Here is a 42364-nt window from a genome sequence, read left to right as displayed (position 1 = left end):
ATAAAGCATAACAAAAAAAGGCTTTTATATAAGATATTTGCTATTTTATACAAAAACCTTTATTTATAATTATACTTCATAGATTAATTTTTATAATTAATCTCTACCTTGGTGGTCTTCCTCCCCCTTGCATGCCACCCATGCCACCTGGTGCTCTCATTCCGCCTGAAACTCCTTCTGTTGCTCCTGTGCTTGAAACTGTCATTACCGAACTAGAAAGAGTAAAATTTGTAAGCTCTGTTCCACTTGTTGCAATTCCATCAGTATATAGTCCATTACTTTCACTACCAGAATTATTTCCTCCATAATATACAGAATAACTTGAGCCTATAACCAATTCTGGCGTAGAAATTATCACTGATTGACAGGTCTTGCTTGGCATAATAGAATCTATTCCATCACCAGCTGCATTAATCCCATCATCACTAGCCACTAAATTAATATTTCCATCATTTACAGTAATATGTGCTGCTTCTAACCCTTCATAACTATCTGTAATATTTATATCACCACCATTTATTTCCAAAACATTATCAGCATGAATTCCATCATCGCCTGATTTTATATGAAATATTCCAGTATTTATCATTACAGTATCATTAGTATGAATACTATCATCAGCTGAATCTATATTTATATTTCCACCATCAACTGTTAAAGCAGTACCTGCTTTAAGTGCTTTGGCACTTCCTGTCTCACTGCTAGATGAACTACTTGTATTTGAAGGATTTGCCCATGGGCCCATTTGGAAACTTTCAGCATGAGTAGCTGCATTACTGCTTCCCCCTCCTGAAACTATATTAATATCTCCATCAGAAATTGTCAGCGTTGTTTCTGCTTGAATTCCATCTCCGCCAGAAGTTATATTTAAACTTCCACCTTCAATTATTATATATCCTTTGGTTGTATCTTCTGTATTATCAGACTTAACACCATCTCCTGTGGAATTTACAGTTATCTCTCCACCTTTTATAGTAATAGAATCCTTACCTTTTAATCCATTGTTTACTGCTGTTACATTTACTGTTCCTGCCGTAATCTTTAAATCATCCTTACTGGCAATACCATTATTGTAGTTTCCAACAACATTAAGTGTTCCATTTCCATTAATAGTTAAATCATCTTTACTAAATATACATGCACTTGGTTCATCTGTTACTGTTCCATCATCATTTAGCTCTTCATATAGATACTCACTTCCATCACTAAGATAATTTTCACTATTATCTGCTAAAGTTATAATAGTATTCTTGGCACTTTTAACATATATAGGTGCACTATTACTACAAGAAATATCTACTCCATTGAAAACTATATAGACATTGATCTCATCAGCTGAATCAACTATTATTTGACCATCTTCTAAGGTACCGCTTACTTCATATGTACCACCTGAATTAATGGTAATTGTCTTATCTACTACCTCAACACCATCCCCCTCTGCACTTATACTATTATTACTTAAAGTTATTTTAGCTTTTACATCTGCACTAGCTGATTCATCGCTACTATCACTGACTGATACATTGGTATTGCTTGAAGCAGCAGATTTGGAAGATTCATTAGTATTATTGGAACACCCCATAGCTGTTACTGCAATAGCAGATACTATTAACATTGATAAAAATTTCTTTTTCATATATATCCTCCTAATAAAGATTATTATCTTACTTTAATCTTTTTATTGTTAAATACTTTTTAAATTTGTTTACTTTTCTTTAATTAATGCCATTATATATTATTTTTTTCTAAAAAAAGTAAAATTTACATTAACTTTAGATTGATTTCATACTAACTTTTAAAAGACCATTTATGATACAAATATGGATTTAATTTCAGCAATATCCAAATAAAAATTTAATAAGGAGGTCCTACAAAATGGCCATTAAGTCATTTAAAAGATATGAAAAAAAGTATCTTTTAACTGGTGAGCAATATGAAAAGCTTATTCCAAGATTACTTGAATATATGAAAATGGATGATCACTGTGTTAATAACAGTTACAGTATTTACAATATATATTATGATACTGATGATAATTCAGTAATTAGACATTCTATTTCCAAACCATACTATAAAGAAAAACTTAGATTAAGAAGCTACAAGATTCCTCAGTCTCCTTCTGACAAAGTATTTCTTGAATTGAAGAAAAAAATAAATAAAATTGTTAATAAACGAAGGGCCATAATTACTTTAGAAGAAGCTTATAACTTTCTTGAATTTGGTGAAAGACCAAAATGCACTGATTTTATTACAGAACAAGTTATAAACGAAATTGAATATTACTTAAGTCATACAAAGGTAAATATACAATAGAATTGCCTTCTTTGGCAAAGAAGATAAGGACTTTAGACTTACCATAGATTCAAAAATCATTACCCGCCGTGAAGATTTATTTTTAGAAAGCGGCTGTCATGGAACAGATATATTGAAACCTAATGGATATGCAGTAATTTTCACTATTATCCTTTGTGCAGTAATGATAATTTTAGATAGCCTTAATTTTGCTATGCCTAAATCTAAGGCAATGGTACTAAAAATAACAGTACCTGAAGACTTAAACTTTGAAGGTGTATTTGATGAAATATTAAATACAAATACTACATCATGGAATATGGTAAAAGTTAGAACTAGAGATTTTGGTGCTTTATATGAATTAAATTACTCTATTCATCTTAAAAATGATGTTAATCAAAAAAAATTCATCGATTCATTAAGGGTAAGAAATGGTAACTTAAATATCTCTCTTACATCTTGCGGATCAGAAGATAAAATATTTAACTAAATTCAAAAGGAGCTGATAAACACTATCAGCTCCTTTTTAGCAATATACAATATGCTAATTCTTATTATTAATCTTTATATTTTGATAAAGTTCCACATGCACCATTTAGTGAAGTTATTGCTTGTTGAATAACAGCTTTATTTTCTGCCTTTTCTGCATTGCCTAAAGCTTGTTGTAATGAACTAACTGCTGACTGCACTGATGTCATGCTTTGATCAACATATTGTTTTGCTTTTCCAGGCAATCTCATCATCTCCTTATTACTTTTCTTGATATTATATTGCCCTGCTCTTAAAAAATTATACATACTATTTATACTATATAAATTTTCTTAACTCCTTAACTCCATAACTCCCTAACTCCCTAACTCCTTAACTTCTTAACTCCTTAACTTTCCCTACTCGCTATATCTTATCCTATCTACTAAAGAATCCTTCTTAAAATTATTTGTAACCATATAAGTAATTAATATTTGTACTAAAGTAATTGCCACTATCATAATAATTGTTTGTGTTAAAGGATAATCATATATTGCATATGATGCTCCTGTATTTCTAAAAATAATTACAGCAATATATCCTAAAATATTTCCTAAAGTTAAAGTAATTAAAAGAGTTCCCACAGTATAAAATAAGCCTTCAATTTGTAGCATTTTTACCAGTTGCTTGTCTGAAAGTCCAATGGCTTGTAATATACCAAGCTCTCTTTTTCTTGTTATTATACTTGTTATCATTGTATTTATTAAGTTCATCAAACCTATAACACCTATGATAATTACAAGAGAATATATAAGTACACTGGTTATAGCCATACTCTTTTTATAAGTTTCTATAGAATCTTCCAAAGTCCCATAGCTCAGATATTCATCATTATCTGTGATGTTTTTAATTTCTTCTTCCACAGACTTTAACATATCCTTTTTAACTTCTAAGCCTACTCTTATGGTGGTATCTGTTTTTATTAAAGAATCCATCACACTTTCAGGAATCCTAATGGACGCTCCCCCTATATCAACTAAAGCTAATACAGTAAATTCCTTCTTATAAGAATCTTTTCCATCATAAATAGTAATTACTTGCGTACTACCTACCTTTATCCCAAATTCTTTTGCATATGATGGATGAGTATATACTAATCCTTCTCCACTTTCTAGCGCTTCTTTATTTATTTCTCCCTCAACTAAATGCTCTGATAATTCATCATAAAACTCTTTATCAAATCCTTGTATATCTTCTAAATTCTTTTCTCCAGCACCAATATCAATACTTGCCCAAGCTGACTTTTCCATATTTATTTTTTTAACACCTGGAATATTTTCTAGTCTCTCACACATTTCTTTTCCTAATGGATTATTGGCTTGAATATCATATAAATTATTACTGCCATCTTCATTCCAATCATAATTATCTAAGTATACCGTTATATCTCCTAATGAATGATCTTTTGCCATATTTTCTGGATTCATACAATTCATTATTGTTGATGCTACTATAAATAATATCCCACTTAAGGAAAGAGATAATAGTGTTATTACTGTCCTTTTCTTATTTCTTGATAAATTTGCAAAAGTTATTTTCTTTAAATTTATCTCTTCATATCCTTTTCTTTTTTTCTGCTTGCTGTCATTACCATCATATCTCATAGCCTCCACCGGTGAAATATTGCATGCCATCTTCATAGGTTTTAAAAGAGATAATAATACTGAAATTACTGTTATTACTGCAACACCTATAGCAATAAAAATATTCATTCCACCTACGCCATACCTATCCATTTTTAAAGCTTTTAAGATGACTACCTGGCCAATTAAATAACCAATAGCAATTCCTAGTGGTATAGAAATACAGCTTAAAATAAATCCTTCTCTTAAAATTATCTTTCTTATCTGTCGTTTAGTTGCCCCAACAGCTCTTAGTTTTCCATATTCATGTACTTTATTAATTACTGAAACATAAAAAATACTATAAATAACTAGCATACTTGATAAAATAATTATTAAAGCAACTATAATTCCTCCTGCTATAACCTGGGGATCTGGATTAGATGCATTTATATAATCTGTATTTATTCTTACATCATATTCTTCTATGCCCATATTCTTAGCAATGGAAAGTATGCTTTCCTTCACCTCATCAGCTGTTAACTTTTTAGGTTTAACAATATTTATATAAACATTATATTTAGTATTTTCATCTACTTCTTCACTTACAAAATATGATTTTGATATAATTGCCGAATAACTTTTTTGTGCCTTACTAATATCAGATGTTTGCAAAATACCACTTAAAATAAACTCTTTTTCTTTTATTTCTCCAGTACTTAAGGATTCATATGATAACTTTATTTTATCGCCAATTTTTGCACCATTATTTAATAAATTTAAGTATCCACTTTCAATGGCTATTTCATTTTCTTTTTCTGGCATGTTTCCATCTTCAAACTTTATATTGGCCATATTCTTTATTGTATTATCAGCATAAATTAATCCTAAATTGCTATCTTCATATTGTGATGTGCCAATAGCCTTATATATTCCATATTGATCAATACTGGCATTATTTTTTATAATATCGAGTTTATCTTTATTTACTCTTTTATAAATTCCCTCAAAGGAACCTGAATACTCAATAGTTGCAGCCTTATTGGTTTTAAGCCAATTGTTACAAATAATTCCTACAGAAGTTAAAAGCGTAGTTGTGAGCATTATTGTTATACATATCAATACACTTTTAGCTTTGCTACTTTTTAAATTTCCCTTAACAAGATTAGTTAATGTTTTCATTTATTCCACCACCTTGCCATCTTCAATGCAAATTATTCTATCTGCCATTTGGGCAATGCCTTCATCATGAGTTATCATCACTATAGTTTGATTATACTTTTTAGCTGTAAGCTTTAGTAAAGTTAATACTTCTTCTTCTGTCTTAGAATCTAAATTACCTGTAGGTTCATCTGCTAATATTATTGATGGCTTTGATGCTAACGCCCTGGCTATGGCTACCCTTTGTTGCTGTCCTCCTGATAAAGTATTTGGCATATTATGCTTCTTCTCCTTCAATCCTAATGTATCTAAAATATCATTGACAAAATCTTTATCTACCCTTCTTGAATCTAGCCCTATAGGAAGCACTATATTTTCCCATACGTTAATTGAAGGTATTAAATTATAATATTGAAAAATGAACCCTATCTTTCTCCTTCTAAATATAGCTAATTCTTCCTCTTTCATAGTTGATATATACTTATTATCTATAATAACCTCTCCTGATGTTGGTTTATCTAGCGCTCCTAGCATATGTAGAAGTGTACTTTTACCTGATCCTGATTTTCCAACTATAGCTACAAATTCACCTTGAAATATGTTGATATTAGTATTATCAATGGCTTTAACAATATTTTCTCCCTCTCCATAATATTTCTTTAAATTTATAGTTTGTAAAATTGTATTCATTTTTTTCTCCTTTTCATTAATTACTATATTTAAAGGATAATCTTCCTAGCTTTCATATAACTTTCAATTTCACTTACAATTTTGTAAGAATTGTATTTAGCTCTGAAATTATAAAAGATTGCTACACTGATAAGTGCAGCAATCTTTTATTTAGGTAGCATCAGCGTAAACTTACTTCCACTGCCAATTTTAGATTTTACTAGTATACTACCGCCTTGATCCTCAAAAATCTTCCTGGTTAGGTAAAGCCCTACCCCTGAACCTTCAATTCCTTTTTTTTCATGCTCTTTTCCTCTATAAAATCTCTTGAATATATTGTTAAATTCCTTTTTATCTATCCCACTACCATTATCCTCTATATTTATTTTAATGAAATTTAAACTTTCCTCCATGGTTATGATTATCTTTCCACCTGGCTCTGTATATTTTATACCGTTATCTATCACATTAAAGATTGCTTCTTCTGTCCACTTATTATCATGAACTATTTGGTAGTCTTTTAAGATTTCCAAGATAATATCAATATTCTTATTTTGTGCCTTTATATAAGCGCTATTATAAGCTTTAATAACAGTATCTTTCAAACTACTTTTTACAGGCTTTAATTTAATCATTGCAGCTTCCAACCTTGAAATATTTACCAAACATTCAATAAGATTTTGTAATTTGCTGATATTTTTATTGCTCATAGCTAAGAACTCATGCTTTTCATCTAATGTTAATTCATCATCCTCTAAAATAGAATTACACATACTTAAAGATGCTAAAGGCGTCTTTAATTGATGTGATATATCTGTAACTAGAGCCTTTGAATCTTCTTTTTCATTTTCTAATTTGTCATAAGTATTACTAATATTTTTTCCTAGAATAGCAAGCTGATTATCGATTATATTTACTATGCCTTCCTTGCTAAATTCATCTTTATGTTCAAAATTCCCATCAATATAATTTCCTAAGGCTGTTGAAATTTTATATAAATATTTAAATACATATATGCAAATTATACATATGGCAATACAGCTTACTAAAAATACTATAGTTATAAAGATTACATTTCCCGCCATATATTCATTTACATATCTGTCACTTGCAAAACTTTCTATAATTTCATTAGTATAGCCATATTTATTAAGAATGTTTTCTCCGTATTCTTTATACTTTTCATCGTCATTAAAAATACTATTTAAAATATTTGCCTCATCATTGGGATACTTACTAGCTAAAGCACCAACAACCTGCTTATAAACTTCAGCCTTATCAGCATATATCTTTTCTAACTTATAATTTTGAAAAACGCCCCATGATGCTATTAACATAAGCAAAATTACTATACTTCCTAAAATAACTCTTCTAATAAATGAATTTGATTTGATACTTTCCAACATACTCTTAACTAATCTCCTCATTCCATCTATAGCCTATACCTCTTATATTTTTAATAAATACAGGCTCCGAAGGAATATCTTCTATCTTTTCCCTTAACCTTCTTATATTTACTGCCACTGTATTTTCATCTACAAAAGCACCATCTTTGTCCCAAAGTGCTTCAAGTAATTGTCCCTTTGTTACAATTTGACCTGAATTCTTTATTAGACGATTTAAAAGCTTATACTCATTTTTACTTAATATAACTTCTTCATTATTTATCAATAGTTTCATTTCCTCTGGATAAAAACTTAAGTTTCTGCATCTTATGATTCTTTTACTTTCTTCTCTTAAGGATGTCCTTCTCATTAAAGCATTAACCTTAGAAATAAGAACCATTAAACTAAATGGTTTTGTTATATAATCATCTGCTCCCAAATCATAGCCTGTAACCATATCTACTTCTTGATCCAATGCAGTAAGGAATATAAAAAGCACGTCACTATTTTGTCTAATTTTTTGGCAAAGTTCATATCCATCTCCATCTTCTAAAGTTATATCACTTATGACCAAATCAATCTTATTATTTTCAAATATAACAATAGCATCCTTTACTGTGGGGCTTGTTAGCACCTCATAGCCTTCCTTTTTCAATTTAAAGCTTATACCTCTACATAAAGATGCATCATCTTCTACCAATAATATTTTTTTCATTATTATTACTCCTTCTTATTCTTATATGGTAAAAATACTGTTATCCTTGTACCAATTTCTTTTTTACGTTCTTTATATTCATATTTAATTAAAAAGCATATGATAATACCTTCCTATGCTTTTCTCTAAATCTAGCAAATCAACATTCCTTCCTATCCTGATGCTTTCTCTTCCTTCAATGAATAAAATAAATACTGGCACCGAATATACATCATATTTAATTGCTAAGCTAATATTTTCCTCACCATTTACTTCTCCACCTAGAATTCTAGGAAATCTCTTCAATATCTCTTCTATTTTAACCTTTATTACTTCACAAGCAGAGCAAGAATTTCCTGTAAAATAAACCACAGCCATTGCATTATTCTTAATTAACTCTTCTATTTCTTTTTCATTATGTAACTTATTCATATATAATTAAACCTTTCTTAATTTTTTAATACTTGGAAAAAATCCAAAGAAAGTAGATATGTTATTATAAGTGCTATACCTTAATGCTCATACAAAAACCATCTACTCTCTTAATATATTTTATCCAATACCATTTAAAAGCTACTTTTTATTTTTTTAACAAATTCATATACGTCTTTTTTTCTTTCCTCAAAATCTTTTTCTTCACCAATCCTTCTTACTATAGCACTTCCAATAATAACTCCATCACAATATTCCTTAACAGCACCAGCTGTTTCTACTGATGAAATTCCAAAGCCTACACATATTGGAGTGTCTGTATTATTTTTTACTTCCTGTAAATATTCTTTTATATTGCTTGATATAGTGTTTTGTTCTCCAGTAGTTCCTGCATGAGATACACAATATACAAAGCCTTTTGAATTTGCTGTTATTTTATTTATTCTTTCTTTTGATGTTGGTGCCACAAGAGGAATTAAATCAATATTATTATTTTCACATGCTTTTAATAATTCTTCTCTTTCTTCTAAAGGTACATCAGGAACAATAATACCACTTACCCCTGCATTTTCCAAATCATTTAAAAACTTTTCAACACCTTTACAATAAACCACATTATAATAAACCATTATAATTACAGGTATATTAATTTTTGATGTTATATTTTCTACTGTTTTTATCATATCCTTTATATTAATTCCTGAAGTAAGTGCCCTATGATATGCATCTTGTATAATTGGTCCATCAGCAAGTGGATCACTAAAGGGTATTCCAAGTTCTACAATATCTGCTCCAGCCTTTTCTAAAACTTGTGCTATTTCAACTGTTTCATCTAAACTTTTATCCCCTAATGCAATAAATGGTATTAATGCTTTTTCATTTTTTTCTCTTAATTCTTTAAATTTTAAATCTATTTTATTCATTAATTGCGCCCTCCTTATTTTCATAACTTTCTATTATATCCATATCCTTATCTCCTCTTCCTGATAAATTTACTAATATAATTGAATCTTTTGAAAGAGTAGGAGCAATCTTCATGGCATATGCCACAGCATGAGAGGATTCTAACGCTGGTATTATTCCCTCTATTCTAGTTAATTTATAAAAAGCATTTACAGCTTCATCATCTGTTATTGCAGTATACTGAGCTCTTTTTATATCATTTAAATATGCATGCTCTGGCCCTACACCTGGATAATCAAGACCTGCTGATATAGAGTGTACTGGTGCAATATTCCCATCATCATCGCTTATTACATAACTTTTCATACCTTGAAGTATTCCTTTTTTACCTACTGCAAATCTAGCTGCATGAAATTGTGTATGAAGTCCAAGGCCTCCTGCTTCTACTCCTATAAGCTTAACTTCTTTATCATTTATAAATGGATAAAATATTCCTATAGAATTACTTCCTCCACCAACTGCTGCTACTATATAATTAGGTAGCCTTCCTTCTGCCTCTAATATCTGATTTCTTGCTTCATCACCAATTATTCTTTGAAAATCTCTAACCATTGTTGGATAAGGATGTGGCCCTAAAGCTGATCCTAAAACATAAAAAGTATTATCTACATTAGTAACCCAATCTCTTATAGCTTCATTGACAGCATCTTTTAATGTTTTCGAGCCAATTTTTACAGAATTAACTTTAGCTCCTAAAAGCTTCATCTTTCTAACATTTGGAGCTTGTCTTTTTACATCTTCTTCTCCCATAAATATTTCACACTTCATATTAAACATTGCTGCCACTGTAGCTGTTGCCACACCATGTTGTCCTGCTCCTGTTTCTGCTATTATTCTATTTTTCCCCATTCTCTTAGCCAAAATAACTTGTCCTAAAACATTATTTATTTTATGAGCTCCAGTATGATTCAAGTCTTCTCTTTTTAAATATATTTTTGCTCCACCTAATTCTTTAGTTAAATTAGCTGCATAATATAATGCACTTGGACGTCCTACATAATCCTTTAAATATTTATTTAATTCATCTTTAAAGCTTTTATCATTTTTTGCCTTTTCATACTCTCTTTCTAATTCTTCCAATGCTCCCATTAATATTTCTGGTACATATTGACCACCATATTCATTAAATTTCCCTTTCATTATACCCTCTCACTTTCTCTATTATTTTTTTCATCTTTATATAAGATTTTTCTAAATTACCTTTTTCATTAATATCTTCTGCTCCTGATGATATATCAATTCCTTTTATATTTTTTATCTTTAAAGCATCATCTAAATTATTAATATTTAATCCACCTGCAAGAATAATTTCTTTATTTGTACTGATTTTTTCTATACTTGTCCAATCAAATACTTTTCCACTTCCAGGATTTAAAGAATCAATTATAACTTTATCAATTAAGTTTAGTTTCTCTTCACTATATTCTTTATAATTTATTCCTCTCCACACTTCACCTTTAAAAATATCCTTTATTCTTTTAACCATATACTCAGTTTCATTTCCATGTAGTTGTAAAATATCTATAGGAACTTTTTCTAATACATTTTTAATTTCCTCAAAACTATTATTTCTAAATACAGCTACAGTTTTTATTTCCTTATTCAAATACTTACATAATTGAAAAGCCTTTTCTTCATTTACCTTCCTTTTACTTTCTGCAAATACCAATCCTATATAATCTGGCTTTAATTCATTTACAAATTCAACTTCTCTTAATGTTGTTATTCCACAAATTTTTATTTGCATAAAAGTAAATTATTTAGTCCTTCTTTAAACTCTTCATTATTTAAATTTTTTATTAATGTTTCTCCTATAAGAACTCCATTAACTCCTAAAGCCTTCATATATTCAATATCTTCAATAGTTTTTAATCCACTTTCAGAAATTATTATTTTATTTTTAGGAATAAACTGTAATAAATTTCTTGTTGTAGCTAAATCTACAGTAAAATCTTTTAGATTTCTATTATTTATTCCTATAATATCTGCATCAATTTCTAAGGCCATCTCTAATTCATTCTTATTATGAACTTCAACTAATGCTACTAATCCTAAATTCATCGCCGTTTCATAAAAATCTTTTAGCTTATCTCCTAATACTGCTACAATTAAAAGCACTGCAGATGCACCTAAATATGCAGCTTCATTTATTTGATACTTTTCAATTATAAAATCTTTTCTCAAAAGAGGCTTGTTTGTATTTGAAGATATATATTGCAAATATTCATTTTTTCCTAGGAAATACTCTTCTTCTGTTAGCACTGAATATGCTCCAATAGGAAGCTTTTCATATTCTTCTAGTATTTTATCAATTTGAAAATTCTCTAATATTATTCCCTTAGATGGAGAAGCTTTTTTAAATTCACCTATAACTGTAAAATCATTATTTATAAATGTATTTATAAATAAATTTTTACTATATTCAGCCTTTGGTAATTTTTTAAACTTAACTTTATCTATTGCTTTCAATCTTATTTCTTTTTTTGCTACTATTTCATCTAAAATCACATTACACCAACTACTTTAACTGCTGATATTTTTTATAAGCTTTTCCTGAGTCAATTAATGCGTTAGTTAATACAAATCCATCATTAATACTATCTACTTTTTTCCCTGCAAAAAGTGCAGCCCCTGCATTTAATGCAACTATATCTCTTTTAGGTCCCTTTTGCCCTTTTAATATTGAAAGTATTATTTCTGCATTTTCCTCTGGTGTACCACCACTTATCTCCTCTATAGATACCTTTTCTATACCAAAATCCTCAGGACTTATTTTATATACTTTAGTTTTTCCATTGCAAATTTCGCACACTTTTGTTGATGATGTAGTTGTTATTTCATCTAATCCATCTTCACCATGTACAACTAAGCCTCTTTCAATACCTAATTTAACAAGTACTTCACCAATTTTATTTACTAAATCTCCATCAAATATTCCCATTAGTTGTCCTTTTATAGGTGCTGGGTTAGCAAGAGGTCCAATTAAATTAAATATAGTCCTTGTTCCAAGCTCTTTTCTTTCTTTTCCCACATTTTTCATTGCCTTATGATATTGCTGAGCAAAGTACAAAAGTGGCTGACGCCACGCTTCAGCGAAGGAAGCAACTTTTGTTAGCCAACCAAAAGGTTCTAAAAGAAAAATAAGTCCTTACAAAAATTTAATTAATTTATTTTTCTTTTACGGTTCTTTTGAGGCACTATAATTTTCTTTTTAACGCATTATTAACGACGTATATAAGAAATGAATAATCTATTAGTATTCCCTATACTGAAAAATTTTATACTTTCCTAAGCGTTAAAAAAAGAGCCACTTCTATCCCTGTATGGGACGAAATGACTCGTGGTGCCACCCAAATTTATATACTTAGTTACCTTATAATTATGAATTATGAGTGATGAATGATGAATTGTGGAATAAACTCACAGATTTTAGAAAAAATATGTTTCTTAGAAATTCTTTTAGTTTCAACATTAATTCATAATTCTTAATTAAAAAATGGTATTTTGCCCTAATAGGACGAAATACCATTACTTCGCTATGCCACCTAAGTATAACTCTTTACCAGATACAGACTTTTTCCATAATAAAAACGTCGATATCCTGTCCTTTTAACGGTAGACTTGCCGAAAACCACTACTAATTAATTGATAATTTCTTCTGAAAGAATTAAAAACTCTCCTATTTTTATCCATAATTTTCAATTCTAAATTTTCCATTATCACTTAATATTCACTGTTTCATCTCCAAGGCCCATTCACTATCTGCTACAACATTTGGCTTACACCATCCCAAACTCGCTTAAGCTAAACTCAGATAGCTACTCTTCTTTTCATTGATTTTAACTTTGATATTATTATATACATCTCTCTTTAAATGTTTACTATTTCTCCAAATAATTTTTTATAATTATCATACCACCTCATAAAACCACCCTGTAATATTAATACTCTTACTTCTATATATTAACTACATTATAAAAACATAACTAAAATATTCTGCTTTAAAGAATGAAGAATTCAAATTAACTTATAAAGGGCTTACTTTAATATACTGATTTTTTACTGCATTAGGCAATAAATATGATTCCGAATCATTATTGCTGTCCCTATTTTCTATAGCTTCTTCATCATCTGCCCTCTCATTATCTTTATATTGAATAAGTAAATTTGTTTCTTTATCTTTAGAAACTGTTTTAGATGATTTTTCTGCTCTAAATTGATCTATGCTTAAAACAACTAAAAATCCTATAAAAGTAACTATAGTAATATAAGTTATAATGGTAATTAATTTCTTTCTCATAACACAGCACCACCCTTATACTTCATAATATTATTTATATGCCAATAATATTATTACTATCTTAAGTATTTCCATAATTATTACTATAAATTCTTATAATTTTTTTTTATTTGATAAAAATATATATAAAATACTTATGGAGGTATATTAATGTTAAAAAAACATTTTAAAATTTTATTTATAATCACCTTATTATCATCATTTGTACAACAGTCTGCCATTGCTTCAGCTATGTATCCTAATTCTTTTGATAATATATTTGATAAAGTAGATAATTTTTTTCACTCTAGTGGTAGTCATAAAGAAATAAATGTGCCTGAGGAGGAATTTTTAGAAAATCAATATTTACAAGACTATTATGAGGAAGATGAAAAATACTTAGAAAGACCAGAAGCACAACAATTTTATAAAGATTATTTAGATTCTGAACGTTAAAAAGGATGTATTTGCATACACCCTTTTTCATCACCTTATAATTTTTTACATATATTACAATTATCTATTATCTCTCTTCTATTTCATATAAAGTTTTATTGCTTGGTAATATTTCCTCTAAACTTTTTTTGGTAAATACTTTTAATTCATGTAAAGCTCTAGTACATACTGTATAGAATAAGTTCTTATTGCTTTCATTTAAATATTCTTCACCATCTGCCACTATTACCCCATCAAATTCAAGACCTTTAGATAAATAAGAGGAAATTACATTTACTCCTATTTTAAACTCAGAAATCTCAGTATCAATGAGATTAATTTCAGCTAAAACTTCTTTAAGCTTGTGATAAACATCATTGGTTATAGCTTTTGTCTTACATATAACAGCTATAGATTTATAGCCTTTTTCTTGCATGGTTTCAATAGTCTTGGCCACCTCAACTATTCTATTTTTTGTGATTATAACCTTAGGATTATCTCCACTTCTTTCTACTGCTTCAATTGGTTCATGTGTATCAAGTAGCTCTCTTGTAAAATTAGTTATGTTGGCTGTTGAACGATAACTCTTTGATAACACTTCAATTTTTATATCATTAAATATTTCTGTTATTGCATTTCTATTCTTAACATTTGAATGTTCATCTATTCTTTGATTTAAATCTCCCATAATTGTTATTGCTGCATTCTTAAATGATTTTCTAATAAGCTCATAGAATAATGGACTATAATCTTGTGCTTCATCTATTAAGATATGCTTAACATTCTTATAGTTTCTGAAACCTTCCATGGCTGCTCTTATATATAGCATAGGTGTTATATCTTCATATTTTACTTCTCTATTATTTAAATATCCTAACGTTATTTCTTTTACCTTACTTAAATCATCATTACAATAATTTTCAATATTACTCCATAATAATTTATATATTTCTACAGTATTAAATGTTACTACCATATTATCTATTTGAGCATTAATTTCTGTCTTACAATGTTCATAAAAGTTTTCTTTATCTTCTACATATTCAAAATCATAATCTCCTGAATCGCTATTTAAAAACCTATTCTCAACTTGTGAAAAAATACTTTGTTTAACTACATCAAGCCTATTTAATAAAGGTATATCATTAAATCTCTTTAAGAATGTATTAGCAACACTTTTAACTGGAATAATCTGCTTACCATCTATAAATATTGGTTTACATTTCACCAACTTTTCTGGTAAATCTCTGCAGAAACTTTCGATAATCTCCATAAATTTCATGCTATTTTTATATTCCATGGCTAAAACTCTATTGGCTAATTCTTGATCACCACTATATAAATAATCTAAATGCTCCGCCTTATTTTCAAAATAATAATCTGCTGGTAAAGACTTTTTTGCATATGCATCAAAAGTAGTCTGAAGAACATTATTTTCTCCAAGCTCAGGTAATACATCACTAATATATTCAGCAAACACTTCATTAGGACTGAAAATCAATATATTATCTGCTTGAAGATTTTTTCTATGCTTATATAAAAGATATGCTGCCCTATGAAGAGCTATAGATGTTTTTCCTGAACCTGCTGCACCTTGAATAAATAAAGTTTTAGCATCATCATTCCTAATAATATCATTTTGTTCTTTTTGTATTGTAGCTACTATATTCTTCATTTTATCTGTAGCATTCCTATCTAACATTGCTGTTAAAGATTCATCGCATAAAGCTGCTCCTGAATCATGAGTAAAAACAATTTTTGAATTCTTAATATTAAATTGTCTACTAAATTCAATATCACCTTCTATTTTTCCTATAGGTGCATTATAAAATGCTGAACCTACTTCAAAATCATAAAACATATTTGCCACAGGTGAACGCCAATCAAAAACATAAAAATCAAAATTATCTTTATCCTCAACACTAGCAAGCCCTATATAAAAACTATCTCCTTCTTCACCTTTTTCTTTAAAATCCAATCTAGCAAAGTAAGGAGATTTTAATTGTCTTTCTAAGCTTTTTAATTTATTTAATTTATTAGCATAAGTCTTTTCTTCTAAAGCAATTTGACTACAATTTTCTAAAACTTCAAATTCATCAAATTCATTTCTATTATCCCATAAAAATTTTCTTTGTTTTCTTATTTCTTTATCCTGTTCAGTACTTAATCCATCAAATTCCTCTATAAGTTCATTAATAGCCTTGATGGTTGTTTGTAAATACTTTTCTTCCTCTTGTTGACTTCTACCAATATACATATTTTTTTCTCCTCTGTATTTAATAATCAGTTTATTATTATACTTGATTGCTTTCTATAAAATCAACATTGAACACTACTTTTATCTCTTGAAAAAACAATTTTTAATAATATTGGTGTAAATATACTTGTAAATACCACCATTATTATAATTGGAGCTAAAAAATAACTACTTAGTAACCCTAAAGTTAATCCTTTGCTGGCAATAATAAGTGTTACTTCACCTCTAGTAACCATGCCGCTACCAATCTGTATTGATTCCATATTATTATATCCACATAACTTAGCACCTAAACCACATCCTATAATCTTTGTAAGAACAGCTACTATAATTAACGCTATAGTAACCATTACTATTTCTCCATTTAAATATGGTAGCTTTACATTTAACCCAACACTAGCAAAAAATACTGGTGATAATAATATATATGATAATGTTTCAAATCTCTTTGTTATATATATAGTTTCCTTATTGGATGAAAGTACAAGTCCTGCTATATATGCACCAGTTATATCGGCAACACCAAAAAACTTTTCTGCACTAAATGATAGTAATAAACATATTACAAAAGATACTATAACAAATCTCCTTTTATCAATGTCATATTTATCCACCCATTTATTAAATAATTTATAAGTAATAATTCCTACAATCACACTAAATATAAAAAATGCTACCATTTTTACAACAACCATTAATACACTTACAGATGAATCAGCTAAACTTGTAATAACCGTTAAAACCAACATTCCTAAAACATCATCAATAATAGCTGCTCCTACAATTATATTTCCTACAGAAGTGGATACTTTTCCAAGCTCCCGTAAAGTTTCTACTGTTATACTAACAGATGTCGCTGTTAAAACAGAGCCTATAAATATATTTTGCACAAAGATATTTACATTGCCTACCTTTCCATCATTGATGCAATATGCTAATATTGTACCTCCAATTAAAGGTATTATTACTCCCATTGTTGCTACTATAAATGAAGTCTTTCCACTTTTCTTAAATTCACTTAAATTGCTTTCTAGACCTGCAGTAAATAATAATACTATAACTCCCACTTCTGCTAGTTGCTTAATAAAATCTGTTTCATCTATTACATTAAATACCGCAGGTCCTAATATTAAACCAGCCAATAATGCTCCAACCACCTGTGGTAATTTAAATCTCTTAGTAACCAAAGATAAAACTTTTGTACTCAGTAAAATAAGTGCAAGATCTAATAAATATCGATATGACATATATCATTACCTCCTATATAACTTTGTCTTACATAAATTTTACCATTTATTAACAATAAAAAGTCATAGAAACATACTTGTTTTTTTCCTATGACTTGTCACATTTATTAATTATTTATTTTTATTATCCAACTTCCACATTCTTTTTTAATATTTTCCTTAGCTAATATAGCTGAAATAACAGCATATCCATCAATATTGCATTTTTTAACATAATCTATGTTATCTAAGTTTAAGCCGCCTATTGCTGCTACTGGCAAATTTACTTTCTCTTTAATCTCTTTTAAGGTATCTAATGATACTCTTTTAGCATCAAGCTTTGTTTTGGTACCAAAAATATCTCCTACCCCTAGATAGTCTGCTCCATCTGCTTTGGCCCTTTCAGCTTCTTCCACCGTCCTACAAGAAACACCAATTATTTTTCCTGGCATCAACTTCCTTGCTTCCTTTGCAGGAATATCACTTTGCCCAAGATGAACTCCATCTGCATCACAAAGCATTGCTATATCTATTCTATCATTTATGACAAATTTAACACCATACTTCCTAGTAAGCTCTCTAAGGTTCATAGCTTTTTCTAAAAATTCTTTACCATCAGCTTCTTTTTCCCTTAACTGCAACATGGTAACTCCACCTTTTAAAGCCTCTTCTATGCAATGATAAAAATCACGTCCCTTTAATATATCACTGTCGGTAATTAAATACAGTTTTAACTCTTCCATAACTCCATCCATTTAATATCATACATGTTTTTTCAATCTGTCAAATGGCATTATTGCTAATATTACAACACAAAGAACTCCTTCAACACCTGCTGTTGAACCATTATATACTAATGAATATAATACTGCTCCCATATTTTCTGGTGCAAAAGCTCCAAAGAATACAACCCCTGATAAGAACTTTGAAAATACATTAAGCACTACCGCCATTAAAGGTCCAAATATTCTTTTTATTCTTGTATCACTGCCAAAGGTACCTGCTAATCCTAAGGCCATTGTTGGAAATATATAATCTAGTAAAAATTGTACTGGATGAATTACATACGGCCCATCTAATAGTGATAATAATCCAAATACAAGACCTGCAGTTACACCTGCTGTCTTACCGTAAAGTAATGAAAAAAGCATTACTGGTAGCATTGAAAATAGTGCAATACCTCCACCTTGTGGATATCTAATTATTTGAATAAGACTTAATATAAAAGAAATTGCCGCTATTAATGAAGCCATTACCATCTCCTTAGTGTTCATCCTATTATTTTTTAAATCAATTACATATGATATCACTATAATTGCTGAAATTATTCCTAAAAATATTATCATCTTTATTCCCCCTACTTATTGTTTTTCTTCTATCTTTATTATTCTTGAATTTTCTTCAAGTAACTTCTTATTTAATTTATATATATTATCCATTAATTTAATTTTAAATGTTCCCAAAGGAGTATCACCTTTATCTGCTAACTCTCCTGCAATACCCATAACAAGCATTGCCATAACAGTGGCTTCCAATCTATTTTCTCCTGTTCCTAAAAAACTTCCTATTAAACTACCAGTCATACATCCAGTACCTGTTATTCCTTTTAATTTCGCTGTTCCATTTTCAATTCTTAATACATTTTTCCCATCAGATATATAATCGTTAACTCCTGTAGCAACTACTACACATTCTAATCTTTTGGCAGCTTTCTTCACTATTTGGATTATATCTTCTCCATCATCAAGAGAGTCTACACCTTTTCCTTTAACATCTAGACCACATATATATTTAATTTCTGCTACATTTCCCTTAACCACATCAAACTTAACTTCATTTAAAAGTTTATTAACAAACTCACTTCTTGTATTTGTTGCAAAAACTCCCACTGGATCAAAAATAACAGGTTTATTATATTTATTAGCTGCTTTTCCAGCTTTCACAAATAAATCAAGTCTTGATGAATTCATAGTTCCTATATTAATGACTACTGCTGAAGAAATGCCTATGACCTCTTCTACTTCTTCATAACTATAGCTCATAAGAGGACTAGCTCCCAGTGCTAAAGTCACATTTGCACAATCATTTATTGTTACTTCATTAGTATAATGTACTACCAGTGGATTTATTTCCTTAACCTTGTTTATTAACTCATACATATCTTAACTCCCTCGATGCTTTATCTTTCTTATTTACTGAATGTTAACCCTTCAAATTTATAAAAATGATGAACTGGCCCCACTCCATGTCCAATATCAAAGCTATGCTCAATAGCTTCAGTAATATACTTCTTACTTAATTCTACAGCTTCTTTAATACCATATCCTAATGCAAGATAAGCTGTTATTGCTGATGATATTGTGCAGCCAGTACCATGGGTATTTTTTCTATTTATACGCTTTGTTTCAAATACTTCAAAAATATTCTCACCAATTAATACATCTACTGCTTCACCATCTAAATGACCACCTTTCACCAGCACAAATTTAGGCCCCAGCTCAAATATTTTTTTCCCGGCTACTTTCATATCTGTAACAGAATTAATCTTTATCCCTGTAATTTCTTCTGCTTCAGGAACATTAGGCGTTACTAAATAAGCCATAGGTATTAGATATTTTATTAAATTTTCCTTTGCTTCAGACTTTAATAATGAATATCCACTTTTAGAAATCATCACTGGATCAACTACCAAAAAACTTGGATTATATTTCTTCATGGTATTTACTATATCCACTATTATTTCTGGACTAGACACCATACCTATTTTCACAGCTGCTGGCTCAATATCATCAAAAATCGCTTTTATTTGACTTTTTATTATTTCACCACTTAACTCCTCAACAGCAAAGACACCTTCTGTATTTTGTGCTGTTACTGCCGTAATAACACTCATGCCATATGTACCAATAGCACTAAATGTTTTTAAATCTGCTTGAATTCCTGCACCTCCTGAAGAATCAGATCCTGCAATAGTCAATGTTGGTACTCTGTAATTTCTCAAAATTATTCCCCCTCCCATTAAGTTAATTACAAATTATCAACGATAAATATAAAAAAAAGCTGCACTCTTATCCAGAGTACAGCTATTGAATATGAATAATTAATCTACTTAAATAAAAGTAGTTTCATTTTAATTCATCATTAATAATTCGTCATCGATTTACGCTTTCCTCCGCTGGCATTATCCAGTTCAGGTACAAGGGTTGATTATGTTATATCTCTCAGCTTTTTATAGCACCCCTAGCAAATTATATATATTATTGTCCTTTTTATTGTAAACTTATATTTATTTTTTTACAATACCTTATTTTTTAAATTTAATTCTTCCTCTGCTTGAATAAAATATCTCCCATCAGTCCAAAGCTTTGCCTTATTTTTACTTACTAATAAAGTACCTACTGAACCAGTAAAACCTAAATTTAATTACTATTTTAAAATAAAAAAATAAAATGTAAAGCTCCTTAGATAACTTACATTTTATTTTTCAATTCCTCTATTTCTCTTTCCAAAGCTAAGATTTTATCATTTAATTGATTTATAATATCTTCTTCATATTTTCCATTATGACTTTGTTTTCTTTCTTTATGAGATTTCTTTTTATTTTTCTTCTTAACAATTTGTTCATAACCATCAGAAGTTGAAGGTTCTGCTGTAAATGGGTTGGATATATTTCGATAGTCTGGACTATAGTACCTTCCTGGCCCTGCTTGTGAATATTGTTGCTGAGCATTAAACATTACTATTACCTGGGCAATTAACTGTACCCAATTTCCAAACGCATTGGCTACATTTGTAGGCATATTACCTGATAATATACTGCCAACCACTTCTCCTAAAACAGTAATAAGCATTGGATCTATATCTTGAAAACCAAACGGAATATCTAAATCACAATATTTATACTCATTAGAATTTGCACCACCAGTTGGATCTATTTTACACTTATTATTGAATTTATTTTTATTATTCTTTTTACTATCATATTGGTCTTTAACTCTATCATCAATAATATCTGCATCCCAAGCCATATTTTCTCCATAATTATTATTGCTATTACCATATTACGTATAATTAAACTTAGGTGTTCATATTATCTACCAAAGTCTTTTCTAAAGAAGTTACTCTTGTTTTTAATTTTTCTATCTGCTCTTTCAATTCTTCCATAAGACTTTCTAATCTTTCACAGCCATTGATATTGCTCTTTTCTGAACTATTCCTAATATTTTCACTGTCATTACAATCACTATTGGAATTTTCCTTGGAATCGCAACTACAAAAAGGATTATTTACATTTTTATATCTTAAGTCATAATAACGTCCTGGTCCATTTTGAAAGTATTGCTGTTGTGCTCCATAAGTTTCTATTGCTTGTCCCACTAAATTAAGCCAATTAGATATAGCCACAGCTACATTAAAAGGTACATTTCCAGCTATAATATTACCAATCAACTCACCAATAGTTATAAAAACTATGGGATTTATATCTTGAAACCCTCCAGGAATATCTAAATTTAGATTAGCACAACAATTACTATTCCCTCCCCCTGAAGGATCTACCTCAGGAATATTATTTGACACATCATCTTCGTTTTTCACATATCCATTTCTCTTAAGCATTTCATATATTTCATTTAAATCATACATATTCATTTTTCATTCTAAAACTTCACGTAAAATTAATATATTAGTATTTTATGCTTTATTTTTATTTTAGTAACATCTTATTATGCCTTTTCATAATATATATTATAACACTAAGCAAAAGTTATACTCCTATCTTTCGGCATAAAGCTAAGCCTCATAGTAAATCTACTACGAGGCTTTTTTTTACTTAAAAATCACTTCCTGCTAAATATCCTGTTGAAAATGCCATTTGAAGATTATATCCTCCTGTTTCAGCATCTATATCAATTACTTCTCCAGCAAAATATAAATTATTTATTAATTTTGATTCCATGGTAGAAGCATTAATTTCCTTTACTTTAACTCCACCTGACGTTACCTGTGCAGCTTTTATAGTTAAAGTTTCCCTTACTGTAAGCTTCATTTCTTTTATATACTCAATTATCTTAATTTCATCTTCCTTTTTCAAGTCACTGGCTTTAACTTCTACTAAGTTAAGCATTTCAAATATCTGCTTCAAGAAATTTTGTGGCAAAATTCCCTTTAAATTATTTAAAACGAACCTATTACTGTTACTTCTAATTATCTGTGCAAGTTCCTCCTTTGACCTATCTTTAAGAAAATCTAAAACGACTTCAACTTCACCATCAGCTAAAGCTTTATTTAAGTATGAAGAAATTTTTAATACTGCTGGACCTGATATTCCAAAGTGAGTAAATATCATATCTCCTTCTTTTTCAAACTTCTTCTTTTTAAATTTTGCCTGTATATGTACATCCTTCATAGCTATCCCTTGAAGATTTTTAACAAATTCCTCCTTTATGACAAGTGGAATTAAAGCTGGATAAATAGGTGTTATTGTATGACCATATTTCTTAATAACATCATACATACTTCCATCTGAACCAGTTGTGGGAAAACTTTTCCCTCCTGTTGTAACTATCACTTTATCTCCATTAATAGACTTACCTGTGTCAAGTATCACACCTTTTACTACATTATCTTTCACAATTAAATCTTCAACCTTTGTATTATACAATATCTTAACATTGTTCTCTCTTAACTCATTTTCAAATAAAGATATTACTTCATCTGCTTTATCGCTTTTTGTATATACTTTTTCATCATATTCCACCTTATATTCTAGTCCTTTTTCACTTAAGTACTCCAGTAGTTGATAGTTTGAAAAAGTGTATAAAGCACTATATAAAAATTTGTTATTAGTTACTATTTTACTAAAGAACTCTTCAATATCTCTGTTATTAGTGATATTACATCTTCCACCACCAGTAAGCTTTAACTTCTTACCTATTTCATTATTTCTTTCTATTAAGATAACTTCATTATTTTTAGCTGCCGTTATAGCTGCCATAATACCTGCTGGCCCACCTCCTATAACAATAACCTTTGCCATTTTGCCTACACCTCACTACCAATAATTTGTTTATTTTCTTATTATAACAGAAAACATATTATGTATATATAAAAAAATAAGAAATAGCCAATAAGCTATTTCTATCTACAACAATTATCCATACATTGTTGTAGTGCATCACTTAAGCCATTTGTCAACTGACAATTTTGATTCATTAAGAAGCAATAAATACTTTGATTACTCCACCAATATAAAAATAATATTACATAAATCAAATTTATAAACTGCGATCCATAACATAGTAATATATTAAAAAAATCACAATAAGTAAATTGATTATTGGGATTATTGGCATTACTTAGTAAAGCATCAGCTAAGTCATCCAAAGGCAAACCATTTATTATGCTATCCAAAGTACTACCGCTATTGCAGTTACTATCAAAATTATAATAATCCAAATTATTCATGTCTCATCCTATAATATTGCTATATAAATATTTTATGATTTTTAATTTAATAAGTTCTCTTTTTAGCAATATTTTAACATTTTCTTAGCTCCATTATATGCTGCAATAAAATATCCACCATATATTATAATCATTATAATCATTGTTACTATAATATAATTCATTATAGATCCATCACCAAAAACAGAAACTATATCTGAAGAAATCTTTAATCCTAAAATTGAATGTACTATAGCAAGTGATAAAGGAATCATAAAATAAATTGCTATTTGTACTAAAATAGATCTATTAATCATCTCTTCATCTACACCAATTTTTCTAAGTAATGCATATCTGTCTATATTATCTGCTGCTTCTGATAACTGCTGTAATGCTAATACTGCTGCTGATGCTATTAAAAAGACACTTCCAATATAAATAGCAAGATAAGAAATCATTGTGCCAAATCCAGCTGAATTAGCTAATAAATCTTTCTTTGTAAGATAATATACATATACAGAGTCATCAATATTATTTTCTCTAAATTTGCTAGCTAAATATTCATCACCTTCACTATTTTTATAATTAATATTTAAATATGAATTATATGGTTCCACTCCATTTAAAACTTCATCATTAACTATAAAAGTACATAAATTATTTTCTAGCATTTGATTATAAGTAGTCACTTCTATAGACTCTATTTGTGCTGGTAATAATTTTTCTCCGTTTACAACTATTTCAGTATTGTTTTTAGTAGCTTCCATTATATACTTTTTAAAATCTTTTACATCGCTACATACCATATATTTATCATCTGCTAATTTAACTTGTTCTTTTCCTATCATTTCCATAACACTGTTAAACTCTGAAACCTTCATTACTGGTATGTTTTCATTTGAAAATACAGGATAATACTTTTTAGTTTTATTTATAGCCTCTTTAGTAAGAAAATCTCTATAACTATAATCATTATCATATAACTTATACTCTGAATAACTGTTGGCAATACTATCTAAATCTATTCCTTTATTCATAAGTTCTTCTTTTATATCTAACCCTTGATAATTCCAAAAAGTAGCATCAAATTGACTCGAATATTTCAAACCTTGGTTTATTGATTTATTTATTCCAAGGCCACCTGATAATGTGCATATAGAAACAAAAAGCATTAAGCATATAAAAGTCATGGAAATAAAGGTTGTATTTATCTTGCTGTTAATTTGTCTTAAGATAAACATATTTAAATTTTTAAAATATTTATTTTTATTACTTTGCATTACTTTTAATAAAAAACCTGAAAGAGCAAAGAAAAATAAAAATGTTCCTAAGGCTCCCATAGCTACGATGATAAATAATGATGATGTAATAATGGCAACACCCATTTTTAACACATAATAATATGCTCCACCTAATAAAGTAATACTTATTATAAAGATAACAACTGATAGCCAAAGATTTCTTACTTTGATATCTTGATTTTTCTTTGCAGCATTTAACAAATCAATTAATTTAACTTTTCTAATAACATTAGAATTAAATAATAAAACTATCAAGTATATTATTGCAAAACATACCAATGTTTTTATAAATGCACTTTTTGAAAAAACAAATTTAAATCTTACAATATCCACTTGGAATAACTTGGCTGTAAATATTGATAACCCTTGTGATAACAATGTTCCTACCACTAAGCCTACAATTAAAGAGAGAATACCTATACATAATGTTTCAATAAATAATATTTTTGAAAGAGTTCCTTTTTCCATCCCTAAAGTCATATATATTCCAAATTCTTTTTTTCTTCTTTTTATTAAATAATTGCTGGCATAAATAATTAAGAATCCTAAGATAGCAGAAATAAATACCGATGCTACGCTCATAACTACATTGACCATTTCGAAGGCATTTTTTTCAGCCTCACTTAAGTTCATCATAATTGTTTGTGATTCTATGGAGTTAAATGTGTAAAATATCGCTACCCCAAATACTAATGTTAAAAAGTAAATTGAATAATCCTTAAAACTTCTTTTTATATTTCTTATTGCAAGTTTAGCATACATCTCTCACATCTCCTCCTAGAAGTGTAATTACATCTATGATCCTATCAAAGAACTTGTTTCTGCTATCATTACCTTTTATAAGTTCATTAAATATCTTTCCATCTTTAATAAACAGTATCCTGTCAGCATAACTAGCAGTAAAAGCATCATGAGTTACCATCATAATTGTTGCATTTAAATCCTTGTTTAACTTTTCCATACTTTCTAATAATACCTTTGCTGATTTTGAATCTAATGCTCCTGTAGGTTCATCTGCTAATATAAGTGATGGATTAGTTATTATTGCTCTTGCAGCTGCAACTCTCTGCTTTTGTCCACCTGACATTTCATATGGATATTTATTTAAAATATCTTTAATATTTAATTTATCTGCAATATTTGTTATTCTCTTATTAATTTCTCCATAATTAATCTTACATATAGTTAAAGCTAATGCTATATTTTCATAAGCTGTTAATGTATCTAAAAGATTAAAATCTTGAAAAATAAATCCTAACTCTTCTCTTCTAAACTTTGCTATTTTTTTTGACGAAAGTTTTGTTATATCATTATTATTTATATATATATGACCACTACTAGCTTTATCTATAGTTGAAATGCAGTTAAGGAGCGTTGTCTTTCCACTGCCTGATGCTCCCATAATACCTACAAACTCTCCTTTATTCACAGTAAAGCTTATATTATTAATTGCTTTAGTAATATTGCCATTCTTACCATAGTATTTTTCAATATTACTTACCCTTAATATTTCATTACTCATTTCTCTAACCTCCAGTATTTACTATACTCATATAATATCGTTAATTCATCATGGTATCCATAGAACTATGTAACAATAACCTTACACTTTTGTAACATAAGCTCATAGATTACCAACAATCTTATGAATTATGAGTGACTGAATAAATCTCCAGAGTTTATAATTAATATTAATCTTCCGCTAAATTATAGTTATTAATAGGAAATACTATTGTTACTTCTGTTCCTACTCCTAACTTTGATTTAATACTTATGCCTAAACCTAGTTTTAAACATAATTTCTTACATAAATATAAGCCCATACCTGTTGAGTTATTATATTTTCTACCATTTTCCCCAGTATAGCCTTTTTCAAATACTTTTTCTATTGACTTTTCACTTATTCCAATACCATTATCTAAAATTTTTAAAATAATATTCTTATCTTTTTCTAAACACCTAATCTTTATATACTTTTCATCCTTATCCATATATTTCACTGAATTAGAAATTATTTGTTGCAAGATAAATTCAATCCATTTGCTATCGCAATAGACCTTTTTTTCTATATCTTCTAGTTGAATCTTAACTCTTTTTTCAATAAGTATGTTTGCATTTTTTCTTATAACTGAATTTATACTATTTTTTAATGGTATTTTCTTGATTATATAATCCCTCTCTACTGTACTGCTTCTAGCATAAAATAATACTTGTTCTATAAAACCTTCTACTTTTTCAATTTCCTCCAAGACACTTTTATTAATATATCCTTCATCATTTTCTAAAATAAGCCTAGCAGATGCTATAGGTGTCTTTATTTCATGTACCCATGTTTCAATATACTCTTTATAATCATTAATATTCCTTTTTAAATCTGCTACTTCATCCTTCATGGATTTAGTACATTCCTCCAGTACAGAATAAATAATATTACTCTCAATAAAATCTCCTGACTCTAATATTTCTGCTATAAAATACTTTTTATCTAGCCCATCTAAATTCTTAAATAAATTATCATAATATTTTTTCCTATTAAAATAATCATAAATATAACAGCTAAATACTCCTATAAGATTTAATATGCTGATAAATACTATTGTATATGTATCTACTTTTAATGCTTTTAAAATAACAACACCTGAAAGAGTCATTACAATATTAATAACCATAAAAACAAATTTTTCTTTAATATATTCAATTAATTTCATACTAATATATAACCTTGTCCTCTCTTAGTTGTAAGCATATTATTGGCTCCAATTTCCTCCATCTTTTTTCTTAGCCTATTTATATTAACTGTTAAAGTATTATCATCTACAAACTCATCATTTTGCCATAAATACTTCATAAGTTCACTACGAGAAACTATTTTTCCTTTATTCTTTATTAAAGTGTAAAGAATCCTACTTTCATTTTTAGTAAGGTCACTTTTATTACCTTCATATTCCATTTCACTGGTGGAAAGGTTATATCTTAATCCATTATATTCATGTATCTCCATACTATTATTTCCATAAACTCTTCTTATGATTGATTCTATTCTTGCCAATAAAATGGCTGCATTATATGGCTTAGTAATAAAATCATCGGCTCCAAGATTCATGCTTATAAGCTCATCCATTTCAGTATCCCTGCTAGTTACAACTATGATAGGTACATTGGACTGCTTTCTTATTTCCTTGCATATATAATATCCATCAAAAACAGGTAGATTTATATCTAATAGTATTATTTTTGGGTTTTCTTCCAAAGCTATGTCCACTATATTTTCAAAGTCAAAGGAAGTAGCTACTTCATAACCATATCTTTTTAAAAAGCTACCTAACTGTTCATTTATCTTTACATCATCTTCAATAATAAAAACTTTATTCATATATAAGTCACCTCTCAATAAATTATATCCATATTTTACATAAAAATAATAGTGCCATATTAATTTTTATTAATATAGCACATAAAATTTATCTATTATCTATTTTTTCAGGATATAAATCATGATTTGCTAATCTGTTAAAAGCAACCTCTTCCCACCTTGTTCCTGGCTTTCCATAGTTGCAATATGGATCTATGGAAATTCCACCTCTTGGTGTAAACTTTCCCCATACCTCTATATACTTAGGTTTCATAAGCTTTATTAAATCCTTCATTATTATATTCATACAATCCTCATGGAAATCACCATGATTTCTAAAGGTAAATAAATATAACTTTAATGATTTACTTTCAACCATGTATTTATCAGGTACGTATGATATGTAGATAGTTGCAAAATCTGGTTGACCAGTTATTGGACAAAGGCTTGTAAACTCTGGACAATTAAACTTTACAAAATAATCATTATCTGGATGCTTATTTTCAAATCTTTCTAATATTTTAGGATTATAATCATATTCATATTTAGTATTTTGATTTCCAAGTAAAGTTATTTCCTTCATAAATTAAATCTCCTTAATCTTACTGCTAAGTATTTTTATTATAATTACTCCTAATATACCTGGTATAACTTGTCCTACACATAAGCTAAATGCCATAGCTTTATAAGGTATTCCTAATAAATATGATAACCAAGTAGCTACCCCTAGTCCCGGCACAAATATTATTGGAATTGCTGCTAAATTTATATTTAGCTTATACTTTCTTATAAGAACAATAAGGAATGATGTTGTTATTCCAACTAATCCTCCACCTAGCATATCTAAGACTCCTAAACCTCCCATTATTGTGTTAGATATTATATTTGCAATACCTAATGGTAAAACTAGAAAAGGGAAGATGTATGATAAAGAATATATTGTTGTGGCAATCCTTATTTGAAATTGCCCAAAAGCAAAAGATTGTGTACAAAACATTATAACTACATAAAGAGCAATTACTAATGCTGATAATGTTAACCTTTTTGTTGAATTAATTTTTATATTATTTTCCATGAAAATCACCTCCAAAGCATAAAAAAAGGGCATAAAAATGCCCTATTGTTTTAGAATATAATCTTCACTTCCTAGTTTTGTTTATAGACAGGAGGGTCACGAACTGTCTTATTAAATTCACCTAATTGAGAATATCATACATTTTACCTAAAATCAACTATTTTTATAATTTTATCCTTTAAGTTCTTCTTGCATAATTTCATCTAACAACGCTGGATAATTAGTAATAATCCCATCTACCTTAGCTGCAATAAGTAGCCTCATATATAGAGGTAAATCAACTGTATATACATTAATCTTTAAATTATTGGCATGGACTTCCTTTATTAACTCTGCTGAAACCAGTCTTAAATCTGGATGAATTGCATCAGCCTTTAACTCCTTAGCAACTTTAACTATATTTTCTATAGGCTCATAATATAATAATCCTGTTTTAATTTCTCCATCTATTTGCTTACATAACTTTATAGAGTTTGGATTAAAGCTTGAGATAATTACTCTTTCTTTCATTTCATAATCTTCAATCATATTTATTACATCTTGTTCAATTCCTGCATAATGTATCATATCTGTCTTTAATTCGATATTTAAAATCACATCACTATTCCTTATTAAGTTTAATACTTCTTCTAAAGTTGGAATCCCTGTTCCTTGCACTCCTTCAAACAAAGCTCTTCTAGTTTGAAGTTCTTTAAGCTCCCTTAAAGTAAAATCCTTTACCAACCCTTTTCCTTTAAAGGTTCTCTCAACCTCTTCATCATGAATAACAACTATCTTATTATCCTTTGTTTTCTGAACATCAAGTTCAATTCCTGATGCTCCACACTTTATTCCTTCTTCAAAAGCAAGCAATGTATTTTCTGGATAATCAGAACTTGCTCCTCTATGGGCAAAATTTATCATTATACATAAGCCTCCTATTTCTTACTCAATATAATTCATATTCTTATTTCCATAAACTAATACATTATTTTAATTATAATATTCTTAGAATTTATAGTACATATTTAACCATTTCACACAAAATTCCTATAATACCTACTCCGCATAAAAAACCAGTAAATACTCTTCTTCTAAAAATATAAAAAAGTGGCTTCCTTAAGAAAGCTCCTTTTTCAACTCATCATTCATAATTCATTATTATCACAGCAGTGCTTTACTTGTTATATATCCCCCAAAGATAAATACTAAATTCCATATAGCTATACCCATGGTAGAATAAATTGTAAATTCAAATATATCTTCTTTAACAGTTCCTGAAATCAAAGAAACTATAGTCCGTACAACTGGCAAAAGCCTACAAACAAACACACCTTTACTACCAAATCTTTTACTAAAATCAAAAGCTTTATCAATGGAACCCTTTGCTTTAGGAAATTTTTTCTTTATCCATTCTAATAAAGGATTTCCTACATAATATCCTACATAATATAGTGATATACTTCCTAAAACACCAGCTAAAACAGATATTATAAACATTCCAAAAAAGCTATATTCATTATTGGCAATAAGTACTCCTATGGCTGGTAGTATTACTCCACCTGGCAACCCAGGAAGATTTAAATACTCTAGATACACTATAAAAAACAAAAATATTATTCCATACTTTAATATGTATTCAACAACTAAATTAACATTATTTATCATAAACTTACCTCATAATCATTCTTAAAACGAATATACTTAATTTTATATTTCTATTATATATTAGATATGGTCACCTTTTCTATATATTATACTCTAAAGCTTTTTACTATAGTGATATAGTTATTTATCGTATAAATAACTATATCACTATATATCTTATTATCTGTTAATTAAATTTATTGTTAAATAACCACTTAACATTAATACTAAATTCCATATCCCAATACCAATTGATGAAAATATTAAAAACTCTATTAAACTTTCCTTTACACTTCCACATACTAAATATACCAATGTTCGCACTCCAGGAATAAATCTGCATAAAAGTACACCATTACTACCATATTTATTTGTATACATTAAAATTTTATCTATTGTTTCCTTGCTTTTAGGAAACCTATTCTTTACCCAATTAATCATAGGATTCCCTATGAAATATCCTAAATAATACAACGTCAAACTTCCTAATATTGCAGCTACTAACGTTAGTATAAACACGTAAATAAAACTATATTCATACTTGGCTACAAAAACCCCTATGGCTGGCATTAAAATTGATGATGCTAAACCTGGAAAATTTAACTGTTCTAAAAATAAAAGTAAAAATATAACTGCTGTTCCATACTTTAATATATATTGGATTATTATTTGAGAATTATTCATATATCATTTTCCTTTCTTCATTACTATTTGCTTATATCATAATTCTTTTAAAGTATTACATCATTAATAATATTTACCACTTTTTACCATATTATTACTTATGAATTAAATCACGCTATATTTTTTACAAAATAATTGAAAATAATTATCACTTATTCTATTTTCCCTTTTTCTTTTTTAAATATAGTAATATAATAACTATATATTCGATAATAAGGAGATAATGAAATGACTTTAAACAGAAATGACCACTGCTGGTGTGGTAGTAATAAAAAATATAAACAATGTCACTTACAATTTGACGAAAAAATAGCACACCATCAAAGAAATGGTGCTGAAGTTCCTCCAAGAGAAATTATAAAAACTCCAGCACAAATTGAAGGTATAAAAGCTAGTGCTAAAATAAATACTGCAGTTTTAGACCTAGTTGCTAAAAATATTAAAGCAGGAATGTCTACAGCTGAAATAGATAAACTTGTTCATGACTTTACTGTATCTCAAGGAGCTATACCTGCTCCTTTAAACTATCAAGGTTTCCCAAAAAGCTGCTGTACATCAATTAACGATGAAATATGTCACGGAATTCCTAGTGAAGATGTAATTCTTAAAGATGGAGATATAATAAATGTTGATGTTTCAACAATACTTAATGGTTACTTCTCAGATGCTTCAAGAATGTTCAAAATAGGTGCTGTACACCCTGAGCTTGATAAGTTAGTTAATGTTGCTAAGGAATGTCTAGATTGTGGTTTAAAGGCTGCTAAGCCATGGGGATTCATGGGTGATATTGCTGAAGCTGTTCAAAAACATGCTGAATCCAATGGCTACTCTGTAGTTAGAGAATTTGGTGGACACGGAATAGGCTTACAATTCCACGAAGATCCTTTTGTTTCTCATGTTGGTAAAGCAGGAACAGGTATGCTTCTAGTACCAGGAATGACTTTTACTATTGAACCAATGATTAATATGGGAGCTCCAGATTTATTTATCGATGCAGATAATGATTGGACTGCATTAACAGCAGATGGATACCCATCTGCTCAATGGGAATATACAATATTAATCACTGAAGATGGTGCTGAAATATTAACTTACTAATTTTATTAACTAAGTAATTATTTAAAGTATAAAAAATAAGTTGTAGATTATTTTAAACCTACAACTTATTTTCTATAGTTCCTTTACTAATTCTCCATTTTTAGCACTTACTGCTTTTATCACTCTGCATATGGCATATCCTAAAAATACCACTGAATAAACTGCTATATTTAAAATATAACTACTATCCATGTTTACTTTAGGAACAAACATCAGCATTACATGTACTATTAGTTTAATTGCCATTTACTTTTAATATTTTTTCTGATATAATATTATTCCTTTATACAATAATATATATTGGTGTTATTGTATATAATTTATTTAAATTTGAAAGGTTTAGGTGAACTAAATGATAAGTGATAGAGAGTTAATTGTAAAAGCATTTGAAGCTCAAAACTTTTGTTACACTCCATATTCAAACTTCAATGTAGGTGCTGCACTACTTGGCACTAATGGAAAGGTTTATCAAGGATGTAATATTGAAAATGCTGCCTTTTCTCCAACAAACTGTGCTGAAAGAACTGCTTTCTTTAAAGCTGTTTCAGAAGGACAACAAGATTTCTCAGCTATTGTTATTGTAGGAAACAAAGCTGATGTTAAAATGGGCGAAGGTGATTATTGCGCTCCATGTGGTGTGTGTAGACAAGTAATGGCCGAATTCTGCAATCCAGAAACTTTTAGAGTTATCTTAGCTAAAAGTCCTGATGATTACAAAGAATTCTTATTAAAAGAATTATTACCTTTAGGTTTCACTAGTAAAGACTTTAAATAATTCTAATTTAATAGTAAAAGTTTTAAAAGATTAGTGTTGCAGCACTAATCTTTTAAAAACATATTATATCAAGCTAATTTAAAAATTTCAATATTTTTTACAAATTATTTTTTTCAGTTAATCTTAACATTTCCTCTACTTCATTTTTAGAAATAAATCTATATTTTCCATACTCAATACCATCTAATGTTATATTCATAATTCTCACTCTTTCAAGCTTTACTACATTATAGCCAAAAACTTTGCTCATTCTCCTTATCTGTTTATTTAATCCTTGAGTGAGAATAATTTTAAAAGTATTATTGTCCATTCTAAACACCTTACATGATCTAGTGACTTGTCCACATATTTCAACTCCACTGGACATACCTTTAATAAATTCTTCATCAAATTCCCTATCTAAAGTTACAATATACTCTTTTTCGTGTTCATTTTCTGATTCTAAAATCTTATTAGCTAAAACACCATCATTGGTTAAAATAATAAGTCCTTGCGATGGCTTATCTAATCTTCCTACAGGAAAAATATACTCTGGATAATTCATATATTCTATAATATTACCCTTCACAGTCTTTTCTGCTGTACATGTTATCCCCACAGGCTTATTAAGTGCTATATATATCTTTTCTCTGGCAGAAACCGGCTCATCATCAATAAGTATTTCATCACTTTCCTCCACCCATTGACCTGGTATAGATAAAATACCATTAACCTTGACTCTTCCATCTTCTATATATCTTGCAGCTTCTTTTCTTGAACATATTCCTAAATTGCTTAATAATTTATTAATTCTCACTATATCACCTAATTCTATCATTTGTATAATATCTAAATTATACCATACTTAATCTTTAACATATCTAAAACCCTATATTTTATGAAAAGTGCGAATTCCTTTATAATTTTTTAATTATTTATAAGACTTCTAATCCTTATTACATCATTAGTTATTATATTATCCACCCCTAAATAAATAGCTCTCTGACCTTCCTCTTCATTATTTACTGTCCAAACAAACATCTCCTTACCAAGTTTATGAACTCTTTCTACAACTCTTTCATTTAATCCTTCATAGGCTATAGAAATAGCATCAATTTCATCAATATTAAAATCTTCTGCTAAACTTCTAGTAATATATCCTATTTTTATATTACTATTATAATTTCTAACCTTTAGCAATACTCCATAATTACTGGAGGTTATTATTACTTCTTCCTCCATCTTGCATTTTTCTATTAATTCCGCTACAAGCTTAGATATTAACTCTTCATCGTTATTTACCTTTAAATCAATATTTATCTTTGACTTTCCTCTTATAACTTTTAGTGCCTTTTCTAAAGTAACAATTTTATCATCTTTCCCTATAGAAAAAATTCTTTTTCTATTAATATCATTAAAATTGCTTTCAGAAATATTAAAACTTTCACCAGAATTTTTAATAAATACATCATCATGACTTAAAACAAGCTTATTATCCTTTGTCCTGCGAACATCAATCTCTATGTAGTCTGCTTTTTCTTCAATGGCAATATTAATGGCTTCAATACTATTATCTCTTGCTTTTAATGAACTTCCTCTGTGAGCTGTTATAAAAACCCTGTGCTTTTCACAATTTTTTTCTTCAGAAAGAATTTTATGTTCTAACAAATTATAAGAAAAAATAAATATAAATACTATTATTAAACACCTAAAAAATTTAAAGTACATCTTATCACCTTCTTTAACTTTAAAAAAAGGATTCTAAGAAAACTTCTTAAAATCCCCCTTCCTATATTATATATTTTTAATGATTAATTAATTCTCCCTTAGTATTAATGCCCATATTTTGAATAATTATTAGCTCTTTCAACTTAAGCTTAAAATATTATAGTAACTCTTTCCTTAACTCCATTAATTTATCTATATATTCTTCACAAGCACAAAAAATTAACTTTAATAATTATTATTTAACACATCAAAATTAATAGATGTACCTAGTAATAATATTATTACTGCAATTAAGTTTTTATAAGCTTTTTCAATATCTTTTGGTTGAGAATTGCTATTATTTTTCACAGTATTATATGCATCCCAAAGAATCCCAACAAATATAGCAGTAACTATTAAATATATTAAATTAGATTTTCTAGGACTATCACTTAAATCCTCCATATTTTCTGTAAAATTAGTATTATTTATATTATCTAAAATTACATTTCTTTGCCAAAAAAGATATTCTATATTAATTATAACTCCATAAAGAATTAAAAATACAGCCCATATTGATATGTTAACAATATATAATTCTTTGTATATTTCTCCTTGCTCTTGATTTGAGTTATTATTTTCAATATTGCTTGATTTACTTTTAAATGATTTCTTTTTATCTTTCATAATAAACCTATTAAATTAACTCCTAGTTTATATTTAATATATGCACTTAATGCTTTATTCGTAATAAAAATAAATTTTTCTACAATACATATACCTTAAAACCGTATATTTATGCAACCACTTTGCATTTTTTATTATATTTTTGTATTTTTTTATATTTTTTATTTTAATTTAATATATTTATTCGACATTTTCATATTTGTTTTTAAATATTGTAATTATTTTACATGGATTTTTATTTATTTTATTTGTATAATAAAAAAACAAGTATATAATAAAGAAAGGAATAGATAATTATGTCATTAATTGGAATTTTAATTATTATAGTAGGCTTTGCACTAAAACTTGATACAATAGCAGTTGTTGTTTCTGCTGGTGTAGTTACAGGATTAGTTGCAGATATGAGTATTTCAGAAATACTTTCTACTTTAGGAACAGCATTTATTAACAATAGAACAACATGTCTTTTTATGTTAACTTTACCTGTAATAGGATTATGTGAAAGATATGGATTAAAAGCAAAAGCTATAGACCTTATAAAAAAAGCAAAAGGGTTATCTACTGGTGCATTATTAAGTGGATATACATTTATAAGAGAAGCTTCTATTGGTATGGGAGTAACACTTGGAGGACATCCTCAATTTGTAAGACCTCTTATTAATCCAATGGCTGAAGGTGCATCTATAGCTAAATATGGAAATTTAGATGAAAAAGATATTGATAAAATTAAAGCTTATTCAGCAGCTTCTGATAATATAGGTAACTTCTTTGGTCAAAATGTCTTTATGGCAAGCTCTGGAGTTCTTCTAATTTCAGGTACTTTAGAATCACTAGGCTATAATGTAGATACTTTACAAATAGCTAAAGCTTCACTTCCAATTGCATTAGCAGCATTTGCACTTTGTATTTTACAAAACTATCTTCTTGATAATAGTCTAAAAAGAAAGTACAACAAAAAATAATAGTTAGGAGGAAAAAGCTATATGGACATAACAAAATTGTCAAATACATTGCTAGAAATATTTTATATCATGATAGGGCTATACATGGCTACTACAATGGTATTTACTTTAAAAGATAAAAATCATAAAACTAGAATAGGTACAGCTCTTTTTTGGGGTATAGTATCTGCAATTTTTATATTTGGTAAGTTGCTACCTCCTGCAGTAGTTGGTACACTTATTATTGTAATAGCAATATTATCTGCTTTAAAACAAATAAACATAGGAACTTTAAAACAACTTGATACTACATTTGCTCAATTAAAAGCTGATAAATTAGGTTTAAAAATATTTATACCTTCATTAGCTATTGCTTTTGTTGCTATGGCTATAGCACAATTCACTAAATTATCTGGTACAGTTGCTATCGGTATCGCTGCTGTTGTTGCATTATTATTAACATTTGCATTTACTAAAGCTAAGCCAATAGAATACATTGAAGATAGTAACAGAATGTTCCAATCTGTAGGTGTATTTGCTATATTACCTCAACTTCTAGCTTCACTTGGTGCTTTATTTACAGCTGCTGGAGTTGGTGATGTTATTTCTAATATAATTTCTGGTGTTATACCTGATGGAAACAGATTAGCTGGTGTTATTGCTTACTGTGTTGGTATGGCTTTATTCACTGCTATCATGGGTAATGGATTTGCTGCCTTTTCAGTTATTACTGTAGGTATAGGTGTTCCTTTTGTATTTGCTCAAGGTGGAGATCCTATTGTTTGTTCAGCTCTAGCATTAACAGCTGGGTTCTGTGGAACATTATTAACACCAATGGCTGCTAACTTTAATATGTTACCAGCAGTATTACTTGAAATGAAAGATAAGAATTTAGTTATTAAAGCTCAAGCTCCTTTTGCTATTGCTTTATTAACTATTCATATATTATTAATGTATTTTTTAGGATTTTAAGGAGTGATATATAATGAAAGTATTAATAACAGGTTTTGATCCCTTTGGAGGAGAAAGTGTTAATCCTGCTTTAGAAGCAGTTAAAGCATTACCTGATACAATTGCAGGTGCAGAAATAATAAAACTTGAAATACCTACTGTTTTTAGAAAATCATTAGAAAAAATTGAAGAAAACATAATAAAACACAGCCCTGATATCGTAATATCAATTGGCCAAGCAGGTGGAAGATTTGGTGTTACACCAGAAAGAGTTGCTATAAATATTGATGATGCTAGAATTGAAGATAATGAAAAAAATCAACCAATTGATATAACTATATTTGAAGATGGAGAAACGGCATATTTTACTAACCTTCCTATTAAGGCAATGGTAAAAGAAATGCAAGATGGAGGAATTCCTGCTTCTGTTTCAAATACAGCTGGTACATTTGTATGTAATCACGTTATGTACGGTATAATGTATATGATAGATAAAAAATATCCTAATATAAAAGGTGGATTTATCCATGTACCATATATACCTTCTCAAGTAGTTACTAAGCCTAATATGCCTTCTATGTCAGCATCTGACATAACAAAAGGATTAGAATTATGTATAAAAGCTGCTGTAGAAAACAAAGAAGATGTTAAAGCTGTTGGAGGCGAAATCTGCTAATGGAACAATATAACCTTTTTGTATATGGAAGCTTAAGGCCAAACTTCTTTAACTTTGAAAAATATTTAGAAGGAAAAACACTTGATATAAAGCCTGCAGTTTTAAAAAATATGCATTTATATCATATGCCTTACAAAGGCTATCCTGCAATTACTAAAGGTACTGGTGTAGTTGTTGGTGAAATAATTACTGTTAAAGATTATGATTCTACAGTAAAAGCAATTGACATCATGGAAGGATTTTTAGGAGAAAATAATCCTAATAATGAATATCATAAAATTCTTTTAGAAGTTAATCATTTAAATTCTAATAAAAAAGAAAAATGTTATACATATTTCTACAATGCTGATATTGATAAAGACTTTAATGAAAAAGCAGTCTTTATCAGTGATGGTGACTGGAAAAACTATATGTTAAATATAAATAAAGACTCTGCTAAATAAGCAGAGTCTTTATTTATATTTAATAATTTATTATTAACTTTTAGTCTTCATATTTTATTTTAATAAATTTATCTATTTCTTCTGCCACAAGTTTTGCATGTGCTGCAGCTCTAACTACAGTATCTGCCCCTGTAACAACATCCCCTGATGCAAACACACCTTCTTTTGTGGTATGCCCACTTTTATCAGTTATTAATAATCCCCATTTATTTATTTCAAGGCCAGTGGTATTGGATACTATATTATTTCTTGCCGCTTGGCTAATAGCTATAATAACAGAATCACATTCAAATAAAGCTTCTGTTCCTTCTTTATTTACTGTTATAATTTTACCATTATCATCTTCTGAATTTTCTGTTTCTATGTATTTAATGGTGCTTTAAATAATTCAAACTTTATGCCATCTTCCTTTGCTTCTTCTAGTTCAACCTTAGTACATGTCATATTTTCAAATCCTTTTCTATATAATACATATACTTCATCTGCTCCACTTCTCTTTGCAGTTCTCGCTGCATCCATGGCTACATTTCCAGCACCAATTACAACAACCTTATTACCTAATCTATATACAGATGGAGATTTTAAATAATCTATGGCATAATGTACATTTCCTAAACTTTCCCCTTTTATATTTAATGGCTTAGGATTCCAAAGCCCTGTACCAATAAATACAGCCTTATATCCATCAGTTAATAATTTGTCAACTGTGATTACCGGTCCTATAAGTGTATTAGGCCTAATTACCACTCCAAGCTCTAAAAGCTTTTCCTCATATTTATCTATAGTCTCATTAGGAAGTCTATATTCAGGTATTCCATATCTTAATACTCCACCTATTTTTTCATGAGCATCAAAAATAGTGATCTTATATCCTTTTCTAGCTAAAATAAATGCTAATGTAATACCAGCAGGGCCACCACCTATAATAGCAACACTATGTTTATTTTTTGGAAGGTTCTCAAAATGAATTTTATCTAGATATTCATTTGATATAAGCTCTTCCATCTCACAAAATCTCACTGGTTCACTTTTAATTCCTCTTATACAATTACCTTTACATTGATCTTCATGAGGACATACTACTGAACAAATAGCTGATAATGGATTATTTTCAAAAAGCATTTCTCCTGCTTCATGGATTTTTCCTTCTTTAAATAAAGAAATAACTTCCGGTATTGGTGTATCAATTGGACAGTTCATTCTACATCTTGGCTTTTTGCATAATAAACATCTATCTGCTTCTAATAATAATTCTTTCATTTGTTTCTCCCCTCTGTTTTTAAAAAGACTTATAGCATTTATTTTATCAAATTTAAGTATTATTTATCAAATACACCAAATACGTATTTCTTAAATTCTTCAAATGTACTTTTTTCTATTGATACTCCTTTATGTATTTTACCAGTTGCAAAATTATATTCAGCAACACCATAATTAAACATTGCACTTGTAATAATAAAGTTAGTATCATAATATCTATAATTTGCTTTATTGTCCATTGCAACCATGCATATATCAACTAAATCCTGAGAATCTCTAAGATATCCTGCCTTATTCATTTCTAAAATAAAGTATAGTAAATTATAAGCCCCTGCCAGTTCCACCATAGAATCCCCAGCTATATTATATAACTTATTTATATTATGGAAGTATTTAATACTTTGAAATTCAATAGTTTTATAATCTTCATTTATTTTTACTTCTCTTAAATTTAATTCATTAATTCTATCTTTTATATATTCCCATGATGTTGTTTCTCTTATTGAGTTATTTTTTATAACATTTTGAAATTTTTCAAACATCTCTTCAGCATCATTTCCTTTGTGCATCAAAGTTCCATTTATATTAACTGTATATTCTCCATTTGAATATACTAAAGCTATTTTATTATCCATATATATACACTCCTATTTATTAATAATAATTATTATATCATATTTAATATTCTTATATATAGTATTTTCATCATAACTCTCCCATTCCCAATAATCATATTTTAATCTACTTCATATAATATTATTAAATCAATATATAAAAGTGATAAAATGAGATACGTTCTAGATATAAAAAAGTGTAAATTCATTGGCAAAGGACATGAAGGTCGCGTTTATCTTACACCAGAAGGATTTGCTTTAAAAATATTTTATAAAACCAAAAATGCCCATGATGAAGTAGAAATTTTAGAAAAAGTTAAAAATAGTCGTTTTTTTCCTAATGTTTTATTTATAGCAGATAAAATGGTGCTTAGAGAATACATTTCTGGTGAAAACTTAGGAAGTTATCTTTATAAGCATGGTTTATCATATAATATTGCTGTTGAAATAATTGAACTTGTGGAGGAATTTAAAAAGTTAAATTTTACACGAATTAATATTAGAAGCGCTCATATTTTCATTGATAGCAATGAAAAACTTAAAGTCATCGATCCAAGAAAGCCATATATAAAAAACACACCTTATCCTAAAGATATCATTCATGTACTTGTAAAACTTGAACTTTTTGATGATTTTCTAAAATATGTAGCTAAATATAATCCTTCTCTCTTAAAATATTGGTCATTAGGATACGACTATTACATTAAAATGTCTAAGAAGAAATATTTTATCAAATTAAAGATATGTTAATTTGCTGGTAAAAGCAAAAGGGGCTGTATCAAAATAATATTTGAAAAAAGGGAATTCGTATTTGAATTCCCTTTTTTGCATATAATATCGTTATGAAAAACTTCAAAAAGAATGT

At 28.5% G+C, this 42364-nt stretch carries 46 protein-coding genes, 3 pseudogenes and 1 riboswitch; of the genes and pseudogenes, 11 read left to right on the top strand and 38 right to left on the bottom strand.

Translation table 11 applies throughout. The annotated features are described in order from the left end of the window. Window positions 1–103 precede the first annotated feature (103 nt). Window positions 104–1639 (bottom strand): carbohydrate-binding domain-containing protein, encoded by a 1536-nt coding sequence (locus BHW04_RS08685; protein ID WP_022213171.1) that lies wholly within the window; start codon window positions 1637–1639, stop codon window positions 104–106. A gap of 239 nt (window positions 1640–1878) precedes the next feature. Between BHW04_RS08685 and BHW04_RS08680 the strand changes: the two genes are divergently transcribed. The 3 genes and pseudogenes from BHW04_RS08680 to BHW04_RS08675 all read left to right on the top strand — a co-directional run bounded on the left by BHW04_RS08680 (window position 1879) and on the right by BHW04_RS08675 (window position 2785). Beyond that, window positions 1879–2316: a VTC domain-containing protein gene (locus tag BHW04_RS08680; protein ID WP_302699396.1), complete on the top strand. Its 438-nt coding sequence runs from the start codon at window positions 1879–1881 to the stop codon at window positions 2314–2316. Beyond that, a pseudogene (locus tag BHW04_RS12260) lies at window positions 2306–2380 on the top strand (hypothetical protein); the annotation flags it as partial. The gene BHW04_RS08680 and the pseudogene BHW04_RS12260, both read left to right, overlap by 11 nt. A 48-nt stretch (window positions 2381–2428) precedes the next feature. Continuing rightward, on the top strand, window positions 2429–2785 hold the full coding sequence (locus BHW04_RS08675) for a hypothetical protein (RefSeq protein WP_302699395.1): 357 nt from the start codon (window positions 2429–2431) through the stop codon (window positions 2783–2785). 67 nt (window positions 2786–2852) lie between these two features. On the opposite strand, the gene BHW04_RS08670 is transcribed toward BHW04_RS08675, so the two are convergent. The 12 genes from BHW04_RS08670 to BHW04_RS08615 form a co-directional block, all read right to left on the bottom strand. Next, window positions 2853–3035 carry a hypothetical protein gene (locus BHW04_RS08670; RefSeq protein WP_243166558.1) on the bottom strand — a complete coding sequence of 61 codons (183 nt, stop codon included), beginning with the start codon at window positions 3033–3035 and terminating at the stop codon, window positions 2853–2855. 147 nt (window positions 3036–3182) lie between these two features. After that, window positions 3183–5567 carry an ABC transporter permease gene (locus BHW04_RS08665; protein ID WP_022213174.1) on the bottom strand — a complete coding sequence of 795 codons (2385 nt, stop codon included), beginning with the start codon at window positions 5565–5567 and terminating at the stop codon, window positions 3183–3185. Further along, window positions 5568–6236, bottom strand: coding sequence for an ABC transporter ATP-binding protein (locus BHW04_RS08660; RefSeq protein ID WP_022213175.1), 669 nt, complete (start codon window positions 6234–6236; stop codon window positions 5568–5570). 146 nt (window positions 6237–6382) lie between these two features. After that, the gene (locus BHW04_RS08655) at window positions 6383–7621 is read right to left on the bottom strand and encodes a sensor histidine kinase (RefSeq protein WP_022213176.1); all 1239 of its coding nucleotides are present in this window, start codon (window positions 7619–7621) and stop codon (window positions 6383–6385) included. 4 nt (window positions 7622–7625) lie between these two features. Further along, on the bottom strand, window positions 7626–8315 hold the full coding sequence (locus tag BHW04_RS08650; RefSeq protein ID WP_022213177.1) for a response regulator transcription factor: 690 nt from the start codon (window positions 8313–8315) through the stop codon (window positions 7626–7628). 84 nt (window positions 8316–8399) lie between these two features. After that, entirely contained in the window at window positions 8400–8726 is a 327-nt protein-coding gene (locus BHW04_RS08645; protein WP_186834524.1) for a thioredoxin family protein, read from the bottom strand. Between the two features lie 134 nt (window positions 8727–8860). Continuing rightward, window positions 8861–9649, bottom strand: a complete 789-nt coding sequence (gene trpA, locus BHW04_RS08640) for a tryptophan synthase subunit alpha (protein ID WP_291659573.1) — start codon at window positions 9647–9649, stop codon at window positions 8861–8863. Beyond that, window positions 9642–10829, bottom strand: a complete 1188-nt coding sequence (gene trpB / locus BHW04_RS08635) for a tryptophan synthase subunit beta (protein WP_302623257.1) — start codon at window positions 10827–10829, stop codon at window positions 9642–9644. The genes trpA and trpB overlap by 8 nt, the downstream gene beginning before the upstream one ends. Beyond that, the gene (locus tag BHW04_RS08630; RefSeq protein WP_022213181.1) at window positions 10813–11436 is read right to left on the bottom strand and encodes a phosphoribosylanthranilate isomerase; all 624 of its coding nucleotides are present in this window, start codon (window positions 11434–11436) and stop codon (window positions 10813–10815) included. The genes trpB and BHW04_RS08630 overlap by 17 nt, the downstream gene beginning before the upstream one ends. After that, entirely contained in the window at window positions 11427–12197 is a 771-nt protein-coding gene (gene trpC / locus BHW04_RS08625) for an indole-3-glycerol phosphate synthase TrpC (protein ID WP_302623256.1), read from the bottom strand. The genes BHW04_RS08630 and trpC overlap by 10 nt, the downstream gene beginning before the upstream one ends. 10 nt (window positions 12198–12207) lie before the next feature. Beyond that, a complete protein-coding gene (locus tag BHW04_RS08620; RefSeq protein WP_302623255.1) occupies window positions 12208–12759 on the bottom strand; it encodes a hypothetical protein in 552 nt (183 codons plus the stop codon). A gap of 957 nt (window positions 12760–13716) precedes the next feature. Then, window positions 13717–13989 (bottom strand): hypothetical protein, encoded by a 273-nt coding sequence (locus BHW04_RS08615; RefSeq protein ID WP_302630696.1) that lies wholly within the window; start codon window positions 13987–13989, stop codon window positions 13717–13719. A 150-nt stretch (window positions 13990–14139) separates the two neighbouring features. On the opposite strand from BHW04_RS08615, the gene BHW04_RS08610 reads away from it, so the two are divergent. Further along, window positions 14140–14424, top strand: coding sequence for a hypothetical protein (locus tag BHW04_RS08610; RefSeq protein WP_302630695.1), 285 nt, complete (start codon window positions 14140–14142; stop codon window positions 14422–14424). Between the two features lie 67 nt (window positions 14425–14491). Here the strand turns inward: BHW04_RS08610 and BHW04_RS08605 are convergent, their stop codons facing one another. The 19 genes and pseudogenes from BHW04_RS08605 to BHW04_RS08515 form a co-directional block, all read right to left on the bottom strand. Then, window positions 14492–16660 carry a HelD family protein gene (locus BHW04_RS08605; RefSeq protein ID WP_302623453.1) on the bottom strand — a complete coding sequence of 723 codons (2169 nt, stop codon included), beginning with the start codon at window positions 16658–16660 and terminating at the stop codon, window positions 14492–14494. 62 nt (window positions 16661–16722) lie between these two features. Beyond that, complete coding sequence (locus tag BHW04_RS08600) at window positions 16723–17907, bottom strand: cation:proton antiporter (RefSeq protein ID WP_302623452.1); 1185 nt, start codon at window positions 17905–17907, stop codon at window positions 16723–16725. A gap of 107 nt (window positions 17908–18014) precedes the next feature. Then, window positions 18015–18629: a thiamine phosphate synthase gene (thiE, locus tag BHW04_RS08595; protein WP_441294422.1), complete on the bottom strand. Its 615-nt coding sequence runs from the start codon at window positions 18627–18629 to the stop codon at window positions 18015–18017. An 18-nt stretch (window positions 18630–18647) separates the two neighbouring features. Then, window positions 18648–19232: an energy-coupled thiamine transporter ThiT gene (gene thiT / locus BHW04_RS08590; RefSeq protein ID WP_302623450.1), complete on the bottom strand. Its 585-nt coding sequence runs from the start codon at window positions 19230–19232 to the stop codon at window positions 18648–18650. 15 nt (window positions 19233–19247) lie between these two features. Then, the gene (gene thiM / locus BHW04_RS08585; RefSeq protein ID WP_186835384.1) at window positions 19248–20045 is read right to left on the bottom strand and encodes a hydroxyethylthiazole kinase; all 798 of its coding nucleotides are present in this window, start codon (window positions 20043–20045) and stop codon (window positions 19248–19250) included. 29 nt (window positions 20046–20074) lie between these two features. Further along, window positions 20075–20887, bottom strand: coding sequence for a bifunctional hydroxymethylpyrimidine kinase/phosphomethylpyrimidine kinase (gene thiD, locus BHW04_RS08580; protein WP_186835385.1), 813 nt, complete (start codon window positions 20885–20887; stop codon window positions 20075–20077). A gap of 149 nt (window positions 20888–21036) precedes the next feature. Further along, a riboswitch (TPP riboswitch) is annotated at window positions 21037–21138 on the bottom strand. A 66-nt stretch (window positions 21139–21204) separates the two neighbouring features. Beyond that, window positions 21205–21300, bottom strand: a pseudogene (locus tag BHW04_RS08575) (aminopeptidase P family N-terminal domain-containing protein); the annotation flags it as partial. A 56-nt stretch (window positions 21301–21356) separates the two neighbouring features. Next, window positions 21357–21914 (bottom strand): hypothetical protein, encoded by a 558-nt coding sequence (locus BHW04_RS08570; protein WP_022211864.1) that lies wholly within the window; start codon window positions 21912–21914, stop codon window positions 21357–21359. Window positions 21915–21963: 49 nt separating this feature from the next. Continuing rightward, window positions 21964–22536, bottom strand: coding sequence for a hypothetical protein (locus BHW04_RS08565; RefSeq protein WP_186835386.1), 573 nt, complete (start codon window positions 22534–22536; stop codon window positions 21964–21966). Window positions 22537–22717: 181 nt separating this feature from the next. Next, window positions 22718–23923 carry an NAD(P)/FAD-dependent oxidoreductase gene (locus BHW04_RS08560; protein WP_186835387.1) on the bottom strand — a complete coding sequence of 402 codons (1206 nt, stop codon included), beginning with the start codon at window positions 23921–23923 and terminating at the stop codon, window positions 22718–22720. A gap of 490 nt (window positions 23924–24413) precedes the next feature. Continuing rightward, window positions 24414–26393: an ABC transporter permease gene (locus tag BHW04_RS08555; RefSeq protein ID WP_302699394.1), complete on the bottom strand. Its 1980-nt coding sequence runs from the start codon at window positions 26391–26393 to the stop codon at window positions 24414–24416. Continuing rightward, window positions 26383–27153 carry an ABC transporter ATP-binding protein gene (locus BHW04_RS08550; protein WP_022168413.1) on the bottom strand — a complete coding sequence of 257 codons (771 nt, stop codon included), beginning with the start codon at window positions 27151–27153 and terminating at the stop codon, window positions 26383–26385. The genes BHW04_RS08555 and BHW04_RS08550 overlap by 11 nt, the downstream gene beginning before the upstream one ends. Window positions 27154–27322: 169 nt before the next feature. Continuing rightward, window positions 27323–28339 (bottom strand): sensor histidine kinase, encoded by a 1017-nt coding sequence (locus BHW04_RS08545; protein WP_022211869.1) that lies wholly within the window; start codon window positions 28337–28339, stop codon window positions 27323–27325. Next, complete coding sequence (locus BHW04_RS08540; protein WP_186835389.1) at window positions 28336–29004, bottom strand: response regulator transcription factor; 669 nt, start codon at window positions 29002–29004, stop codon at window positions 28336–28338. The genes BHW04_RS08545 and BHW04_RS08540 overlap by 4 nt, the downstream gene beginning before the upstream one ends. Window positions 29005–29092: 88 nt before the next feature. Beyond that, window positions 29093–29566, bottom strand: coding sequence for a preQ(1) synthase (gene queF, locus BHW04_RS08535; protein ID WP_302654148.1), 474 nt, complete (start codon window positions 29564–29566; stop codon window positions 29093–29095). Window positions 29567–29569: 3 nt separating this feature from the next. Next, on the bottom strand, window positions 29570–30058 hold the full coding sequence (locus tag BHW04_RS08530; RefSeq protein WP_022168409.1) for a QueT transporter family protein: 489 nt from the start codon (window positions 30056–30058) through the stop codon (window positions 29570–29572). A 171-nt stretch (window positions 30059–30229) separates the two neighbouring features. Continuing rightward, the gene (locus BHW04_RS08525) at window positions 30230–30961 is read right to left on the bottom strand and encodes a glycerophosphodiester phosphodiesterase (RefSeq protein WP_186835391.1); all 732 of its coding nucleotides are present in this window, start codon (window positions 30959–30961) and stop codon (window positions 30230–30232) included. 240 nt (window positions 30962–31201) lie between these two features. Continuing rightward, the gene (locus tag BHW04_RS08520; protein ID WP_186835392.1) at window positions 31202–31705 is read right to left on the bottom strand and encodes a DedA family protein; all 504 of its coding nucleotides are present in this window, start codon (window positions 31703–31705) and stop codon (window positions 31202–31204) included. 159 nt (window positions 31706–31864) lie between these two features. Beyond that, entirely contained in the window at window positions 31865–32368 is a 504-nt protein-coding gene (locus tag BHW04_RS08515; protein ID WP_302699393.1) for a DedA family protein, read from the bottom strand. A gap of 228 nt (window positions 32369–32596) precedes the next feature. On the opposite strand from BHW04_RS08515, the gene BHW04_RS08510 reads away from it, so the two are divergent. Further along, window positions 32597–33466 (top strand): methionyl aminopeptidase, encoded by an 870-nt coding sequence (locus tag BHW04_RS08510; protein ID WP_022211875.1) that lies wholly within the window; start codon window positions 32597–32599, stop codon window positions 33464–33466. 72 nt (window positions 33467–33538) lie between these two features. On the opposite strand, the gene BHW04_RS08505 is transcribed toward BHW04_RS08510, so the two are convergent. Next, window positions 33539–33712, bottom strand: a complete 174-nt coding sequence (locus tag BHW04_RS08505; protein WP_302699392.1) for a hypothetical protein — start codon at window positions 33710–33712, stop codon at window positions 33539–33541. 106 nt (window positions 33713–33818) lie between these two features. Between BHW04_RS08505 and BHW04_RS08500 the strand changes: the two genes are divergently transcribed. Next, window positions 33819–34241 (top strand): cytidine deaminase, encoded by a 423-nt coding sequence (locus BHW04_RS08500; RefSeq protein ID WP_022211877.1) that lies wholly within the window; start codon window positions 33819–33821, stop codon window positions 34239–34241. A gap of 97 nt (window positions 34242–34338) precedes the next feature. Here the strand turns inward: BHW04_RS08500 and BHW04_RS08495 are convergent, their stop codons facing one another. The 3 genes from BHW04_RS08495 to BHW04_RS08485 all read right to left on the bottom strand — a co-directional run bounded on the left by BHW04_RS08495 (window position 34339) and on the right by BHW04_RS08485 (window position 36614). After that, entirely contained in the window at window positions 34339–35037 is a 699-nt protein-coding gene (locus BHW04_RS08495) for a pseudouridine synthase (protein ID WP_186835415.1), read from the bottom strand. Between the two features lie 110 nt (window positions 35038–35147). Further along, window positions 35148–35948: a glycerophosphodiester phosphodiesterase gene (locus tag BHW04_RS08490; RefSeq protein WP_302699391.1), complete on the bottom strand. Its 801-nt coding sequence runs from the start codon at window positions 35946–35948 to the stop codon at window positions 35148–35150. A 225-nt stretch (window positions 35949–36173) separates the two neighbouring features. Next, window positions 36174–36614, bottom strand: a complete 441-nt coding sequence (locus BHW04_RS08485; protein ID WP_022211880.1) for a hypothetical protein — start codon at window positions 36612–36614, stop codon at window positions 36174–36176. Window positions 36615–36910: 296 nt separating this feature from the next. Between BHW04_RS08485 and BHW04_RS08480 the strand changes: the two genes are divergently transcribed. From BHW04_RS08480 to BHW04_RS08465, 4 genes are read left to right on the top strand one after another with little or no spacing between them, the layout of a single operon-like run. Next, on the top strand, window positions 36911–37576 hold the full coding sequence (locus tag BHW04_RS08480) for a DUF969 domain-containing protein (protein ID WP_022211881.1): 666 nt from the start codon (window positions 36911–36913) through the stop codon (window positions 37574–37576). A 21-nt stretch (window positions 37577–37597) separates the two neighbouring features. Next, window positions 37598–38527 carry a DUF979 domain-containing protein gene (locus BHW04_RS08475; RefSeq protein ID WP_291662066.1) on the top strand — a complete coding sequence of 310 codons (930 nt, stop codon included), beginning with the start codon at window positions 37598–37600 and terminating at the stop codon, window positions 38525–38527. A 13-nt stretch (window positions 38528–38540) separates the two neighbouring features. Further along, window positions 38541–39182, top strand: coding sequence for a pyroglutamyl-peptidase I (gene pcp, locus BHW04_RS08470; protein WP_302699390.1), 642 nt, complete (start codon window positions 38541–38543; stop codon window positions 39180–39182). Further along, window positions 39182–39625 carry a gamma-glutamylcyclotransferase family protein gene (locus BHW04_RS08465; protein ID WP_302699389.1) on the top strand — a complete coding sequence of 148 codons (444 nt, stop codon included), beginning with the start codon at window positions 39182–39184 and terminating at the stop codon, window positions 39623–39625. The genes pcp and BHW04_RS08465 overlap by 1 nt, the downstream gene beginning before the upstream one ends. A gap of 40 nt (window positions 39626–39665) precedes the next feature. Here BHW04_RS08465 and BHW04_RS08460 read toward each other — a convergent pair. Together BHW04_RS08460 and BHW04_RS08455 are read right to left on the bottom strand one after the other, a co-directional pair. Beyond that, window positions 39666–40885 (bottom strand): annotated as a pseudogene (locus tag BHW04_RS08460) (NAD(P)-dependent oxidoreductase). Between the two features lie 59 nt (window positions 40886–40944). Next, window positions 40945–41520, bottom strand: coding sequence for a hypothetical protein (locus tag BHW04_RS08455; protein ID WP_022166361.1), 576 nt, complete (start codon window positions 41518–41520; stop codon window positions 40945–40947). Window positions 41521–41670: 150 nt separating this feature from the next. On the opposite strand from BHW04_RS08455, the gene BHW04_RS08450 reads away from it, so the two are divergent. Beyond that, the gene (locus BHW04_RS08450) at window positions 41671–42249 is read left to right on the top strand and encodes a serine/threonine protein kinase (RefSeq protein WP_302699388.1); all 579 of its coding nucleotides are present in this window, start codon (window positions 41671–41673) and stop codon (window positions 42247–42249) included. Window positions 42250–42364 lie beyond the last annotated feature (115 nt).

The organism is Clostridium sp. 29_15 (assembly GCF_001916075.1).
Lineage (GTDB): Bacteria > Bacillota > Clostridia > Clostridiales > Clostridiaceae > Clostridium > Clostridium lentum.
The sequence above is the reverse complement of the archived record's forward strand: the minus strand, read 5'-3'. Positions and strand labels throughout refer to the sequence as shown.

Bases quoted from the DNA above. Each gene is read 5' to 3' on its own strand.
- BHW04_RS08685 (WP_022213171.1), bottom strand. From the start codon at position 1,639: ATGAAAAAGAAATTTTTATCAATGTTAATAGTATCTGCTATTGCAGTA.
- BHW04_RS08680 (WP_302699396.1), top strand. From the start codon at position 1,879: ATGGCCATTAAGTCATTTAAAAGATATGAAAAAAAGTATCTTTTAACT.
- BHW04_RS08670 (WP_243166558.1), bottom strand. From the start codon at position 3,035: ATGAGATTGCCTGGAAAAGCAAAACAATATGTTGATCAAAGCATGACA.
- BHW04_RS08665 (WP_022213174.1), bottom strand. From the start codon at position 5,567: ATGAAAACATTAACTAATCTTGTTAAGGGAAATTTAAAAAGTAGCAAA.
- BHW04_RS08660 (WP_022213175.1), bottom strand. From the start codon at position 6,236: ATGAATACAATTTTACAAACTATAAATTTAAAGAAATATTATGGAGAG.
- BHW04_RS08655 (WP_022213176.1), bottom strand. From the start codon at position 7,621: ATGTTGGAAAGTATCAAATCAAATTCATTTATTAGAAGAGTTATTTTA.
- BHW04_RS08650 (WP_022213177.1), bottom strand. From the start codon at position 8,315: ATGAAAAAAATATTATTGGTAGAAGATGATGCATCTTTATGTAGAGGT.
- BHW04_RS08645 (WP_186834524.1), bottom strand. From the start codon at position 8,726: ATGAATAAGTTACATAATGAAAAAGAAATAGAAGAGTTAATTAAGAAT.
- trpA (WP_291659573.1), bottom strand. From the start codon at position 9,649: ATGAATAAAATAGATTTAAAATTTAAAGAATTAAGAGAAAAAAATGAA.
- trpB (WP_302623257.1), bottom strand. From the start codon at position 10,829: ATGAAAGGGAAATTTAATGAATATGGTGGTCAATATGTACCAGAAATA.
- BHW04_RS08630 (WP_022213181.1), bottom strand. From the start codon at position 11,436: ATGCAAATAAAAATTTGTGGAATAACAACATTAAGAGAAGTTGAATTT.
- BHW04_RS08615 (WP_302630696.1), bottom strand. From the start codon at position 13,989: ATGAGAAAGAAATTAATTACCATTATAACTTATATTACTATAGTTACT.
- BHW04_RS08610 (WP_302630695.1), top strand. From the start codon at position 14,140: ATGTTAAAAAAACATTTTAAAATTTTATTTATAATCACCTTATTATCA.
- BHW04_RS08605 (WP_302623453.1), bottom strand. From the start codon at position 16,660: ATGTATATTGGTAGAAGTCAACAAGAGGAAGAAAAGTATTTACAAACA.
- BHW04_RS08600 (WP_302623452.1), bottom strand. From the start codon at position 17,907: ATGTCATATCGATATTTATTAGATCTTGCACTTATTTTACTGAGTACA.
- thiE (WP_441294422.1), bottom strand. From the start codon at position 18,629: ATGGAAGAGTTAAAACTGTATTTAATTACCGACAGTGATATATTAAAG.
- thiT (WP_302623450.1), bottom strand. From the start codon at position 19,232: ATGATAATATTTTTAGGAATAATTTCAGCAATTATAGTGATATCATAT.
- thiM (WP_186835384.1), bottom strand. From the start codon at position 20,045: ATGTATGAGTTAATAAACAAGGTTAAGGAAATAAATCCACTGGTAGTA.
- BHW04_RS08570 (WP_022211864.1), bottom strand. From the start codon at position 21,914: ATGGCTTGGGATGCAGATATTATTGATGATAGAGTTAAAGACCAATAT.
- BHW04_RS08565 (WP_186835386.1), bottom strand. From the start codon at position 22,536: ATGAATATGTATGATTTAAATGAAATATATGAAATGCTTAAGAGAAAT.
- BHW04_RS08560 (WP_186835387.1), bottom strand. From the start codon at position 23,923: ATGGCAAAGGTTATTGTTATAGGAGGTGGGCCAGCAGGTATTATGGCA.
- BHW04_RS08555 (WP_302699394.1), bottom strand. From the start codon at position 26,393: ATGTATGCTAAACTTGCAATAAGAAATATAAAAAGAAGTTTTAAGGAT.
- BHW04_RS08550 (WP_022168413.1), bottom strand. From the start codon at position 27,153: ATGAGTAATGAAATATTAAGGGTAAGTAATATTGAAAAATACTATGGT.
- BHW04_RS08545 (WP_022211869.1), bottom strand. From the start codon at position 28,339: ATGAAATTAATTGAATATATTAAAGAAAAATTTGTTTTTATGGTTATT.
- BHW04_RS08540 (WP_186835389.1), bottom strand. From the start codon at position 29,004: ATGAATAAAGTTTTTATTATTGAAGATGATGTAAAGATAAATGAACAG.
- queF (WP_302654148.1), bottom strand. From the start codon at position 29,566: ATGAAGGAAATAACTTTACTTGGAAATCAAAATACTAAATATGAATAT.
- BHW04_RS08530 (WP_022168409.1), bottom strand. From the start codon at position 30,058: ATGGAAAATAATATAAAAATTAATTCAACAAAAAGGTTAACATTATCA.
- BHW04_RS08525 (WP_186835391.1), bottom strand. From the start codon at position 30,961: ATGATAAATTTTGCCCATAGAGGAGCAAGTTCTGATTATCCAGAAAAT.
- BHW04_RS08520 (WP_186835392.1), bottom strand. From the start codon at position 31,705: ATGATAAATAATGTTAATTTAGTTGTTGAATACATATTAAAGTATGGA.
- BHW04_RS08515 (WP_302699393.1), bottom strand. From the start codon at position 32,368: ATGAATAATTCTCAAATAATAATCCAATATATATTAAAGTATGGAACA.
- BHW04_RS08510 (WP_022211875.1), top strand. From the start codon at position 32,597: ATGACTTTAAACAGAAATGACCACTGCTGGTGTGGTAGTAATAAAAAA.
- BHW04_RS08505 (WP_302699392.1), bottom strand. From the start codon at position 33,712: ATGGCAATTAAACTAATAGTACATGTAATGCTGATGTTTGTTCCTAAA.
- BHW04_RS08500 (WP_022211877.1), top strand. From the start codon at position 33,819: ATGATAAGTGATAGAGAGTTAATTGTAAAAGCATTTGAAGCTCAAAAC.
- BHW04_RS08490 (WP_302699391.1), bottom strand. From the start codon at position 35,948: ATGTACTTTAAATTTTTTAGGTGTTTAATAATAGTATTTATATTTATT.
- BHW04_RS08485 (WP_022211880.1), bottom strand. From the start codon at position 36,614: ATGAAAGATAAAAAGAAATCATTTAAAAGTAAATCAAGCAATATTGAA.
- BHW04_RS08480 (WP_022211881.1), top strand. From the start codon at position 36,911: ATGTCATTAATTGGAATTTTAATTATTATAGTAGGCTTTGCACTAAAA.
- BHW04_RS08475 (WP_291662066.1), top strand. From the start codon at position 37,598: ATGGACATAACAAAATTGTCAAATACATTGCTAGAAATATTTTATATC.
- pcp (WP_302699390.1), top strand. From the start codon at position 38,541: ATGAAAGTATTAATAACAGGTTTTGATCCCTTTGGAGGAGAAAGTGTT.
- BHW04_RS08465 (WP_302699389.1), top strand. From the start codon at position 39,182: ATGGAACAATATAACCTTTTTGTATATGGAAGCTTAAGGCCAAACTTC.
- BHW04_RS08455 (WP_022166361.1), bottom strand. From the start codon at position 41,520: ATGGATAATAAAATAGCTTTAGTATATTCAAATGGAGAATATACAGTT.
- BHW04_RS08450 (WP_302699388.1), top strand. From the start codon at position 41,671: ATGAGATACGTTCTAGATATAAAAAAGTGTAAATTCATTGGCAAAGGA.